This window comes from Trinickia sp. (assembly GCF_051953405.1).
GTDB lineage: Bacteria > Pseudomonadota > Gammaproteobacteria > Burkholderiales > Burkholderiaceae > Trinickia.
Genome location: NZ_JBQCIV010000158.1, coordinates 1 through 46,278, shown reverse-complemented (window position 1 = coordinate 46,278; position 46,278 = coordinate 1). Strand labels below are relative to the sequence as shown.

General features: G+C 65.4%; 36 protein-coding genes and 1 pseudogene. 15 read left to right on the top strand and 22 right to left on the bottom strand.

Features of this window, described 5'->3' with window-relative positions; all coding sequences use genetic code 11:
• Window positions 1–646: 646 nt before the first annotated feature.
• The 4 genes from argH to ACTHN9_RS28715 all read right to left on the bottom strand — a co-directional run bounded on the left by argH (window position 647) and on the right by ACTHN9_RS28715 (window position 4,796).
• Window positions 647–2,050, bottom strand: coding sequence for an argininosuccinate lyase (gene argH / locus ACTHN9_RS28730; protein WP_440540224.1), 1,404 nt, complete (start codon window positions 2,048–2,050; stop codon window positions 647–649).
• A 237-nt stretch (window positions 2,051–2,287) separates the two neighbouring features.
• A complete protein-coding gene (locus ACTHN9_RS28725; protein WP_440540223.1) occupies window positions 2,288–3,133 on the bottom strand; it encodes an anti-sigma factor in 846 nt (281 codons plus the stop codon).
• Window positions 3,134–3,216: 83 nt separating this feature from the next.
• Window positions 3,217–3,807, bottom strand: a complete 591-nt coding sequence (locus ACTHN9_RS28720) for a sigma-70 family RNA polymerase sigma factor (RefSeq protein WP_440540222.1) — start codon at window positions 3,805–3,807, stop codon at window positions 3,217–3,219.
• An 80-nt stretch (window positions 3,808–3,887) separates the two neighbouring features.
• The gene (locus ACTHN9_RS28715) at window positions 3,888–4,796 is read right to left on the bottom strand and encodes an MmyB family transcriptional regulator (protein ID WP_440540221.1); all 909 of its coding nucleotides are present in this window, start codon (window positions 4,794–4,796) and stop codon (window positions 3,888–3,890) included.
• A 224-nt stretch (window positions 4,797–5,020) separates the two neighbouring features.
• Between ACTHN9_RS28715 and ACTHN9_RS28710 the strand changes: the two genes are divergently transcribed.
• Window positions 5,021–5,773, top strand: coding sequence for a class I SAM-dependent methyltransferase (locus tag ACTHN9_RS28710; RefSeq protein WP_440540220.1), 753 nt, complete (start codon window positions 5,021–5,023; stop codon window positions 5,771–5,773).
• A gap of 73 nt (window positions 5,774–5,846) precedes the next feature.
• Here ACTHN9_RS28710 and ACTHN9_RS28705 read toward each other — a convergent pair whose 3' ends face one another.
• The 4 genes from ACTHN9_RS28705 to ppc form a co-directional block, all read right to left on the bottom strand.
• Window positions 5,847–7,055 carry an EAL domain-containing response regulator gene (locus tag ACTHN9_RS28705; protein ID WP_440540219.1) on the bottom strand — a complete coding sequence of 403 codons (1,209 nt, stop codon included), beginning with the start codon at window positions 7,053–7,055 and terminating at the stop codon, window positions 5,847–5,849.
• Window positions 7,056–7,101: 46 nt separating this feature from the next.
• Complete coding sequence (locus ACTHN9_RS28700; protein WP_440540218.1) at window positions 7,102–8,091, bottom strand: response regulator; 990 nt, start codon at window positions 8,089–8,091, stop codon at window positions 7,102–7,104.
• A 40-nt stretch (window positions 8,092–8,131) separates the two neighbouring features.
• The gene (locus ACTHN9_RS28695) at window positions 8,132–11,830 is read right to left on the bottom strand and encodes a PAS domain S-box protein (RefSeq protein WP_440540217.1); all 3,699 of its coding nucleotides are present in this window, start codon (window positions 11,828–11,830) and stop codon (window positions 8,132–8,134) included.
• 384 nt (window positions 11,831–12,214) lie between these two features.
• Window positions 12,215–15,163, bottom strand: coding sequence for a phosphoenolpyruvate carboxylase (gene ppc / locus ACTHN9_RS28690; protein ID WP_440540216.1), 2,949 nt, complete (start codon window positions 15,161–15,163; stop codon window positions 12,215–12,217).
• Between the two features lie 253 nt (window positions 15,164–15,416).
• Here ppc and hemC point away from each other — a divergent pair, with 253 nt between their 5' ends.
• The 3 genes from hemC to ACTHN9_RS28675 are packed head-to-tail and all read left to right on the top strand — an operon-like array spanning window position 15,417 to window position 19,791.
• Window positions 15,417–16,400 (top strand): hydroxymethylbilane synthase, encoded by a 984-nt coding sequence (hemC, locus tag ACTHN9_RS28685; RefSeq protein WP_440540215.1) that lies wholly within the window; start codon window positions 15,417–15,419, stop codon window positions 16,398–16,400.
• Between the two features lie 17 nt (window positions 16,401–16,417).
• Window positions 16,418–18,595, top strand: coding sequence for a fused uroporphyrinogen-III synthase HemD/membrane protein HemX (gene hemDX / locus ACTHN9_RS28680; RefSeq protein WP_440540214.1), 2,178 nt, complete (start codon window positions 16,418–16,420; stop codon window positions 18,593–18,595).
• A 2-nt stretch (window positions 18,596–18,597) separates the two neighbouring features.
• Window positions 18,598–19,791, top strand: a complete 1,194-nt coding sequence (locus ACTHN9_RS28675; RefSeq protein ID WP_440540213.1) for a heme biosynthesis protein HemY — start codon at window positions 18,598–18,600, stop codon at window positions 19,789–19,791.
• Window positions 19,792–19,840: 49 nt separating this feature from the next.
• Here the strand turns inward: ACTHN9_RS28675 and ACTHN9_RS28670 are convergent, their stop codons facing one another.
• Window positions 19,841–20,290 (bottom strand): hypothetical protein, encoded by a 450-nt coding sequence (locus ACTHN9_RS28670; RefSeq protein ID WP_440540212.1) that lies wholly within the window; start codon window positions 20,288–20,290, stop codon window positions 19,841–19,843.
• Window positions 20,291–20,323: 33 nt separating this feature from the next.
• Between ACTHN9_RS28670 and ACTHN9_RS28665 the strand changes: the two genes are divergently transcribed.
• Both ACTHN9_RS28665 and ACTHN9_RS28660 read left to right on the top strand, forming a co-directional pair.
• Window positions 20,324–20,467 carry a hypothetical protein gene (locus ACTHN9_RS28665; RefSeq protein ID WP_440540211.1) on the top strand — a complete coding sequence of 48 codons (144 nt, stop codon included), beginning with the start codon at window positions 20,324–20,326 and terminating at the stop codon, window positions 20,465–20,467.
• Window positions 20,468–20,525: 58 nt separating this feature from the next.
• On the top strand, window positions 20,526–20,717 hold the full coding sequence (locus ACTHN9_RS28660) for a hypothetical protein (protein ID WP_440540210.1): 192 nt from the start codon (window positions 20,526–20,528) through the stop codon (window positions 20,715–20,717).
• 245 nt (window positions 20,718–20,962) lie between these two features.
• Here the strand turns inward: ACTHN9_RS28660 and ACTHN9_RS28655 are convergent, their stop codons facing one another.
• From ACTHN9_RS28655 to ACTHN9_RS28640, 4 genes are all read right to left on the bottom strand, one after another.
• Window positions 20,963–22,618 (bottom strand): hypothetical protein, encoded by a 1,656-nt coding sequence (locus tag ACTHN9_RS28655; RefSeq protein ID WP_440540209.1) that lies wholly within the window; start codon window positions 22,616–22,618, stop codon window positions 20,963–20,965.
• A gap of 150 nt (window positions 22,619–22,768) precedes the next feature.
• Window positions 22,769–24,061 carry an MFS transporter gene (locus ACTHN9_RS28650; protein WP_440540226.1) on the bottom strand — a complete coding sequence of 431 codons (1,293 nt, stop codon included), beginning with the start codon at window positions 24,059–24,061 and terminating at the stop codon, window positions 22,769–22,771.
• 147 nt (window positions 24,062–24,208) lie between these two features.
• Complete coding sequence (locus ACTHN9_RS28645) at window positions 24,209–24,967, bottom strand: SDR family oxidoreductase (protein WP_440540208.1); 759 nt, start codon at window positions 24,965–24,967, stop codon at window positions 24,209–24,211.
• Between the two features lie 174 nt (window positions 24,968–25,141).
• Complete coding sequence (locus ACTHN9_RS28640; RefSeq protein ID WP_440540207.1) at window positions 25,142–26,581, bottom strand: aldehyde dehydrogenase family protein; 1,440 nt, start codon at window positions 26,579–26,581, stop codon at window positions 25,142–25,144.
• Window positions 26,582–26,813: 232 nt separating this feature from the next.
• Between ACTHN9_RS28640 and ppa the strand changes: the two genes are divergently transcribed.
• A complete protein-coding gene (gene ppa, locus ACTHN9_RS28635; RefSeq protein WP_440540206.1) occupies window positions 26,814–27,341 on the top strand; it encodes an inorganic diphosphatase in 528 nt (175 codons plus the stop codon).
• Here the strand turns inward: ppa and ACTHN9_RS28630 are convergent.
• Both ACTHN9_RS28630 and ACTHN9_RS28625 read right to left on the bottom strand, forming a co-directional pair.
• Window positions 27,331–27,612 (bottom strand): GIY-YIG nuclease family protein, encoded by a 282-nt coding sequence (locus ACTHN9_RS28630; protein WP_440540205.1) that lies wholly within the window; start codon window positions 27,610–27,612, stop codon window positions 27,331–27,333. The two genes, ppa and ACTHN9_RS28630, sit on opposite strands and share 11 nt — an antisense overlap.
• Before the next feature lie 34 nt (window positions 27,613–27,646).
• The gene (locus ACTHN9_RS28625; RefSeq protein ID WP_440540204.1) at window positions 27,647–28,822 is read right to left on the bottom strand and encodes a GNAT family N-acetyltransferase; all 1,176 of its coding nucleotides are present in this window, start codon (window positions 28,820–28,822) and stop codon (window positions 27,647–27,649) included.
• Between the two features lie 107 nt (window positions 28,823–28,929).
• Between ACTHN9_RS28625 and ACTHN9_RS28620 the strand changes: the two are divergent.
• Window positions 28,930–30,624, top strand: a pseudogene (locus ACTHN9_RS28620) (NAD+ synthase).
• An 88-nt stretch (window positions 30,625–30,712) separates the two neighbouring features.
• Entirely contained in the window at window positions 30,713–31,051 is a 339-nt protein-coding gene (locus tag ACTHN9_RS28615; RefSeq protein WP_102649078.1) for a P-II family nitrogen regulator, read from the top strand.
• Window positions 31,052–31,309: 258 nt separating this feature from the next.
• Here the strand turns inward: ACTHN9_RS28615 and ACTHN9_RS28610 are convergent, their stop codons facing one another.
• The 5 genes from ACTHN9_RS28610 to ACTHN9_RS28590 all read right to left on the bottom strand — a co-directional run bounded on the left by ACTHN9_RS28610 (window position 31,310) and on the right by ACTHN9_RS28590 (window position 36,477).
• Complete coding sequence (locus ACTHN9_RS28610) at window positions 31,310–32,416, bottom strand: porin (RefSeq protein ID WP_440540203.1); 1,107 nt, start codon at window positions 32,414–32,416, stop codon at window positions 31,310–31,312.
• 762 nt (window positions 32,417–33,178) lie between these two features.
• Window positions 33,179–33,946, bottom strand: coding sequence for an ABC transporter ATP-binding protein (locus ACTHN9_RS28605; protein ID WP_440540202.1), 768 nt, complete (start codon window positions 33,944–33,946; stop codon window positions 33,179–33,181).
• Between the two features lie 3 nt (window positions 33,947–33,949).
• Window positions 33,950–34,663 carry an ABC transporter permease gene (locus ACTHN9_RS28600; RefSeq protein ID WP_440540201.1) on the bottom strand — a complete coding sequence of 238 codons (714 nt, stop codon included), beginning with the start codon at window positions 34,661–34,663 and terminating at the stop codon, window positions 33,950–33,952.
• Between the two features lie 18 nt (window positions 34,664–34,681).
• Window positions 34,682–35,371, bottom strand: coding sequence for an ABC transporter permease (locus ACTHN9_RS28595; protein ID WP_440540225.1), 690 nt, complete (start codon window positions 35,369–35,371; stop codon window positions 34,682–34,684).
• Between the two features lie 485 nt (window positions 35,372–35,856).
• Window positions 35,857–36,477 carry a Spy/CpxP family protein refolding chaperone gene (locus ACTHN9_RS28590; RefSeq protein ID WP_440540200.1) on the bottom strand — a complete coding sequence of 207 codons (621 nt, stop codon included), beginning with the start codon at window positions 36,475–36,477 and terminating at the stop codon, window positions 35,857–35,859.
• A gap of 207 nt (window positions 36,478–36,684) precedes the next feature.
• Between ACTHN9_RS28590 and ACTHN9_RS28585 the strand changes: the two genes are divergently transcribed.
• Together ACTHN9_RS28585 and ACTHN9_RS28580 are read left to right on the top strand one after the other, a co-directional pair.
• Complete coding sequence (locus ACTHN9_RS28585; protein WP_440540199.1) at window positions 36,685–37,407, top strand: response regulator; 723 nt, start codon at window positions 36,685–36,687, stop codon at window positions 37,405–37,407.
• A complete protein-coding gene (locus tag ACTHN9_RS28580) occupies window positions 37,391–38,707 on the top strand; it encodes an ATP-binding protein (protein WP_440540198.1) in 1,317 nt (438 codons plus the stop codon). The genes ACTHN9_RS28585 and ACTHN9_RS28580 overlap by 17 nt, the downstream gene beginning before the upstream one ends.
• Window positions 38,708–38,790: 83 nt before the next feature.
• Here the strand turns inward: ACTHN9_RS28580 and ACTHN9_RS28575 are convergent, their stop codons facing one another.
• Complete coding sequence (locus ACTHN9_RS28575) at window positions 38,791–39,057, bottom strand: double-stranded DNA-specific endonuclease (RefSeq protein WP_440540197.1); 267 nt, start codon at window positions 39,055–39,057, stop codon at window positions 38,791–38,793.
• 634 nt (window positions 39,058–39,691) lie between these two features.
• Between ACTHN9_RS28575 and ACTHN9_RS28570 the strand changes: the two genes are divergently transcribed.
• Together ACTHN9_RS28570 and ACTHN9_RS28565 are read left to right on the top strand one after the other, a co-directional pair.
• Window positions 39,692–41,446: an ABC transporter permease gene (locus tag ACTHN9_RS28570; protein ID WP_440540196.1), complete on the top strand. Its 1,755-nt coding sequence runs from the start codon at window positions 39,692–39,694 to the stop codon at window positions 41,444–41,446.
• A gap of 69 nt (window positions 41,447–41,515) precedes the next feature.
• Entirely contained in the window at window positions 41,516–42,865 is a 1,350-nt protein-coding gene (locus tag ACTHN9_RS28565; protein ID WP_440540195.1) for an ABC transporter ATP-binding protein, read from the top strand.
• A gap of 108 nt (window positions 42,866–42,973) precedes the next feature.
• On the opposite strand, the gene ACTHN9_RS28560 is transcribed toward ACTHN9_RS28565, so the two are convergent.
• The gene (locus tag ACTHN9_RS28560) at window positions 42,974–44,035 is read right to left on the bottom strand and encodes a sigma-54 interaction domain-containing protein (RefSeq protein ID WP_440540194.1); all 1,062 of its coding nucleotides are present in this window, start codon (window positions 44,033–44,035) and stop codon (window positions 42,974–42,976) included.
• A 280-nt stretch (window positions 44,036–44,315) separates the two neighbouring features.
• Here ACTHN9_RS28560 and ACTHN9_RS28555 point away from each other — a divergent pair, with 280 nt between their 5' ends.
• Both ACTHN9_RS28555 and ACTHN9_RS28550 read left to right on the top strand, forming a co-directional pair.
• Window positions 44,316–44,600 carry a hypothetical protein gene (locus tag ACTHN9_RS28555; RefSeq protein WP_440540193.1) on the top strand — a complete coding sequence of 95 codons (285 nt, stop codon included), beginning with the start codon at window positions 44,316–44,318 and terminating at the stop codon, window positions 44,598–44,600.
• 200 nt (window positions 44,601–44,800) lie between these two features.
• Entirely contained in the window at window positions 44,801–46,207 is a 1,407-nt protein-coding gene (locus ACTHN9_RS28550) for a sigma-54-dependent transcriptional regulator (RefSeq protein WP_440540192.1), read from the top strand.
• Window positions 46,208–46,278: the final 71 nt, after the last annotated feature.

The following is a 46,278-nucleotide window of genomic DNA, read 5'->3' as shown; positions in this document are numbered from 1 at the left end:
CGGGGGGGGGCGAAGGGGGGGCGGGCGCGCCATTATGCTATTTCGAGTGGCCGGACCAACTAGGTCGTTTCGATAAATCGATATTTCACACCCTCTGGGGAGGTATGGAGGTTCGGGGATACATGGACTTGCTCTAGCATGGCTACCCCGCGATGTACATGCTGCCGGTCTCAGCGGAGGTGACGGTTCCGCAACCGCTACCTTCGATCATTCGCCCCCCGCTATCCAACAGATTGTCTTCAACCGCCGCGTAGCAAATGTTCAAGATGTAGGCCTCTCGCCGAATGGTCCTCGAAGATGTCGGCGATGGTACGTAACTTGAGGCTCGGAATACCCGGACGCGAAAATTTTCAGACTGAAGCACGGGCGGTGGCTTAACGCTGCTGATGAGTATGCGCTCGTGCTTAGCGCATACTCGGCATCGAAAGAGGGGTGTTGTCGCCGGTCACGCGGTGCGACTTCGGGCGTGCCGCCGCTATCGGAGTCGTCGGACCGACCTAAGAAGGGAGAGCAGACGGATCGTGACGAGGCAACGGCCCGCGTCGGTCGACCGGTAGGGGAGAGGGAGAGACGGGGGAGAGCCCCCGACGATACACAGAACTCCAGCGCGGCGGCTTCGACTTATCGAGCCGCCGCGCTCGTCCGCTTACAACGCCTGACGTACCGCTTGCACCGCCGCGCGCACCTGCTCCGGTGCCGTACCGCCCGGGTGATTGCGGCTCGCCACCGAACCTTCCAGCGTCAGATACCCAAACACGTCCTCGCCGATCAAATGCGCGACGTTCGGCAACTCGCCACGCATTTCATCGAGCGTCAGATCGGCCAAATCGCAGCCGCGATCGACGCAGACCCGCACCGCATGCGCCACCGCCTCATGGGCATCGCGGAACGGCAAACCGCGCTTGACCAGATAATCGGCCAAGTCCGTCGCCGTCGAAAACCCTTGCAGCGCCGCGGCGCGCATTGCCTCGGGTTTCACCGTGATACCCGCCACCATCTCGGCAAAAATCCGCAACGTATCGGCCACGGTATCGACCGTGTCGAACAGCGGCTCTTTGTCTTCCTGGTTGTCCTTGTTGTAGGCGAGCGGCTGGCCCTTCATCAGCGTCAGCAGCGCCATCAAGTGGCCATTCACGCGGCCCGTTTTGCCGCGCGCGAGTTCGGGCACGTCGGGGTTCTTTTTCTGCGGCATGATTGACGAACCGGTGCAGAAGCGGTCGGCCAGATCGATGAAGCCCACGCGCGGGCTCATCCACAGCACGAGTTCTTCCGACAAACGCGAAACGTGCGTCATGACGAGCGCCGCCGCAGCCGTGAATTCGATCGCGAAGTCGCGATCGGACACGGCGTCGAGCGAGTTGGCGCAGATACCGTCGAAGCCGAGCGTCTTCGCCACCGCGTGCCGATCGATCGGGTAGCTCGTGCCGGCCAGCGCCGCCGCGCCGAGCGGCAGGCGATTGACGCGTGTGCGGCAATCGCGCATGCGTTCGGCATCGCGGCCGAACATTTCCACGTAGGCCAGCAGATGATGGCCGAACGTCACCGGCTGGGCCACCTGCAAGTGCGTGAAGCCCGGCATGATCGTTTCCGCATGTTGCTCGGCCAGATCGACCAGGGCCGTACGCAAATCCTTGATGAGACCGCCGATGCGGTCGATCTCGCCGCGCAGCCACAAGCGGATGTCGGTGGCGACCTGATCGTTGCGCGAGCGGCCCGTATGCAGCCGCTTGCCGGCATCGCCGATCAGCGCCGTGAGACGCGCTTCGATATTCAGGTGGACGTCTTCGAGATCGAGCTGCCAGACGAATTCGCCGCGCTCGATTTCGCCCTTGATTTGCGCCATGCCGCGCTCGATGGCCTCGAGATCGGCCGCGGCGATGATCTTTTGGGCGGCCAGCATCTTCGCGTGCGCGAGGGAGCCTTCGATGTCGACGAGCGCCATTCGCTTGTCGAAGAACACCGACGACGTGTAGCGCTTGACGAGTTCCGACATCGGCTCCGAGAAGCGAGCCGACCAGGCTTCGCCTTTTTTGTGCAGTTGAGACGTCATGATGATGGGCGGTGAAAAAGGTAGGCCGAAGCGGCGGATAAGCCGTCGATTTTATCACCGCCGGCACCCCCGCTAGCCGCCGGGGCAACTCGGCCGACAACAGCCCGGCATCGCCACGCCATCGCCACGCCACGCCACGCCATCGTTACGCCATCGTTACGCCATCGGCACGGCGACGCGAGGCGACGCGAGGCCGAGAGGCGCCCGCCCGCTCGCGACGCCAGCGCCGGAGCGGACTCAAGCCGTCGCCATCAACGAGCCTTCGCAGACGACAGGGCCGGTCGGACCGTCCGGGCGCCTCGAGCCGCCCATCGGTTCGACCGAGACGGCGATCTTCGCATAGACGTTCATGCCATGCACCTTCATCGAAACGACCTCGCCGGCCGGCAGCATCCCAAGCGACACCATCTTGCCGTCGCGCATCACGCCCCAGAGCTGCTCGCTCTTGCCGGGCGGCGGCGCGTTGCCGCCTGTCATGCGGTGCACGCTCACCATCGCGTTCTTGTCGTCCCACATCACGAAGGCCATCGTCGGGCTCTTCGGCTGGTCGGGCGGCACGAGCGCCGCGACGTAGGCCACGCGCTCGATTTTCGCCGCGCTCGGGCTCGGCAGTGTGGTCTGTGCCGTTTGCTGAGTCGGCGCCGAAGGCGCGCCCCCGGGGGCGAACGGCCGCAGCGTCACCGCCAGCGCGACGACGGCAGCGAGCGCGAGGCCCGTCGCGCCGATCGACCACCCGCGCCAAAATGCCAAGGAGTCGAACCAGCGTGTGCGGGCTTTGCCGAGCGCAGCGCGCACGGCGTCCGCCCTCGCAGCCGTGTGCGCGGGCGTTGTGGCCCCGCGCGCGGCGGCGGCCAGGCCGAGCCTGCGCTCGACGCCTTGCCAGACGCTGGCCGGCGCCGCGACGCTCGGCGCGAGTTCGGTCATAGCGCCGATGCGCTCCTGCCAGCTTTCGATGGCTTCGCGCACACGAAGGTCGCGGCTCGCGAGCGCCTCGAAGCGCTTGCGCGCGCCGCCGCGCAACACGCCCAGCGCATATTCTCCGGCGAGACGGTCGATGAGGTCGGGATAACGGTGCAAGTCCATGTCAGTCTCCCGCCCGGCCGCCCGAAGCGCGGCCGACGGCCCCTCGGGAGGAATGGAACGGCGTGAACGTAGGGGTTGTCATCTCACTGGGCCCCCATGCAAATCTTCAGTTTTTCGAGGCCGCGCCGCACCCACGACTTGATCGTGCCGAGCGGCACCGCCAGTTGCTCGGCGATCTCGCTATGGCTTTGATCGCGCAGATAGGCGAGCGCGACGGCCTGGCGCTGGCTCGCGTCGAGGCGCGACATGCAGATCGCAAGCCGCTTCGCTTGTTCCGACAAAAGCGCCGATTCGGCCGGATCGCGCTCGTCGCCGGCGATGACTTCGTCGAGCGTGTCGGTCCATTCGGTCGTCATGGCGGAGCCGTCGGATGCGCCGGCCTTTTGCCGGCGTAGGAAATCGAGCGCGCGGTTGCGCACGATCGCCGACATCCAAGTGAGCGGTGCCGCCAGCGCCTCGCGGTAGTCGCCCGCGTAGCGCCAAATGTTGACGAACGACTCCTGCAACGCTTCCTCCGCCCATTCGCGCTTCACCAATATACGCAGCGCAACGCCAAACAGTTTCGCGCTGGTGAGTTCGTAAAGCGTGCGCAGGGCGCCGGCGTCCCGTTCGGCGACACGGGCCAGCAGCGCCGCCAGCACGGGCGGCGTCGGTTCGTTGGGTAATGTGGTCATAAGGCGGCGTCGGGGCCGTCGTGTACGTTGGGCGCTATCTTACCGCCTGCGCGCGCCGGCGCAGACACGCCGCTCGGCTTTCAGGCTCGGACCAGCACGACGAGCAGCAAATCCTCTCGATGGGCGGGGCGCAGCGTGATTTGGTCGTAGACGATGCGGCCGTGCCGCGGATGATCGAACGCGCGCGAGCCGCCTTCGCGCTCGCCGACATCTTGCGACGCCCAAAATTGGCCGAATGCCTCGCTATCCGCACTGAGGGCGTCGATCAGCGCCCGCGTGGGGCCATCATTCAGATGACGGATCGAATCCGCGCGGAATTCGGCGACGAGCCGGCGCGCGCGCGTCTCCCAATCGACGATCAGTTTGCGCGCGGCCGGCTCCGTGAACGTGAAGCGCAACAAGTTGCGCTCGCGCGCGGGGTCGGGCGGGCCGTCGAGCCAACCGACGAAGAGTTCGGCCGCGTGGGCGTTCCAAGCGAGCGCGTTCCATTGCCGATCGAGGACATAGGCGGGCGCGCCGACGAGTCCTACCGTCGCGATGAGCGCCGCCGGTGCATCGTTCGCAGCCGGGGTGGGCTCGGCGGGATCGCGCTCGCCGGCGAGTTCGAACAGGTAACCGCGCTCGGCACGCGATAAGCGCAGCGCGACGGCAATGCGCGCGAGCGCGTCGGCCGAAGCCGATACCGGGCGCCCTTGCTCGATCCAGGTGTACCACGTGGGGCTCACGCCGCACATTTGCGCGACTTCCTCCCGGCGCAACCCCGGCGTACGGCGCCGCGGGCCCGGCGGCAGACCGACGGCGGCCGGCGTGAGGCGTTCGCGGTGGGCGCGGATGAATTCGCCCAGGGCGCGTGCCGGCGTGGCTTCCAGCGGCGCACTCGGCGAAGCGGGTGCGTTCGGCGAAGCCGGGCCGCCGGGCGCGGCCGGCGTTTCGGGCGATCCGGGCGCCGCGCGATGCGTACGCGAACGAGAGGGCTCTGCGGTAGTCATGTTGGTCGATCGAACGGGTAAATCGGCGAATCGGCTGGTGGCAAACGCGGTGCAATCGAAGCCGGGTACATCGGATACCAGAATAGTTGCTAGGCTTGTACCGGTACCTGGCTGGCCCTATTGTAACGGGACGCGTGGTCGATAGGCAGTCTCGCCGCTCGATTGACACCGTACCCGCCGGGTTTCCGGCTTCGCTTTCCCATTCGCCGCCCAGGAGCGCATCGATGAAACATGACGATCAGGTCGCCGACGCATTCGGCACGACCGCCGCCGCTTATTTGACGAGTCAGACCCATGCGAGCGGCGCCGATCTGGGAACGCTGGCCGGCGAAATCGCCGCCACGCCCCATGCCGACGTGCTCGATCTCGGCTGCGGCGCCGGCCACGCGAGCTTCGCGTGTGCGCCGCATGCGCGCTCGGTGCTGGCCTACGATCTCGCCGAACCGATGCTCGCGACGGTGGCGTCGGCCGCGCGCGAGCGCGGTTTGACCAACATCCGCACACAGCAAGGCGCGGCGGAGCGCTTGCCGTTCGGCGACGGGGCGTTCGACTGGGTGGTGAGCCGGTTCAGCGCGCATCATTGGCACGACGTGCCGCAGGCGTTGGCGGAAGTGCGCCGCGTGCTTAAGCCGGGCGGACGGGTGCTGTTCATCGACGTGGTCGGTGCCGAGCATCCGTTGCTCGACACGCATTTGCAGGCGGTCGAATTGCTGCGCGACGGCTCGCACGTGCGCAACTACCGCGTGGGCGAATGGCTTGCCCTCTTTGCCGCCGCGGGTTTCGCGGCGAGCGCGCGCGAGCGCTGGCGCCTGCCGATCGACTATGCGTCGTGGATCGCGCGCATGCGCACGCCGGCCGAGCGAGCCCAGGCGATTCGCTCGCTGTGGGCGAGCGCACCCGACGAGGTGCGCGAATATTACGGCGTGCAGCCCGACGGCTCGTTCATGCTCGATGTGGCGATGGTCGAGGCGCGCTGAGATCGCCGCACGCGACGATGGGAACGCAAGCGTGCGCGCGCCTGCGTTCCCGCGCAGCTACGTGAATTAACCATCAACGCGCGAGCGCCGCGTATTTCGCGGCCCACGCTTGCGCCCATTGCGGCAGGGCCTCGGCGGGCATCGGCGGGCCGACGAAGCTGCCTTGCGCGACGTCGCACGACAAATCGCGCAGGACGTTCCAGTCTTCGACGTCGTCGATGCCATGCGCGACGGTGCGCATGTTCAATTGACGAGCGAGCAGCAGGCTCGCCTTGACGATCGCGTTGAGCGACGAGTCCCGGCTCGCGCCATGCACGAAGCCGCCGTCGAGCTTCAATTCGTCGAACGGCACATCGCGCAGGTGCACCAGCGACGATTGCGCGGCGCCGAAATCGTCGATGAGCAGGCTGATGCGCTTCAAGCGCAGCCGCGTCAGCACGTCGAGCGAAACGAGCCGATCGCGGGTCATTCGAGTTTCGTTGATTTCGAGCACGAGCCGCGATAACGGAAAGTGCGCGTGCGCGGCCGCATCGACGATGAAATCCGGGAAGTCGAGCGCTGCCAGGTCATCCATCGACAAATTGATGCCGATACGAAAATCGTCGCCCAGGCTTTGCCAGTGGGCCGCTTGTTCGAGGGCGGACGGCAAGAGCGTGCGCGTCAGATCGTTCAGGATGCCGTAGTAGGCCTCGCTCGCGAGCAAGCGGTCGGCCGGCACGAGCCCGTCGCGCGGATGCTGCCAGCCGATCATCGCTTCGACGCCCGTCACTTCTCCGGTGGCGAACGCGACTTGCGGTTGATAGCAGGTCACGATTTGCCCCGCGGCGATCGCCGCGCGCAGCTCGTCCGGCAGGTAGGCGTCCGGCGCCTCATCGGCACGGGCGGGCGGCTCGACGCAGTGCAAGCGCTGCTGCAATTGCTCGCGCGTAGCCGGTTTCGCGAGCGACCCGAGCACGTGCAGACCGCGCGAGTACGCGAGCTTTTCGGCGCTCTTCAAAATGCGCGTGTCTTCGCCGCTCACGAGGACGACTTGACCGTCATAACCGCGCTGCACCAATTGGCGCAGGAATTCGACGCCGTCCATGCCGGGCATCTGCAGGTCGGTGAACACGACGTCGACCTGATGATCGTCGCCTTCGAGCACCGCAAGCGCTTCTTGTGCGTGCTCGTACGGGAGGATGTCTTCGTAGCCGAGCGCCGCCAGTTGCCGCACCAGCACTTTAAGGACGAACGGCTCGTCGTCGACGACGAGAATTTTGCGGGGGCGTTTGCTTGGCTCCATGTCCTGCACCACGGTTCGTTGCAGATTGCTACGCGTTGCTCGCGATTCACGCCGCCGCCAACGCCGGCAGGAACTGGCGCAGCTTTTCGTGCAGCGTGTTCTTGTCGAACGGTTTGACGAGAAAATCGGCGGCACCGGCTTTCAGGCTGTCGACGACGATGTTGCGCTCGCTATGGCCCGTCACCATGAGGACGGGCACGTGGCCGAACTGGCCGATCGACTTGATCTTGCGCGTGGCTTCCACGCCGCTCGTATCGGGCAGCCCGACGTCCATCAAGACGAGGTCGGGCTTGTGCTCCCACATCTGTTCGAGCGCTTGCGCGCCGCTGTCGGCGAACAGGACGTCGATATCGAGCCCGTTCATCAAGCGGCCGATCAGCTTTTGCTGGAAGCCGTCGTCTTCGACGATGAGTACGGCGAGCCGCTTCGGTGGGGCCGATGCGGCCTTGGGCGCCGCGCTCTGCGTAGGCGCGGCGGCCTGTGCCGCCTGCGCTGCGGCCGCGGGCGGGCGTCCCGCCACGGTATCGGTCTCGGCTTCGACGGGGGCGGCGCGCGCGGGCCGCGGCGCGCTCACACCCATCGGGGCGGCGCGCGGCGCGATGTCGCCCGCCTGTTCCTTGGCCGCCATGATCCGCAGCGCCTGATGCACGGACATGCGAATGCGCGGTGCATCGTTGGTCGCCGGCCAGAACAGCACGTAATCGTCGAAGTGACCCAAGCTGCACAGGTCGTAGACGTTCCACACGTCGTGCTTGTTGCACAGCACGACGACGCGATGACGCGTTTCGTGCACGACGGTACTGAGCCGATACAGCCCGATGTAGTAGCTCTGCGCCGCCTCCAGCGTATCGAAGGCCAGCACGAGTACGGCAGGGCGGTGCGCTTCGAAGTCTTCGACGGCAAACTCGGCTTTCGTCGATAGCCGCACGTTGTGGAATTCGTCCTGCAATAATTTGCCGACGAGTTCCGCATCGGCCACCGATTGGCTCGCGACGAGCACGGCCGCGCGCTTGGGCGTCAGATCGTTGAGTTCCATGATGATGGGTCCCCGGTCTAAGGTATTTCAGTTGTCCTGGTTATTTCGATTCCACGGCCAGTAGCTGATCGAGCGCTTGCTCGACCGCCGCCAATGCCGCATCGAACTGCTTGGCCCAATTGGCTAGCAGGGCCAGATCGCCGGCCTTTCCGGCGTTTTCGAGTTCGGCGCACAGATCGCCGAGTGCCAGCGCGCCCACGGAGCGCGACGACGATTTGAGTTTATGAGCGATCGCACCGGCTTCCCGGCCCCGACCCGCGTCGCAATGCGTCCGCAATTCCGCAGCTAGCCGTCCGACGGACTGCTGATAGTCGGAGAGCAGTTCGCGCACGGTCTCGGGATCGTCGCCGACGATGCCTTTAAGCACATCGATATCGACCGCCTGCGCGCGCGTCGGTACCGGCTCGGGCGCCGGGGGCGCGGGCTCGGCGTCCGCGCTTGCCTGCACGGGAAAATGCGAATCGAGCACGGCTTGCAAGCGAGCGAGCTGCAGGGGCTTGGTCAGATAGCCGTCCATGCCGACCGCCTTGGCTCTGGCCGCTTCGCCCTGCACGGCATTGGCCGTGAGCGCGACGATCGGCAAGCGCGTGCCCGCGGATTCCTCTCGGCGTATCGTTTCGACGAGTTCGTAGCCGTCCATCTCGGGCATGTGCAGATCGGTCAGCAATAGCGCGTAACGATTGGCGCGCCAGAGCGCGAGCGCCTCGCGCCCGTCGCCGGCAATTTCGGCAACGTGCCCGAGCAGCGCGAGTTGGCGCAGGATCACCTTCTGATTGATCGCATCGTCTTCCGCCACGAGAATCAAGCGCCCCAGTTCGCGCGCCTGAGCGATCGACAGTGCCGGGCGGTTCGCGCCCAGGCCCGCGCTACCCGAACCGGACGCGCCCAGGCCTCTGGCACCGCCGTTCGAGAGGGCGCGATGGTCGTCGGCGGCCGCCTCGCCGATCTCGAAGGGCAGGCTCACCGTGAACGTCGAACCCACGCCCACTTCGCTTTGCGCCGAGACGTCCCCGCCCATCAATTCGCACAACCGTCGGCAGATCGCGAGGCCCAGCCCCGTGCCGCCGAAGCGCCGGGTCGTCGATGCCTCCGCTTGCGTGAACGGCTTGAACAGCTTCGGCAGCGTGTCGGCCGACATGCCGATGCCGTTGTCGTCAACATGGAAGCGGATCTGCACGCGGCTCGCGTCGTGCGGATGCGGCGTGGCCTCGACGGCGACGCTGACGGCGCCGGGCTTGTCGGGACGCCCGCCCGAGAATTTGATGGCGTTGCCGACGAGGTTGTAGAGCACTTGCCGAAGGCGCGTGTCGTCCGAGAGCACGACCTTCGGCAGTTCGGGCGAGACCGACTTGGTCAGTTTGACCCCGGCCCGCTCGGCCACGGGGGTGAGCGATTGGCACAGCCCGTCGACCAGATGCTTGATGGACAGCGGCACGCGTTCGATATGGAGCCGGCCCGCCTCGATCTTCGAGAAGTCCAGAATGTCGTCGATGAGCGTGAGCAGGGCGTTCGCCGATTCGCGGATCGTCGTGACCATGTCGCCCTGGTCGGTCGACAGCGGCGATTGCGAAAGCACTTCGATCATGCCGATGACACCGTTCATCGGCGTGCGGATTTCGTGACTCATCGTCGCGAGGAACGCGCTCTTCGCGCGCGAGGCCGCTTCGGCGTCGGCGCGCGCCTGCTCGAGCTGCTGCGTGGCGCGGCGGCTTTCGGTGACGTCGCGCGCGGTCGCGTAGACAAGCCCTTCGAGCTGAATCGCTTTCCACGAAAGCCAGCGCGTGCTGCCGTCTTTGCAGACATAGCGATTTTCGAACTGATCGATCGGCTCGCCGGGCCGGCGGCTGTCGATTTCGTGCATCGTGCGCGCGCGGTCCTCGGGGTGCACGAATTCGATGAACGGACGCGAGAGCAGTTCGTCGGCGGACCAGCCGAGCACCTTCGTGAAGGCGGGGTTCACGCGCTTGAACCGGCCGGCCGGATCGGCCAAGCAGGTCAGATCGAGCGACAAGTCGAACAGCCGGTCGCGCTGCGTTTCGGCATCCTTGCGGCTCGTGATGTCTTGCAGCATGACGAGCGCGCCGCGCACGCCGTCGAGTTCGTACGGCACGGCGGTCATTTCGCCGATGAACGCGCTGCCGTCGAGCCGCAGCCATTTCTCTTCGCGCGCCGGCACGGCGGTGAATCGGCGCAGCAGGCGGCCGATGCGTTCCTCGATGACTTCGCGATGCTCCGCCTGCACGAACTCGGCGATCGACAGCCCGCGAATCTGGGCGGACGAATAGGCGCCGAGCATTTCGAGCGCTTTCGGATTGGCGAAGGCGATCTTGAACTCCTGAATGAGGAAGACCGCATACGGCGAGAGTTCGATCAATTGCCGGTAGCGCGATTCGCTTTGCATGAGCGCTTGTTCGTTCGCGTGCTCGTGGGTCACGTCGCGAATGAGGGCGACGAGGCCGCGCGAATCCGCACCGCGTCGCTCCACGCGCATTTCGTAGACGCTCGCAAAGGGCGTGTCGAGATGAAACACCGCGCTTGCCGAGTGCTCGGCCACCGCGCCGTCGAGCATGCGCGCGAACTGGCGGGTCTTGCCGTCGCGTTCGGGGCCGCCGTCGTCGCGGAAGAACGCCTGCGCGATCAGTTGGGGCGTGGCGGCGGCGATTTCCTCGTCGCCCCAGCCCAGCAGCTCCAACACGCGCGGGTTGTAGCCGTCGATGTGTCCGCTGGCGGACAAGCCGAGCGCGGCATCGGGAATCGCTTTGAACAGCGCATCGGCCCGCCGCGCTTCGATCGCCTTGCGTTCATGCGCTTCGCGCTCGCGGCTGGACGCGGCTTGCAGGCGGCGGAACAGCCGCCCTTGGTTCGTCTCCGCCGCGAGAATCAGCACCGTCAGCACAATGCCGGCGATCACGAGCGCGAGCGTGCGCAAACGGAACGCGGAAAGAAATTCCGCGTTCGAGAAGCCGACCATCACCACCAAAGGATAATCGGGCAGCGTGCGATAGCTGATGCTGCGCCTCACGTGATCGATTGGGCTCAGCGCGTCGAAGTGGCCGTTCGGCGACGCGTCGAGCGCAAGGCGCAGCGGCGAATTCTGCGGGATGCGCAGCCAATCGAGATTGCTGCGATCGCCGCTTCGGCGGGCACGAATCTCGAAGTCGCGGGTACCGACGACCGAGACGAGGCCTTCATGTCCGAGCCGCAGCGTGTCGTACAGTTCGGTTAGGTACGAAGGCGGCATCGAGATGACGATGACGCCTAGAAAACGGCCCTGCGGGTCGTTCACGCGTTCGGACAGTTGGATCGACGTTTCGCCGCTGATCCGCCCGATGACGGGCAAGCCCACGAACAGACGCGTGCTCGAGTCGTCGATATGGACGCGGAAATGCTCTCGATCCGAAAGATCGATCGGCTTGAAATCCGCAAGGGTCGAGGCGCGCAACACCCCGTGTTTGTCGATCACGGAAACTTGAACGAAAACGTCGGGATCGAGCAGACCCGAATGGACGTACTCGCCGAGCGGCACGTCGACGCCGCCCTGGCGCACGAGCCAGGCGACGACGGAGGCGACTTGGTTGGCTTCGCGCAGCACGCGCGACGTATGCGAGGCGAGCGCATCGGCGAGGGCATCGGCTTGCAGACGCTCGTTCGCGATTTCCGTTTTGGCATCCCATGTGGAAAATGCGCCGAGCGCGAGCCACAGGGCCAAAATCAAACCGAGCGCGGTCGCGTGGCTCACGCGAAAGGCGTGCGCCACTTTAGCCAGGGATCGAGGAAGCGTTGAAGCGTTAATCATATTCGAGGTGCATTTTTTACCGCCTTCGCGCGTGGCGAAACGGCTGCGACGCACGCCGGAAAGCGATGGCGTCGATACCCTTGATATCGTTTCCGCCGATTCGCGCGCCAACGGGGCAAGGGCGCGAGCGGACGCGACAAAATCGGGCATTCCGATTTTCTTAACGACCATCCCGGCCGAAAACTTGAGCGGATCGCGACGGTATTAATACTTAAGGGTAATCGACCCCAATATGTGCAATGCAATAAAAAAGGCTGCCGCTTTCGCGAACAGCCTTTAAAAACGCTCACCGCGCTGGCGGTGCGTATCGAACGGCGTCTTGCCGAATCAACCGGTATTGCGCAGACCGGCGGCGATGCCGTTGATCGTCAAGTGAATGCCGCGCCGCACACGCGCGTTCGAATCGCCCGTCCGGTGCCGCTTGAGCAATTCGACTTGCAAGTGATTGAGCGGATCGAGATAGGGGAAGCGGTTCTTGATCGACCGCGCGAGCAGCGGGTTGTCGGCAAGACGCTCTTCTTTCCCGGTGATCTCGGACAGCGCGTGCGACGTGCGCTCCCATTCCGCGACGATCCGTTCGAACACGTGTTTGCGCAGTTTTTTGTCTTCGACGAGTTGCGCGTAGCGCGAGGCGACGGCCAGATCGGTTTTCGAGAGCACCATGTCCATGTTCGAGAGCAGCGTGGAGAACAGCGGCCAACTCTTGTACATCTTGCGCAGCGTCGCGAGCCGCCGGGTGCGCTCGGCCTCGCTCGCGGCGCCTTCCAAATGCGCGCTCACGGCGCTGCCGAAACCGTACCAGCCCGTCAGCAGCAGGCGGCATTGTCCCCACGAGAAGCCCCAGGGAATGGCCCGCAAGTCTTCGATGCGCCGATGCTTGGGGTCTTGCAGCTTGCGCGAGGCCGGACGGCTGCCGATGTTCAGCTCGGCGATTTCCGAAATGGGGGTGGACGAGAAAAAGTAATCCTTGAATCCGGGCGTTTCATAGACGAGCGCGCGGTAGGCGGCCATCGCGGCATTCGAGAGCGATTGCATCGTCTCTTCGAACGCGGCGAGATTGGCGGGCGCGCTGCCCTGCGGCACGAGCGACGCTTCGAGCGTGGCCGCGACGACCGTTTCGAGGTTGCGCCGGCCGATCTCCGCGTTGCTGAACTTGCTGGCGATGACTTCGCCCTGTTCCGTGAGGCGGATTTGACCGTTCACGGTGCCCGGCGGCTGCGACAAGATCGCCTGGTAAGTCGGGCCGCCGCCGCGGCCGACCGTGCCGCCGCGACCGTGGAACAGGCGCAGCGTAATACCGCGCTCGCGAAAGAGGGCAACGAGGGCGAGTTCCGCGCGATACAGCTCCCAGTTCGACGTGAGGAAGCCGCCGTCCTTGTTGCTGTCGGAGTAGCCGAGCATGACTTCCTGTTCGCCGCCTTGGTGCGCGAGCAGCGCATCGACGCCGGGCAGCGCGAAGTACTCGCGCATGATTTCAGGCGCATTGCGCAAGTCGGCGATCGTTTCGAACAGCGGGATCACCATCAGCGCATTCTTCGCGCTGGCTTTGCGGCCGCCGCGCAGCGTGCCTTCCAGCAGGCCCGTTTCCTTTTGCAGCAGCAGGACTTCGACGAGATCGCTGACCGTCTCCGTGTGCGAAATGATGTAGTTGCGCACTGCGCGCGGCCCGAACCGTTCGCGGGTGACGCGTGCCGTCTCGAGCACGGCCAACTCGCTTTGCACGAGCGCCGAATACTCGAGGTAGGGCGAGCGCAAGAGCCGGGGCTGCTCGAGTTCGGCGAGCAGCACGCGCAGCTTGTCCGACTCCGAGAGCTGCGCGTAATCGCTTTGCACGCCCGCGCGGGCAAGCAGCTCCGCGATGACGGCTTCATGCACGTCCGAGCTTTGGCGCAAATCGATGGAGGCGAGATGAAAGCCGAACACTTGCGCCGCGCGCGCGAGCGGCGCGAGGCGCGGCGTGGCGAGCGAGGCGCCGTGATGCGCGGCCAACGAATCGACGAGCACGTTCAGATCGTTCGCGAACGCCTGCGCGTCGGCATAGGGCTGGGCGTCGCGGTATACGCCGCTGCGCGTGTGGGCCGTTCCCTCGCCGAGCAGCGCGCGCGCGGTGGCGGCAAGCCGCGCGTAGACGCCGATCAAGGCACGGCGATAGGGTTCGTCGACGCGATGCGGCGACTGATCGGGCGAGGCCGACGCCAGGGCCTTCAGTGCCTCGCTGGAGCCGGCGAGCAGGTTAGACACCGAGAGCTCGGCGCCGAGCGCATGCACTTCATCGAGGTAGTGTTCGAAGATGACGGTGGCTTGGCGGACGATCGCATGCTCGAGCGTGGCTGCCGTGACGTTCGGATTGCCGTCGCGGTCGCCGCCGATCCAACTGCCCATCTGAAAGAACGGCGGCACGTGAACGTCTTCGCCGACATGCTCGGCGAGCGCCGTCTCGATGTCGTCGTACAGCGCCGGAAGTTCGTGCAGGAACGTGGCGCGGTAGTACGACAGCGCATTCTCGATTTCGTCGGCGACGGTCAGGCGCGAATCGCGCAGCATCCGCGTTTGCCAGAGTGTCGTCACGCGCGCGCGCAGCATCGCTTCGTTATGGGCGAACTCGCGTTCGGTCAACGGTTGATCGCGCTCGGCCAGCAGCCGCGCGATGTCGTGCTGCGCGTCGAGAATACTTTTGCGCTGCACTTCGGTGGGGTGCGCCGTGAGCACGGGCACGATCAGTGCGTCGTCGAAAAAGCGCTTGAGCGCGTCGGCATCGAGGTTGCCCCCGAGCGCGAGGCGGTCGAGCGCGTAGGCGATCGTGCCGGCCTGCGGCGCGGAGCCCGCCAGCGCGTGAATGCGGCGGCGGCGATTGTGATGGCGATCCTCGGCGATATTGGCCAGGTGCGAGAAGAAGCTGAACGCGCGCACGACGCTCACGGTCTGCTCGGGCGTGAGCGCGCGCAGTTGCTTGTCGAGCGCCTGGGCCGCGCTCGTATCGTCCTCGCGCCGGAATTTGACCGCGTTTTGTCGAATCGTTTCGACGACGGTGAAGACCGCGTCGCCTTCCTGCTCGCGCACCACGTCGCCGAGCAGGCGGCCGAGGTAGCGAATGTCCTGAAAGAGCGGCTGGTCTTTGTCCTCGCGGCCGCGGCCGGCCGTTTTGGCGGGGGGGGCGCCGGAGGCGCGCGCCTTGGCGGGTGCGGGAGCGCTGGCGAGCGCGGCGGATTTTTTTGCGGACGCGCGAGGCGATGCATCGTTGCGGCGCGCGCTGCGCGCCGATCCGTAAGAGGTCACGGTGGGTTCCTCTGTCAAGCATGGGTTAAATGGGGGCTGACTGCCGACACCTCCACAAACTGACTACACGACTGCAAACCTGCTGACATGCGCTTTTCGACTTCCGCCGGCGACGCGCTCGTGGCTGCCTCGCCTGGACGCCGCCCGGTGCGCACGTTTCGTGCGCACGAGCGCCGGCAAGCGCGAAAAATGGGGCAAGGCGTGCGTGCTACCATTTCTCGATGTTCGATCCCGTCCTTCGAAGTGTTGACTCATGAATTCCGAGACGCTTTCAGCCGCACCGCCTAGTCACCTCGTCATTGCCTCCCGCGAGAGTCGTCTCGCGATGTGGCAGGCCGAGTTCGTGCGCGATGCGCTGCGGAAATTATATCCATCTTGCGACGTCCGAATTCTGGGCATGACGACGCGCGGCGATCAAATCCTCGATCGGACGCTGTCGAAGGTCGGCGGCAAAGGGCTTTTCGTCAAGGAACTCGAAAACGCGCTGGCCGACGGCAGGGCCGATTTGGCCGTGCATTCCCTGAAGGACGTGCCGATGTCGCTGCCCGAGGGGTTTGCCCTTGCCGCTGTGATGGAGCGCGAAGATCCGCGCGACGCGTTCGTGTCCAACGATCACGAATCGCTGGCCGCGCTGCCGGCCGGCAGTGTCGTGGGCACCTCGAGCCTGCGGCGCGAGGCAATTCTGCGCGCGCGGTACCCGCAGCTCATCGTGCAGCCGCTGCGCGGCAATCTCGATACGCGCCTGGCCAAGCTCGACCGCGGCGATTACGCGGCGATCATCCTGGCCGCGGCCGGATTGAAGCGCCTCGGGCTGGCCGCGCGCATCCGCGCGTTGCTCGACGTGGACGATAGCCTACCGGCCGCCGGGCAAGGTGCGCTCGGCATCGAGATTCACGCACAACGGCCCGAACTCGAAGCCTGGCTGGCGCCGCTCAAGCACGAACCCACGCGCCTGGCCGTGGAAGCCGAACGGGCTGTCTCGCGCGCGCTCGGCGGCAGCTGCGACGTACCGCTCGCCGCGCATGCGACTTGGCAAGGCGGGCAGATGCACCTGGCCGGCCGCGTGTCGATGCCCGACGGCAGCCGTCCCGCGTTCGCGCAAGCGACGGCGATCGTGTCGAACGTGGCCGATGCGTTGGCGCTCGGCGACGAAGTTGCGCGCTCGCTCGTCGCCCAAGGCGCACGCGCGGTGGTGGCCGAACTGGCTGCGGCGCGCGGCGCCGAACCGGCGGCTTGAGCCGCCGGCACGCACCGATGGCGAGCGTCGAACCCGGCGGCCTTCCTCCCGGCGAACGCGCCGAAGCGGCGCGCTTCACGGCGGTCCTGACGCGCCCGGCCGGGCAGTCGAGCGCACTCGCTAGCGCGCTAGCGGGCGAGGGCATCGACGCGTTCGACTTTCCTCTGATCGAAATCGCGGCTGTCGTGGACGACGCGCCGCTGCGTGCCGCATTCGCCTCGCTCGAGCGCTACGCGCTGGTCGTCTTCGTTTCGCCGAATGCGATCGAACGTGCGCTGGGTGCGGTTCCCGGCTTCGTCTGGCCGGCGCAGGTGCCGATCGGCGTCGTCGGGCCCGGCAGCGTCGCCGAACTGGCACGGCACGGCATCGCCGAGCCGGCCTATACCGTCATCGCGCCGCTCGGGGCGCAACCGGGCGAGCCAGCGCCCGCGCGCGATCCTGCCGGCGGGGCCGATGACCGCGTCGATGCCGAGGCAGCCGCGCCGGCCGGCGCGACGGCCGAAACCGGCAACGGCAACGGCGATGGTGACGGCAACGGCACGCGATTCGACTCCGAGGCGCTGTTCGCCGCGCTATCGGCGCGCCTCGGCCTCGCCGCCTTGAGCGGCCGGCCCGTGTTGATCGTGCGCGGGGACGGCGGCCGCGAATGGCTGGCCGATCGCTTGCGCGAGGCGGGCGCGCAGGTCGAGCCCGTTTGCGCATACCGAAGGATCGTGCCGACGCCGGGAGCCGGCGCCTGGGCGCGCGTGCGCGCTTTGCTGAGCGGTGCGCCGCATGCTTGGCTGCTGACGAGTTCCGAAGGGGTGCGCAACTTGGCTACGCTTGCCCGTGCCGCGCTCGCGCCCGCCGAATACGAAGCCCTCTTGCACGTACCGCTCGTCGTCCCGCATCCGCGGATCGCCGAGACGGCGCGGGCGGCGGGTTTTGATACGATTACGGCATCCGGCCCTGGCGATGCGCGCATCCTCGCGGCCTTGCGCGTCTTATCCGTTTCGTCTCGCGCCTCACTCGAACAACCGGTCCGGGCCACCACGGCCCGGACGACTTCCTCGCCCCCTCCGCGCATGACTGATACGAACCAAGAATCGTCTCCCGCCTCATTCCAGCCGGCAGCGACGCCGCCGTTTCCTCCACCGATGGCGCCCGTGTACGACGCGCCCCGGCGGCGCGGCGGCGGGCTCGTCTGGATCGTCGTGATCTTGCTGGCCGTGGCAACGGGCATCGCCGCCTTCGCGTTCAATCGCAAACTCGATCGGCTCGATACGCAGCTCGCCGCACGGCAGCAGGCGCTCGGCGCGCAAACGGCCGAGTTGCGGACGAAGACCGACCAAGCGCTGGCGGCCGCGCACCAGACCGACGTCGAACTGCAGCAGCTGCAAGGCAAGCTGTCCGACGCGCAGACGGCGCAGCAAGCGCTGCAGCAGCAGTACCAGGATCTCGCCGGCAATCGCGACGAATGGACGTTCGCGGAAGTCGAGCAGATGCTCTCGAGCGCGAGCGAGCAACTGCAGCTCACGGGCAATACGCAGCTCGCACTGTTCGCCCTGCAGAGCGCCGATTCGCGTCTCGCGGCATCCAGCAGCCCGCAGGCGCTCGTCGCGCGGCGCGCGATCGCACAGGACATCGACAAGCTCAAGGCGGCCCCGTCGACCGATCTGGCCGGCCTCGCCATCAAACTCGACGACGCCATCGCGCAAGTCGACACGCTGCCTCTGCTCGGGGAAGCGCCGAGCGCGCAAGCGGCGCCGTCCGCCGCCGCGTCGGCCCCCGCGTCGGCCTCCTCCGCAGCGAGTGCCCCAAGTGCCGCCGTCGCCGGCGAAAAGCGCCTGTTGCATTGGTGGCATGTGTTCGCGAACGCGGCCGGCGCCGAGCTGAAAAATCTGGTGCAGGTGCGCCGGCTCGACAATGCGGACGCCATGCTCATCTCGCCGCAGCAGGGCGAGTTCGTTCGCGACAACGTGAAGCTGCGGCTTTTGTCGGCGCGCTTGGGCTTGCTCTCTCGCAATCAAGCGACGCTCACGGCGGATTTGAACGCGGCCGATGCAGCGCTCGCGCGTTACTTCGACGGCGCATCGAAGCGTACGCAGACGGTGCGTTCGCAGCTCAAGGACGTGATGAAGGGGGCGGCCACGGTGGAGGTGCCGAACCTGAACACGAGCCTGCAGGCCGTTCATAACACCAAGAGCCGAGGCTGACGATGGCGCTCAGAGGACTCTTGTGGCTCGCATTGTTGTTCGTGCTCGCGGTCGTGCTGGCCACGGTCGGCCACTTCGACGCGGGGCAGGTGTTGATCGTCTATCCGCCGCACCGCATCGACGTTTCGCTCAATCTCGTCGTGGTGGGCATCGTTGCCGCGTTCATCTTGCTTTACGCGTTGATCCGCATCGGGCGCAACGTGTGGACGATGCCGCAGCGCGTGGCTGCCTATCGCGTGCGGGCGAAGGAGGCGAAGGCGCATGCGGCCTTGCGCGAGGCGATCGGCAATCTCTACGCGGGGCGGTTCTCGCGGGCCGAAAAAGCGGCGCGCGAAGCGTTGTCGCTCGAATCGAACAAGGGCGCGGCGGGCATCGTGGCGGCCGTGGCGGCGCATCGGATGCGCGAGTACGTGCGTCGGGACGAATGGCTCGGCGCGATCGACGCGCCCGATTGGCAGGACGCACGCCTGATGGCCAGTGCCGACATGCGTGCCGACGGCCGCGATCCCGACGGCGCGCTTTCCGCGCTGACGGAAATGCAAGCGCAAGGCACGCGCCGCATCCATGCGCAGCAGATCGCGTTGCGCGCCCAGCAGCAACTGAAGAATTGGGCCGAGGTGCTCAAGCTCGTGAAAACGCTGGAAAAGCGCGAGGCGCTGCATCCGGCCGTCGCCGTGCGTTTGCGCCAGCAAGCCGCGGAGAACTTGCTGCGCGATCGTCGTCACGATCCCGACGCGCTGCTCGCCTTATGGCATTCGCTGGCGTCGGCCGAACGCCAATCGCCGCGCCTGGCCGACTTGGCGGCCGAACTCCTGATCGCGTTGAACCGCCATCAGGAGGCGCGCAAGATCGTCGAGGACGCACTGGCGCACAATTGGGACGCGCGGCTGTTGCGCCGCTACCCGGACACGGCGCAAGCCGATGCGCTGCCGCTCATTCAAAAGGCGGAAGCCTGGCGCAAGGAGCGCCCCGAGGATCCCGACTTGCTGTTCGCACTGGGCCGCCTGTGTCTGCACCAGCAGCTATGGGGCAAAGCGCAGTCGTTCCTCGAATCGGCCTTGCGGCTGGCCGACGACAACGACGCGCTCGTCGTCCGTACGCACCGCTCGCTCGCCCGGCTATTCGAGCAGCTCGGCGACGCCGAGCGCGCGGCCGAGCACTATCGAGCGAGTGCGCTGGCGATGAAGATCGTTTAGTCGACCGAGGGCACGTTTGGCGCGCATTCCCGTCGAACGTGCTTCGGCGTCACGCGATCCTGAAGGCGTAGTCGCGGATGTTGCTCACGTCGAGGGGCTGCCGCGTCACCGGATGCAGCGATCTCGTCTCGAGGTATCGCGCCAGATTTGCCAGATCCATGAATTCGGGCTTTTTATTGACGTCGGCACTAAAGGCGGCGTTCGCCGGATTCGAGGGCACCGGAACCAGGGCGATCACACGCTGGTCAGGATCGCTCGTCGAGAGCGGTCCTCCGAACATGCAGTGCGTCGCCTCATCCGGGCTGTGGGTTGCTGCATCCTTGAACCCCATGCGCTTGGCATCGTCTTTGGAAATCGTGCGCAAGTCGTTAAACGCCGAGCGGATCTGTCCCGCCACTGTGGCGTGCTCGAGCGCACGTTCAAGCGCCACGGCTAGCGGATCGGTCGGGCTGATCTCCGCGTGCGACCGCAGGGTCGGGAAGTGCTGCACCAAAATCATATACGCGCGCCGCGTCATGGCGATTTGACGCCGATGCATCAACGTCGACAAATCGCGGTGCATGCCGCTCAGATCGATTCCCGCGTTGCGAAGTTCATCTACGATGCGGGCGGCCTGTGCTTCGTGCGGGGATTGGCGCGCCGGCTGCGGCGCGAGCGTGCCTCGGGCCGGCGATGACGGCGAACTCTCGGTCGCTCGGCCCGGCGTTTGAGCCGAACCGTGCTCGAGTCGCGCCATGACTTCTTCGGCATGGCTGCGTGACAAGGCCGACGATCTTTGCAGCAATGCGGCCCCCGTGCGCGGGGCCGCGCGTGACGCGCTCGCTTGCTCGCGCTCGTGCGACGGGCTCGCGCTCGGATCGCCCGACGCACGCGTCGACGATCTCGATCCTCGAAACGGGCGCGTGAACATGCCGAGCAGACCGTGACGTTCCCGCCGGCCGGCGGCGCCGCTGCCGCCGGGATCGGGGCTGCGCGGCGGCGTTGCATTGCCGGTTTGCTCGTGCGAAGGGGAATGGGGTGCGTTTCCTCTACCGATTCTGGGCATGGCGCATGGTCCTCTGAAGCGACATCGCGGGTAGCGTGCAGACTAACCGTCGATTCGCGGCAGGTCGTCGATATCGAGCGAAATCCTTGGGACGACGGCGAAGAGGAGACGAACGGGCTTCAGGCGTTACTCGATCCTAAAGGCGTAGTTCCGAATATTCTTCGCGGTGAGCGGCGCGTTGGTGATCGGGTGCCTCGGCTGAGTTTGACCCGCGAGATAGGTGGCCAACTCGTTCAGATCCATGAAAACGGGTTCTTTGTTGTGCTCCGGGTTATAGGCGTGCTTCGGATCCGACGGCTGGTTGACCAAACCGATTACCCGCTGGCTGGGATTGCTGGTGCTGAGCGGTTCTCCGAACGTGCAGTCCGTCGCTTCGCTCTCGCCATGGGTTGCCGCATCCTTGAACCCCAACCGCTCCGCATCGGCCTTCGAAATCGAGCGCAAGCTGCTAAACGCCGCGCGAATCTGGTCGCGGGTTTTGATCATCGCATTGAGCTGATCGATCGTCGCCCGTAGATTCAGGTGGCCGCTTGGGCCGACCGTCTCGGCTGCAACTTGCTGTACCGACGCCCCAGGGTTCAGGTTATGCAATCGCCAAGCGAATTGCGCGTTGCTTTCCCTGTCTGCCCGCTGGGGGATGATGAGCCCGCCGCGCGCGGCGTTCGCGTCGGGCCCGCTTGGGCGGCTCGTTCCGATCGGCAGGGGGCCCAGCCGAGGTCGCCGCGCGGCTCTCGGCATGCGTTGCGCGCGCGGAGGCGACGGATCGCGTTCTTCCGGTGTCGCGAGATGGATCTCCCGTCTGAGTTGCAGCAAGGGATGAGTGACGGGGACTCGGCCGGTGCCGACATGGGTCTCGATACCGGCCCGCCGCAGGGCACCCTGTATCTCGTCGGGCAGCGCGCGGCCCCGGAGCAGGGTATCGTCGATCGCCGCCGCGATTCGGCCCATTTCGATTCCCGAGCCCGCTAGCCGCCCCATCAGCGAGTCGTTTGCACCGCGCCCGCGGTGGCTCGGCGACGCAGCGGGAGCCGCCGTGCCTTCCGGGCGCGGCGGTGTTCGGCTGTTTCGGACGGGGCTGTTCGTCGGCGCGGGCCGCAGTCCAGCGGGGGCCGGCTGCGCTCGATTCGCTTCCGACGCAGCCAGCCCAAGGCTGTGCACAAGCGCGGCAGCGAGCGGTTCGTTTGCGAAGAACCCCACTTCGCTCATCCTTGGGAAATGCTGTTCCAATACGCGCGTCGTGCGCTCGTCGATGCGCACTGGGTGCCCCTGCATCCCACCGGAAATCGTCCGACGCGTGCGGTCCAGATCGACGCCCGCCTGGCGAAGCTGCTGCACGACGAGGCGGGCCTGCGTTTCAGGCGTCTGCCGAGGCGCAGCCGGCGGCGTGAGCGTACCCCGCGCGGGCGCCCTCGACGGCGAGCCCTGTGGGATCGGGCCGGGTGTCTCAGCCGCTGCCGGCTCGATGCGCGCCATCACTTCTTCGCCGCGGCCGCGCGCCAGAGCCGGCGAGCGTTGCAGGAGTGCGGCGGCCGTCCGAGGCGCCGCGCGCGTCGTGGGCGCTTGCTCCGCTTGTTGCGCCGGGCTCGCACTCGAGTCGGCCGCCGCGCGCGTCGACGATCCGGATCCTCGGAACGGGCGCGCGAGAAAGCCAAGCAGGCCGTGACGTTCCCGCCTGCCGGCGGCGCTGCCCCCGGCGGCATTGGGGCTGCTGGGGGACGTTGGGTTGCGGACGCTCTCCTGGGGCGGCGGGCTCGCTGAACTCCCTCGGCTGATCCTGGGCATGGCTGACTCATCCTCTAAGACGACATCGCGGGTCTACATAGACTGAGGCGTCTACATTGACGAGACTAATGCGTCTACCGCGCCGGCCGTCCCAATCGAGCGAAATATCCGGGACGGCGGCGAAGCGAAGAGGAGTGCGCCCCCAAGAAGCTACTTATCGACGAGCCGCGCCGGCACGCTGAGCGCGAGCAGGGCGCCGAGCACCATGAAGGCCGCCAGCATGTACATGCCCGAATCGTTCGCACCCGTGACCTGCTTAAGCCAGCCCACGGCGTAGGGGCTCAGAAAGCCAGCCAGATTGCCGATGGAATTGACCATGGCGATGCCGGCCGCGGCACCCGCGCCTGCGAGGAAGGCCGTGGGCAGGCTCCAGAACAGCGGCAGCGAGGTAATGATGCCCGCCGTGGCGATTGTCAGCGCGAGCATCGCGAGGGTCGTGTCGTGCGCCCAGGTAACCGACAGCACAAGCCCGAGTGCGCCGACCAGGCCCGGCACGGCCACGTGCCACCGTCGTTCGCGGCGCTTATCGGCGCTGCGTGCGACGACGATCATGGCGACCACGGCCGCGGCAAACGGAATCGCCGACAGCAAGCCGATCTGAAACGCATCCTTCACGCCTGTCGCCTTGATGATCGTCGGCAACCAGAAGCTCACGCCGTACAAGCCCATGACGAACGACAAATAGATGAAGCTCATGAGCCAGACGCGGCCGCTGGCCAGCACGGTGCCGAGCGGCAAATCCTCTTTGCCCGCCTCCTCCGCGTCGATATTGCGTTCGAGCAGGTGTTTTTCCTCGGTGCTGAGCCAGCTTGCGTTCGCGATGCGGTCGTCGAGCAGAAAGAAGACGAGCACGCCGGCCAGCACCGAAGGCAGCCCTTCGAGCAAGAACAGCCATTGCCACCCTTGCCAGCCGTTCGTGCCGTCGAAGGTTTTGAGGATGTAGCCGGAGACGGGGCCGCCGACGACGCCCGACAACGCCACCGCCGTCATGAACCAAGTCGTCATGCGCCCGCGCCGGTGCGCCGGGTACCAGTAGGTCAGATAGAGGATGATGCCGGGGAAGAAGCCGGCCTCGGCCAGCCCGAGCAAAAAGCGCATCGCATAGAACATCGCGGGCGTCGTGACGAACATGGTAAGCGCCGAGATCACGCCCCACGACACCATGATTCGCGCCACCCAAAGCCGCGCGCCGACGCGATGGAGGATCAAGTTGCTCGGAATCTCGAAGAGGAAGTAACCGAGAAAGAAGATCCCCGCGCCTAGACCGTACACCGCATCGCTCAAGTGCAACGCTTGCGCCATCTGCAGCTTGGCGAAACCGACGTTGACGCGATCGAGATACGCGACGAGGTAGCAGATGAGCAAGAGCGGCAACAACCGCCACGATACCTTGCGGTAAGTGGCGGCCTCGAAGCTCGACGGCGGCGCGCCGGCGCCGGGCATCGCAAGCGGATCGACGGGGTTGGGACTTGCCATGTTCGTTGTCTCCTCTTCGTTGTGGTCTTTCTTAACGGCGGTCTTCGTTGCTGATGTGGGGCAGTAGGGACAGCGGCAGCAGGCGATCGCACCGCCAAACGCCGGTTCGTGGACTCAGACGCACCGCCCGCCGTCCACTTCCAGGCTGACGCCGGTGATGAACGCCGCGTCGTCGGAGGCGAGATAGAGCGCGGCGTTCGCCACGTCTTGCGGCGTCGAAAAGCGGCCAAGCGGAATACCGGCCAGAAACTTCTTGCGGTTTTCCGGGGTGTCTTCGCAGCCCATGAATTCGGAGAGTAGCGCCGTTTCGCCGATCACCGGATTCACGCAGTTCACGCGGATCCGGTCGGGGCCGAGTTCGGCGGCGAGGGCGCGGCTAGCGACGATGACGGCGCCCTTGCTGCCGTTGTACCAAACGAGGCCGGGCCGCGGGCGCACGCCGGCCGTCGAGGCGATATTCACGAATATGCCGCCTCCTTGCTCGCGGAAGTACGGCACGAAGGCTTGCACGCTCCAGTAGATGCTCTTGACGTTGACCGCGTAGACGCGATCGAATTCGGCCTCGGTCACCTCCATCACGGGCTTGTTGCGATGGGTCGTGCCGGCGTTGTTGACGACGACCTGCACACTGCCGAAATCGTCGAGCGCCGCTTGGCGCAGCGCATGCCAATCGTCGATGCGGGTGACGTCGCCGGTCACCGCGATCGCACGTCCGCCCGCGAGTGCGATCTCGCTCGCGACACGCTCGGCGGCCGCGCCGTTCAAATCGTTGACGACGACGTTCGCCCCTTCGCGAGCGAAGGTTTTGGCAATGCCCTCGCCGAAGCCCGAGCCGGCACCGGTTACCACGGCTGTTTTACCTTGCAATCGCATGCTGTCTGCCTCCTGGCCTCGTCGGCCTGTGGGTTCTAGTTCTGGTTCGGTCGGACCTCATTCGGTTCCGATCGGCGCCGATTTATGCGCGTCTTTCGCTCTTGCTGACGTTTTATTGCTTCGATTTGTATATTCGATACGACGTCGGCGAGCCCGGCCGCGTGACCGTACCGCCTAGCCGTGCCGAATCGCAATCGTCTTCAATGCGGTGAAGCCGTACAGCGCCTCGAATCCCTTCTCGCGCCCGTGGCCCGATCGGCCCGTTCCGCCGAACGGCAGCTCGACGCCGCCGCCCGCCCCGTAATTGTTGATGAACACCTGCCCCGCCCGCAGCCGCCGGGCCACGCGCAATTGGCGCGCGCCATCGCGCGTCCAGAGGCCGGCGACGAGCCCGTAGCGGGTGCCATTGGCGATCGCCAAGGCTTGTTCTTCGTCGTCGAAGGGCAGGGCGGCCAGCACAGGCCCGAAGATCTCCTCTTGGGCGATGCGGTGGTTGCACGGTACGTCCGTGAATAGCGTCGGAGCCTGGTAGAAGCCGCCCGAGGGGGCTTCGGCCACGACCTCGCCTTGCGCGGCCAGACGGACGCCTTCGCGCTTAGCATCGGCGACGAACTGCGCCACGCGTCGATGCTGCTTCGCATTGATGAGCGGGCCGCAGTCGAGATCGCGGGCACTGGGGCCGACCCGCAGCGCGCGAAACGCGGCGGCTAGCCGTTCGACCAGCGGTGCATAGGCGGCTCGCTCGATCAGCACACGGCTACCCGCCGAGCAGGTCTGGCCGGCGTTCTGCACGATGGCGGCCATGAGCGTGGGCAGGGCGCAATCGAGATCGGCATCCGCAAAGACGATTTGCGGCGATTTCCCGCCCAGTTCGAGCGTGACGGGGGCGTGGTGTTCGGCAGCCAGTTGAGAAACGAGCGTGCCCACGCCCGGCGAACCGGTGAACGAAAGGTGGTCGACGCCCGGGTGGGCCGCCAGCGCGGCGCCGGCTTCAGTGCCATACCCCGTGACGATGTTGAGCGCGCCCGCGGGCAGGCCGGCATCGAGCGACAGCTCGGCCACGCGCAGCAGTGAGAGACAGGCATCCTCGGACGGCTTGACGACGCACGCATTGCCGGCCGCGAGCGCCGCACCGACGCTGCGTCCGACAATCTGCATCGGGTAGTTCCACGGCACGATATGACCCGTGACGCCGTGCGGCTCGCGCACCGTCAGCACCGTATAGCCGGATTGGTAGGGGAGCGTCGCGCCATGCAATTTGTCGCATGCGCCCGCGTAGAACTCGAAGTAGCGCGCGAGCGCCGCGGCATCGGCGCGTGCTTCGCGCAGCGGCTTGCCCGTATCGCGCGCTTCCAGGCGGGCGAGTTCGTCGGCGCACGCGGCGACTCGCATCGAGAGGCCGTACATGACCCGGCCGCGCTCGGCGGCGCTCATCCGTCCCCAAGCGCCGTCGTACGCCGCGCGGGCGGCCGCGACGGCGGCGCCGATATCGGCGGCATTGCCGCGCGCGATGCGCGCGAACGGTTGGCCGTCCGACGGATCGATCACGTCGATCGATTCCTGCCCGGCCGGGTGGGCCCAGCCGCCGCCGATGAAATGCTTCGCTTCTTCCATCCCAGGCTCCTCGTTCGAGTCGGACCCGTCTGTCGAAACGTCACTGGGCGCCATTATGGCGTGTTCCGTGCGGGAGGTGGCGCACGCCGCTCGGCTATAATGGCGCGCAATGCCTGCCGCCGCCAGCGGTGCGCCCGAGTGGCCCTGCGCGCGTCTCGATCGAGCAGGCGCTAGCTGCCGCATCCGGCGCGAGCCTCACGTTTTCCCGTTTCCATTTCCTGAAGAGAACGCCATGAGCTTCAATCACGTCCCCGCGGGTAAGGATCTTCCGCAAGACTTCAACGTCGTCATCGAAATCCCGGCGCAAAGCGATCCGGTCAAGTACGAGGCGGATAAGGAACTGGGCCTGCTCGTCGTCGATCGTTTCATCGGCACGGGCATGCGCTACCCCGTCAACTACGGCTATATCCCGCAAACGCTGTCGGGCGACGGCGATCCTGTCGACGTGCTCGTCATCACGCCGTTCCCGCTGATCCCGGGCTGCGTCGTGCGCTCGCGCGCCCTCGGCATGCTGCAAATGACGGACGAATCGGGCGTCGACGCGAAGCTCGTGGCCGTGCCGCACGACAAGCTGTGCCCGATGACGGCGCACATGAAGTCGATCGACGATGTGCCCGGCTACCTCAAAGATCAGATCAAGCACTTCTTCGAGCAATACAAGGCGCTCGAGAAGGGTAAATGGGTCAAGGTCGAAGGCTGGGCCGGCATCGATGCCGCGCACAAGGAAATCACCGAAGGCGTCGCGAACTTCAAGAAGTAAGTTCGGGCAGGACCGATTCCAGCGTGCGCGTGCCCGCGGCAAGCGCACGCTTGTCGGCCGGCGCCAGTTGCTTCACCCGATATTCGGCGCGCAATGCGCTCGATCGATCGGCCAGTTCGAATGAAGCCAGCAGCGCGACGGGCTTGCGCGCACGCGTATAGCGGGCGCCCTTGCCCGTCGCATGCTTCGCGTAGCGCGCCTGGACATCGGTGGCAATGCCCGTGTAGACGCTGCCGTCCTCGCATTCGATCAAGTACAGAAACCAAGCCATCGTCGCATCGTTCCGTTGACGTTTAAGGGCCGCACTACGCGCGTTTCTTGAACGGATCGTGCTCGCGCAACTCGTCCACGTGCGCGTGAATCATGTTCGCTTCGTTATCGAGAAAACGCGCTACGGCATCGGCGAACGCGGGATGCGCGAGCCAATGGGCCGAGTGCGTGACCGTGGGCATGAAGCCCCGCGCCATCTTGTGTTCGCCTTGCGCGCCCCCTTCGAACACCGCGAGTTTCTCTTCGATACAGAACTCGAGCGGCTGATAGTAGGCCGTTTCGAAATGCAGGCACGGCACGTGTTCGATCGCGCCCCAGTAGCGGCCGTAGAGCACACCGCCTGTTTTCGCGTCGCGCTGGTAGACGAGCAGCGAGCTGGCGATCGGGCGCCCTTTGTGCTCGGCGATGACGAGCAAGAGGTTCTCGGGCATCGTTTGCCCGATCGTGCGGAAAAAGTCGAGATTCAGATACGGCGACGAAAAGTGCTCGCGGTACGTCTGCCGATAGCAACGGTTGAAGAAACGCCAATCGGCATCGGTCGCATCCTCTCCGCGTACGCGGCGCAGCGTGACGCCGGCCTCGCGCACCTTGCGCCGCTCCGCGCGAATGTTCTTGCGCTTTTTCTGCTCCAGCGTCGAGAGGAAATCGTCGAAATCGCGATAGCCGTCGTTGAGCCAGTGAAACTGGATGCCTTCGCGGCGCATCATCCCAAGGCCGGCGAGCGCATCGGCCTCCGCTTCGGTCGGAAACAGGACGTGCAGCGACGAGACGTCCGATTGCTCCGCCAGCGCGACGAGCGTGGCGGCGAGTTGGCGCCGCGCGGCATCGTCGACCGCGATCAGCCGGGTGCCCTGCACGGGCGTGAACGGCACCGCGCATACGAGCTTGGGATAGTACGCCAGGCCGTTGCGCTGATAGGCGTCGGCCCATGCCCAATCGAATACGTACTCGCCGTACGAGTGGTTTTTCACGTACAGCGGCGCCATGGCGGCCAGCGCGCCGGTGCGCTCGTCGACGAGCGTGACGAAACGCGGGCTCCAGCCGGTCTCTTCGGTCGCGCACTGCGTGCTCGTCAGCGCGCTCAGGAATTCGTGGCGCAAGAACGGCGTCGGCTGAGCTTGGCGCGCGACGAGCGCGTTCCATTCGCGCGCGTCGACTTCGAGCGGCGAGGCGAGGAGCCCCATGCGATAATCGATGCGTTCCTGTTTCAACTGTCTAACCGTGTTCTTCGGACGGCGCAATGCGTGTGCATGCGCGCGCCCCCTTCGTTCGTTTTGCCGAGTCGTCCCGCCGTCCGGCCGCTTGCCGCTCACCGCTCATGAAGACCCGTATCGCATTAGCTCAAATCAACGTTACCGTCGGCGATTTCGCCGGCAACATCGTGAAGATCGTCGAGGCGGCGCGTGCCGCGCACCGCGACGGTGCCAAGCTCGTGATCACGCCCGAGCTGTCGCTTTCGGGCTAGCCGCCCGAAGACTTGCTGCTGCGTCCTGCCTTTTACGCCGCGAGCGCCGCGGCGCTCGCCGATCTCGCGCGGCAGTTGCAACCGCTTGGCGGGCTGCACGTGATCGTCGGCCATCCTCACCGCACCCATGATCCGGCGCATGACGATGGTAATGCAAACCAGCCGATCGAGCGTGGCGCTTCGCCCGTCGACACCTACAACGCGGCTTCGGTGATCGCCGACGGCAAGATCGTCGGCACCTACCTCAAGCAGGACCTGCCGAACACCGAGGTATTCGACGAAAAGCGCTACTTCGCCTCGGCCACGACGCCGTTCGTCTTTGCGCTCGACGGCGTGAACTACGGCCTCATCATCTGCGAAGATGCCTGGCATTCGTCGGCCGCGCAACTCGCGAAAGCCGCAGGGGCGCAAGTGTTGCTGATTCCGAACGCGTCCCCGTTCCACATGAACAAGGAAGCGACGCGCGTGGATATTGTCCGCTCGCGCGTGGCCGAAACGGGCATGCCGGTTGTTTACGTGAACCTCGTCGGCGGACAGGACGAACTCATTTTCGACGGCGGCTCGTTCGTGCTCGACGCGCAAGGCCGGATGGTGGCGCGCATGCCGCAGTTCGTCGAGGGCCATGCGCTGGTCGAGTTCGACGACGGCCGGCCCCTCGCGGGCGAAATCGCCCCGGCGGATTCGCTCGAAGCTCAGGTGTATGCCGCGCTCGTACTCGGCGTGCGCGACTATATCGGCAAGAACGGATTTCCCGGCGCGATCATCGGCTTGTCGGGCGGCGTCGATTCGGCGCTCGTGCTGGCGATCGCCTGCGATGCGCTCGGCGCCGAGCGGGTGCGCGCGGTGATGATGCCGTCGCGCTATACGGCCGATATCTCCACGTCCGATGCGGCCGAGATGGCGCGGCGCGTCGGCGTGCGCTACGACGAAATCGCAATCGCGCCGATGATGGAAGCGTTCCGGGGAGCGCTCTCGAACGAGTTCGACGGCTTGCCCGAGGATGCCACCGAGGAGAACATCCAAGCGCGGATTCGCGGCACGCTCTTGATGGCCCTGTCGAACAAGTTCGGCTCGCTCGTGCTCACGACAGGCAACAAGAGCGAAATGGCCGTGGGGTATTGCACGTTGTACGGCGACATGGCGGGGGGCTTCGCCGTCATCAAGGACATCGCCAAAACGCTGGTCTATCGGCTGTGCCATTACCGCAACGGCGCAGCATCGTTCGCGCGGCGCAACGTGATTCCCGAGCGCATCATCACGCGCGCGCCGTCGGCCGAGTTGCGCGAGAACCAAACCGATCAGGACAGCCTCCCACCGTACGAAGTGCTCGATGCGATCATGCGCATGTACATGGAAGAGGATAAATCGCTGACCGAGATCGTCGCTGCCGGCTATGCGCGAGAGGACGTTGCGCGCGTCACGCGGCTCATCAAGCTCAACGAATACAAGCGGCGTCAGGCGCCGATCGGCATACGCGTCACGCATCGTGCATTCGGCCGCGACTGGCGCTATCCGATCACCTCGCGCTATACCGAACCCATTCAATGAACCCGCGCCCCGGTGTGCTCGGCGCCGGGGCGTAGAATCGATCCATTCCCTTGATTCATCAGTTCGTCGGATTCCCACGAGGCATATCATGAAACGAATCACCGCTATCATCAAACCGTTCAAGCTCGACGAAGTCCGCGAAGCGTTGGCCGAAGTGGGCCTGACAGGGCTGACCGTGACCGAGGTCAAGGGCTTCGGTCGTCAGAAGGGGCATACCGAGCTGTATCGCGGCGCCGAGTACGTCGTCGATTTTCTGCCGAAGGTGAAGATCGAGGTGGTGGTGGCGGCGGCGCAATGCGATCAAGTGATCGACGCCATCATCGGCGCGGCGCGCACCGGTAAGATCGGCGACGGCAAGATCTTCGTGACCGAAGTGGAGCGCGTGATTCGGATTCGCACGGGCGAGGAGAACGAGGCGGCGGTTTAAGGCGCCGCGTTCGAACGCAACGCATTGCACCGGGGCGCCCGCCATCTTCACGCAAAGGCGGTCGTCTCGGCTAGCGAGCCTATGCGCGTAGGCGTACCGATCGCGCTAGGTCTCGCTGCTACACATACAAAAACGTAGACACAAAAAAAAGGTGCGACGCCCTGACGGGACATCGCACCGATACGCGCCTCTCGCAGCAGCGTGAAACTTGAAACTATAAAACGCAGTTAAATCTGTTCTTTTAGGCTACCCGTTCGATTAGAACGAGTGCTGAATGCCGGCGTAGACGCCCGATTGGCTGTGACCACCCAGCGGGTTGTCCGCGTTGCCAATGCCATTCGCTTCCAGGCTGAAGTTCGCATTCTTGCTGTTGCGAACGCTTGCGATCTGGATGTCGAGCAGCGTGCGCTTGGACAAGTTGTACGTGCCACCGACCGTGTACATCGTCGCGTTGCCTGCACCGTTGTTGCCGTTCACGTGATACACGGCGGCGATCGCGGCGAGAGCCGGCGTGGCTTGCCACGTCACACCACCCCATTCGTGATCGAGCGACGTCGGCGTGCCCAGGGCCACGCCGCTCGCGCCCGACGTACGGATCGCTTGGTAGGCGCCCGAAAGCTTGAACTGACCGAGGAACACGTTCGCGGCAGCCGTGTATTCGCGCGAGAACGAGAACGCGCCATCGCCACCGACGCCGTTGTTGTTCAGCTGGCCCGTTGCCGGATTGCGGATTTCGTCGTAAATGCCGCGCACTTGGAACAGCGCGTTCGTGTACGTCAGTTGCAGACCGTCTTCACGCCCTTGCGCGCCCGGTGCCGTGCTGTTGCCGTTCCACTTCGTTTGGTTCGACAGCGAGTACTGACCGTAGAAGTCGAAGCCGCCCCACTTCGGCGATTGGTACGCGAAGTTGTTGCTCGATTGCGGCCAGTTGCGGCCACGTACGAGCGATGCCGACGACCAGCTCGATTGACCGAACGGATCGAAGTCCCACACGCCGTTCGAGATGTAGAGCATGCGGCCCATCGTGAACGTACCGTAGTTCGCGTTGGAGAGACCGACCGTCGCCCACCGATTGAAGAGGTTGCCCTGGGCTGCACCGTTCATCAGGCCAAAGCCGTTTTCCAACTTGAACACGACTTGGTTGCCGCCGCCGATGTCTTCAACACCCTTCATGCCCCACAGGCTCGTGCCCCAGTCGCCGCCCTCAGCGCGGAAACGCGAGCTCGAACCGCCGCCCGTGGCATTGGGGATGCCCGTCATGTACTCGATACCTCCGTCCAAGCGGCCATACAACGTCACGCTGCTTTGAGCGTGAGCGATGACACCGGCGGACATGAGCGCCGCGGCGAGCAAAGCTTTCTTCATCTTCTCCTCCATTTACCCTGTCAAAAGTGAAGCCAACTACTGCGAATAGCGCTCGGGCGAGAGCATCGCCCGAGCGGGAATCCGTATCAGGGGAGATCCATCGGAACGCTCGAGGCCTAGCTGCGGGCTGGGTGAGCCGGACGCGCTGCACTCGGGTTCGAGACCGCTCGTGGGGCGGTGTCTCCTCGTTTGAAGTAAAACTACATTTGCAGAACTTTGTTTTGCTACTTTGGTTACTAATTTAGCAAAAATACAGAGTCGTGGCCAAGCAAATCGTAGTCTGGCTAGCAGGTGTCTCTTAATTGCCATATTCATATGCTGGGACGGGCCGCCGCGGCCCCCCGGAACGCCTTGCGTGTCGTAGTGCGACAACGGACGCACAGGTTGCGCGATGTTGTCGTTCAGGAATTTTGGTATTGACGGGAAATATTGATGAGGGTAATCGGGTGCAGCTGCGCTTCGAATGAGGGGCGCGGATGGGTGCGAGGGAGGTGCGCACTCGCGTGCGCAAGAGGGGGCGCCAGCGCGAAAGCCCCGGGCCGCCGTGTCGCGGCGATTGCCGCTCGATTGGCGATAACTTTGCGGCAAGGCGCTCGAGCGCGTGCCGCGAGTATGGTTTGGGTCTAGGGATGGCGAGCCGGCGAAGCTGGCCGCCAGTCGCGAGCGGCGGGATGCACCCGTCTGTCTGGATGGCGCGCGAGACGGAGCGCCGGTGAAGGTTTCGCGCGATCTGCGCGTGCGGGCCGAACGGCCCGAACCGACTTACTTCAAACTTCCCGCCAAGAACTGCCGCAGCCGCTCGCTCTTCGTATTGCCGAACACTTCTTGCGGCGCGCCTTCTTCTTCGACACGGCCTTGATGCAAGAACATCACGTGATTCGACACGTTGCGCGCGAATCCCATTTCGTGCGTGACGACGATCATCGTCCGGCCTTCCTCTGCCAGCTTCTGCATGACCTTCAGCACTTCGCCGACGAGTTCCGGATCGAGCGCCGAGGTGGGCTCGTCGAACAACATGACGTCGGGATCCATCGCCAGCGCCCGCGCGATGGCCACGCGTTGCTGCTGGCCGCCCGACAAATGCGACGGATATTGCTTTTCCAGCCGCGGTGCGAGCCCGACTTTTTCGAGGTAGGTGCGCGCGCGTTCCTCTGCGTCTCGGCGCGAGAGCCCCAGCACATGCATCGGCGCTTCCACGACGTTCTCCAGCACGTTCATATGTGCCCAGAGATTGAAATGCTGGAACACCATCGAGAGCTTCGTCCGAATCCGCTGCAGTTGCTTCTGATCGGCCACGCGCAGCGCACCGGCTTTGTCCTTGGCGGTGCGCACTTCTTCGCCATCGACGAAGATGCGTCCGGCGCTCGGCTGTTCGAGGAAGTTGATGCAGCGGAGCATCGTGCTCTTGCCCGATCCCGACGAGCCGATGACGCTGATCACGTCGCCGGCATTGGCCTTTAAAGAAACGCCCTTGAGGACTTCGTTGCTGCCGTAGTGCTTGTGCAGACCGTCGATGAAAAGCTTATGCATGAGTTACTTGCCTTGCGGGCGCAGGTAGGCGAGCCAGCGCCTTTCGGCGCGGCGGAACAGCGCGACGAGCGCGAACGAGATGCCGAGATAGAGCAGCGCCGCGATACCGAACGCCTGGAACGACATATAGGTGGCCGAATTGGCATCGCGCGCGATCTTGAGGATGTCGGGCACCGTGGCCGTGAATGCGACGGTCGTCGCATGCAGCATCAAAATCACTTCGTTGCTGTATAGGGGCAGCGCGCGCCGCAAGGCCGAGGGCAGGATGACGCGCCGATAGAGCGTAAAGGTCGACATCCCGTATGCACGCGCCGCTTCGATCTCGCCATAAGCTGTCGCTTTGATGGAGCCCGCGAAGATCTCGGTGGTATAGGCGCAGGTGTTCAGCGTGAACGCGAGCAGCGTGCAATTCATGCCTTGTCGAAAGAACGCATTCAGCAACTCGTGATTGCGCACCACGTCGAGGCTGTACAGGCCGGTATAGCAAAGCAGCAGCTGCACATAAAGCGGCGTGCCGCGGAAGATGTACGTGTAGAGCCAGACGGCGCCCGACAGCACCTTGTTGCGCGACACGCGCGCGCAAGCGAGCGGCACGGAAAGGCAAAAACCGATACCGATCGAGACGACGAGCAGCCACATGGTGATGGCCAGGCCCGTCGTCTGGTAGCCGTCGGTAAAAAGGTAGTTGCGCCAGTAGTCGTGAATCAGCTCGATCATGGTGGGTATGGACAGATCTTATAGCTCGGCTTTACGCACGCCGATCGAGTAGCGCTTCTCGAGCCACAGCAGGACGAGATTCGAAACCGTCGTGATCGCAAGATAGATGGCGCCCGCAATCAACGTGAAGAAGAAAAATCGCAGCGTGCCTTTGCCGGCATCCTGGCTCGCCTTGACGACATCGGCCAAGCCGATGATCGAAACCAGCGCGGTCGCCTTCACCATCACCTGCCAGTTGTTGCCGATTCCGGGCAGCGCGAAACGCATCATCTGCGGGAACATGATGCGCGAGAACGTCTGCCAGCCCGTCATGCCGTACGCAGCGCCCGCTTCCAACTGGCCGCGCGGGACGGAAAGGAAGGCTCCCCGAAAGGTTTCGGTGAAATAGGCCCCGTAGATAAAGCCGAGGACGATGATGCCGGCCACGAACGGGTCGATGTCGATCTCGTCCCAGCCCAGCAGGTCGGTCAGATTGTTGAGCCAGATCTGGATGCTGTAAAAGAGCAGCAGCATGAGCACGAGATCGGGCACGCCGCGCACGAGCGTCGTGTAGACCGTGCCGATGCCCCGCGGCACCGGGTTTTTCGACAGCTTCGCCGCCGCGCCGAGCAGGCCCAGCACAAAGGCCAGCGCGAGCGACAGCAGCGAGAGCTTGACGGTCTGCCAAGTGCCGGCGAGGATCAGCGGGCCGTAGCCTTGAAGAAACATGGTTGGAAGTGCAGTCCTTGACGGCGCGTCAACGGTGCGCACCGCGAAACGAAATACTAAGCGGCCAAAAAAGCGTCCCGCCCATATTGGGGCCAGCGTCGCCGGCTGGAAGCGAGCGGACGAAGGCCGGATTGGGCCATGGCCGGCGACGGCCACCGCCCGGGAACTGGAACATACGCCGCGCCGAGCAGAGCCGAGCCGGACCGCCAACGCCCCGGGAAGAGGGCGCCCAGCCGGAAAAGCGCGGTATTTTACCCGAACGTAGCGAGGGCGCTACTGCGGCGAACCCGTGCGTAGGGGCAGGGATGGCGGGGGAAGGCCGGCGGGCGTGTAGTGGCAGGAAAAGCGGCAGGACGAAAAATCGCCGCGGCATCGGGTGGACCCGAGCAGCCGCGGCGAGCACGTCCGTGGGGCGATGCGCGCACTAGCGGAAAAGCGGGCGCAGACATGACATGACGGGCGGCAATTGGCCCGCCCCCTGCGGCTTACTGATTTTGCGATGGCGCCGATGCGGGTGCGTCGTCATGTCCGCGTTGCATCATCCCGTCGTGGCGGTGCGCCATGCGGGCGAAGTGGGCCTTGATGTCGTCGCTGACCACCTTCTTTTGTTGCTCGGTGAGGCCGTTGTAGACCTTCAACCAGGCCGCCGTTACTTGCTCGCGCCGTTGCCGCTCTTCGTTTGCGAGCTTTTCGTGGGCGTCGTGCATGGCGTTCAGATCGATCACGCTCTGCTGGCTCAATGCCTCGAACTGCGTTCGAGCTGCCTCGCGATCGGCGCGGGCGGCTTCATGGGCCTGCTTCATCGTCTGCAGCGCGTTCTGCCAAAGCTGCTCTTGCGCGGGGGTGAGCGTGAGCTTCAGTTCGTTGTGCAGCTTGCCGAGTTCCATCATAAGCAGCGTGCCGTCGTCATGATGGTGCCCGCGCCATTCGTGGTGCCAGTGGCCCATCCCGTCCGGCCCTGGCATGCCTTCGACGGCGTAAGCCGTCCCGAAACCCAGCGTGAGCGCCGCGGCGGCGAGCGCGACCCAGCGGGGCGAGAGACGGGAGATCGAATTCGTTTTCGGTGCGCGCCGGGTTGGGGGCAGCAAGCGGGTGGGTTGCTTCATCACAGACTCCTGAACAGTCGGAAACCGCAGCCGTGCAATGTGCGTCGGCTCGGTACCGTCAGGCTAGGCTGGCCATTGCCGGTGCGTGTTACGCGCCGCCCACGCGCTGTTACGCCCCATTACGGGCCCGTGACGCGGTAACGCGCGGTAACCCTTTGCCGCGTCCTTGGCGCCTGAGCGGGGGCCGCTAGCGTTAAACTTGCGCCCATGGCTACTCAAATCCTCGTCGTCGACGACGACGCCGAACTGCGCGATCTCCTGCGCGACTATCTCGTTCGCCAAGGCATCGAGGTGTCGGTGCTGCACGATGCCGCTTCGCTCGAGCGCCGGCTCGAACGCGAGCGGCCCGATTTGATCGTTCTCGATCTGATGATGCCGGGCGTGGACGGCCTCACCGCGCTGCGCAAGCTGCGCGCGACCGGCGACGACATCCCGGTGATCATGCTGACGGCGCGCGCCGACGACGTCGATCGCATCGTCGGGCTCGAACTGGGCGCCGACGACTATCTCGGCAAGCCGTTCAACCCGCGCGAACTGCTGGCGCGCGTGCAGGCCGTGCTGCGCCGGCGCCGCACGGTGCCGTCGGCGGCCCCGGAGCAGCGCGAGCCGTTCCCGTTCGGTCGCTTCCAGTTGGATTTCCAAGCGCGCACGCTCAATCTCGAGGGGCGTCCGCTCACGCTTTCGGGCAGCGAATTCGCGCTGCTGAAGATTTTCGTGAACCACCCCATGCGCACGCTCACGCGCGAGCGCCTGCTCGAATTGCTGCACGGTCCCGAGTACGACGGCACCGATCGCGGTATCGACGTGCAGGTCTGGCGGCTGCGGCGCATCCTCGAATCCGACCCGTCCACGCCGCGTTTCATCCAGACCGTTCGCGGTCGCGGCTATGTTTTCGTCCCCAACGGCGAACCGAATGCGGCGCCCAATTGATTCGCTGTTCGGCAGGCTCGCGTTACTCGTCGTCGCCGTTCTGCTGATTTCGCACTTCGCCTGGTTCTTGTTGATCCGGGTGGAGCGCAGCCAGTCTCAAGCACGCTACGCCGTCGAAGAAGCGGCGTTTCTGATCGACGCGGTGCGCCAGCACGTCGCGCGCACACCGACCGTGCCGCTGCCTTCGCGCGTGCGGCTCGTCGATCCGTCCAGCCCCGAGGTGCCGCAGCCCAATCGGGATTTGCCGCGGCCGTTGAAGCGTTTCGCCGACGACCTGCACGATCGCCTGCCGCCCGGCTCGCTCGTGCGTATCGGGCCGCCGCGCCGGCCGCCCACCTTGTGGGTGCACGAGGCGGCCGATCAGAACTGGATCGTGGTGCCGATGACGTCGCTGCATCCGCCGCGCCCGCGCGACCAGATGTTCGAATGGCTCGCGCTCATCTTTTCCCTGGCGGTGATGTGCGCGCTGTTCGTCGCGTGGCGTTTGCAGCAGCCGCTGACGGCGCTCGCGCAAGCGGTCGTGCGTTTCGGGCGCGGGCAGAGCGTGCCGCCGCTGCCGGAGCGCGGTCCGCGCGAGCTGCGCGAGCTGACGCGCGGCTTCAACCAGATGGTGCGCGAGGTCTCGCGTACCGAGCAGGACCGCGCCGTGATGCTCGCGGGCGTGGCGCACGATTTGAAGACGCCGCTCGCGCGCCTGCGTTTGCGTGCCGAGATGATGGAAGAGGCGAAGCTGCGCGACGGCGTGGTGCGCGATGTGGACGCGCTCGCGCACATCGTCGACCAATTCCTCGTCTTCGCGCACGACGGCTCGGATCGCAGCGAGCCGGTCGAAGTCGACGAGCAATGCGCGCGTATCGCGCGGACCTATCGCGCCGTCGCACCCGGCAGCCCGGCCGTGCGTACGCAGTTGGCGGCGGGGCGGGACTTCGTTTTGCCGACGGCGACGCTCGAGCGAATCCTCTCGAACTTGCTCGACAACGCGCATGCCTACGGCGCGCCGCCCGTGGTGATCGCCACGGAGCGCACGCAAGCGGGGTGGACGCTGTCGGTCAGCGATCACGGCCGCGGCATTGCGCCGCAGGATCTCGTCAACGCGAGCCGGCCGTTCGTTCGGCTCGATCCGGCGCGCGGCGGCAACGGCCATAGCGGCCTCGGGCTTGCGATCGTCGAGCGGCTGGTGCGGCGACAGGGCGGCGCGTGCGAGATCGGCAACGCGCCGGAGGGCGGCCTGCGCGTGGCGATGACGTTTCCCCTCGCCGCCACGGCACGGCCGGCGCAGCAGCCGGAACAAGGCTGGTAACGTCGGGCAGCGTCGGGTTGCCCTGGCGCGGCGTGTCGTGCCTTGACGCAGCCCGCACGAAACGAGGGGTTAGCCGCCTGCTGTTATTCCGCGAACAGCGAATCGAGTGCGGCGGCCGCCTCGCTATCGACCGTGTTGTAGGTGACGCTGTTCGCTTCGAAGATATAGTGCGTCGTATATTTGCCGAGCCGGGCGAGGATTTCCTCCTGGATTTCCTCCGGTTCGGTGTCGAGCTTCAAATACCACGAGGTGGACGATAGCCTGGTCTGGAACGCGCCGTATTCGGCCATGAGGTCGTCGAAGGCGTTCGCATCCTGGTCGCGACAGACGATGACCAGATTTCCTTTCATGCGCATCTCCCGGTAGGTCGGTAGGTTCACTCGCCACGAGAAACCGATCATACGCGCTCTCGCCGAAGTACCGTTGCTCGCCGATTTTCCGTCGAGCGGCCCTCGGTCGACCGCCCGTGGGTTCCCCGCAGCCCCGCTTCACGGCATAATTTCGCGTTCGCTCGTCGTGCCTCGCATTTTTTGCGCCCGAGGGCGCGGTATCGCGGGGCTTTGCCGCGGCAAAGGGCGGCGATAGGCAATTTTCGACGATGTTCGCGCGCCGCGCCGAAGTTCGAGCCGCGGTGCCCGCGCGCGCGTGCCGCTGACGGCTCGCGCGGGGGCGAAGCGGCGAAATGCCGGGCTGGCGCGAATTTTGTGACCGGCGCGGTTGTGCCTGAAACACAGGTTGTAGTAGTGTCGTGCCGTCGAAAAGGCGGCAAGGGCCGGCAAGCCAAAACGCACGGTCCAGCAGTCAACGATTCGCACTCAAAACGCATCACCGCAACCATACGCTCGTCATGCTTGTATTCCGTGTCTCGGATCGTCCCGCCGTCCCGTGCGTACTGCGCCGCGCCAGCTCGCCGGCGCCCGCCGGCTGCGCCCCCGGCCTGCCCGCGTCCGCTTATCGTTCGCCGCGCGGCGCGAGGGGGGCGTGATGGATTTCGGCTTTAACCTGAACCGCACGGCCAATGCTTCGGCGTGGCGACTTGCGCCCAACCGATGGGATTTCGTCGCCTTCCCGCTCATCATCTGCGTGATCGCCATGGCCGCGATCGGCTTTCACCAGACGATGGCGCCGATCTCGACCCTGAAGACGCAGGTCATTTCGCTCAATCCGGCGATGCTGCCCGAGTACGCGCTACGCACGACGCTGCGCATGCTGGCCGCGATGGTGGCCTCGCTCGTGTTCACGCTCGTCTACGGGACCTTGGCCGCCAAGAGCCGCCGCGCGGGCATGGTGTTGGTGCCGATTCTGGACATTCTGCAGTCGGTGCCGGTGCTCGGCTACATTTCCTTCACGGTCACGTTCTTCCTGGCGCTGTTCCCGGCGCGCGTGCTCGGCGCCGAACTGGCGGCGATCTTCGCGATCTTTACTTCGCAAGCCTGGAACATGACGTTCAGCTTCTACCAGTCGCTGCGCACGGTGCCGCGCGACCTCGACGAAGTGTCGCGCGGCTTTCACCTCACGGCCTGGCAACGCTTCTGGAAGCTCGAGGTGCCGTTCTCGATGCCGGGGCTGATCTGGAACATGATGATGTCGATGTCGGGCGGCTGGTTCTTCGTCGTGGCTTCCGAAGCGATCACCGTCGGCAACAACACGATCACGCTGCCGGGAATCGGCGCCTATCTCGCGCAAGCGATCGCGAACAAGAATCTCCCCGCCATCGGCTGGGTGATCTTGGCGATGACGGTCGTGATTCTGGCTTACGACCAATTGATGTTCCGCCCGCTCGTCGCCTGGGCCGACAAGTTCCGCATGGAAACGACGAGTTCCGGCGATGCCCCCGAATCGTGGCTGCTCGACCTCGTGCGCCGCACGCGTCTCATCCATTTGCTGCTCGTGCCCGCCGGCTGGGTGTTCGCTAAACTCGCGCGCCTGCCGTTGCGTTTGCCGCGCATCGATACCGTCTCGTTCGCGCGCTTGGCCAAGAGCGAGAAGCGTTCGCTGGCCGCCGATATCGTCTGGGCGCTGCTCTTGCTGGTCGCCACCGTCTACGTCGTTTGGCGCGTCGTGTCCTACGTGCGTACGGGCGTGACGGGGGCCGATGTAGGCCATGTGTTCCTGCTCGGCTTTATTACGCTTGCACGCGTCGTCGTGCTGATCGCGATTTCGTCGCTGATCTGGGTGCCGCTCGGCGTCAAAATCGGGTTGAAGCCCGCGCTTGCCGAGAAGGCGCAACCGATCGCGCAGTTTCTCGCCGCGTTCCCGGCGAACTTGCTGTTCCCGGTGTTCGTCATCGTCATCGTTCGGTTCCACCTGAACCCCGATATCTGGCTGTCGCCGCTCATCGTGCTCGGGACGCAGTGGTATATCCTGTTCAACGTCATCGCGGGCACGACGGCCTATCCGAACGATTATCGCGAGGCGGCGACGAACTTCCGCATTCGCGGCTGGCAGTGGTGGCGCCAGGCCATGCTGCCGGGCATTTTCCCGTATTACGTGACGGGGGCGATCACGGCATCGGGCGGTGCGTGGAACGCGAGCATCGTGTCGGAACTCGTGCAATGGGGCGACACGAAGGTCGCGGCGCACGGGCTCGGCGCTTATATCGCGCAATACACGGCAGCCGGCGATTTCCCGAAGATCATTCTCGGCATCGCCGTGATGTCGCTGTTCGTGACGTTGTTCAACCGTCTGCTGTGGCGTCCGCTGTACGCCTATGCGGAGGCGAAGCTGCGGCTCGACTGACCCATGCCGTCCAGGCGCGCCTTTGTGGCTCGCGCGCCGACCGAGTGCTCAAATCAAGAGTGAAGCGCAATGCAAAATCCCAAAGCTGACCTAAGCGCCGCGCCGTTCGCCGGCGCGGCCACGACCGCGCCGCGTCTGGGCGAGGAAGTTCTCAACGTCAAGGGCGTGCGCCGCGGTTTCGCCAAAGCGCAGGGCGAGCTGCTCGTGCTCGACGACGTCAATCTTTCGCTGCGCGAAGGCGAGATCGTGGGGCTGCTCGGGCGGTCGGGATCGGGCAAATCCACGCTCTTGCGCATCATCGCGGGCCTAATCGAACCGACGGCCGGCGAGGTGAGCTACCTCGGCGAGCCGCTGTCGGGCCCCGCCGAAGGCGTGGCGCTGGTGTTTCAGACGTTCGCGCTGTTTCCTTGGCTGACCGTGCTGCAGAACGTGGAAGCCGGGCTCGAGGCGCTGGGCGTCGGGGCGCGCGAACGGCGCGAGCGCGCGCTGGCCGCGATCGACCTCATCGGTCTCGACGGCTTCGAAAACGCCTATCCGCGCGAGCTGTCGGGCGGGATGCGCCAGCGCGTGGGTTTTGCGCGCGCGCTGGTTGTAGACCCGACGCTGCTCCTCATGGACGAGCCCTTTTCGGCGCTCGACGTGCTGACGGCCGAAACGCTGCGCACCGATCTGCTCGATCTGTGGACGCAGCGGCGCATGCCGATCAAATCGGTGCTGATCGTCACGCACAATATCGAAGAAGCGGTGTTCATGTGCGATCGGATCCTCGTGCTCGCGTCGAACCCGGGCCGCGTGCTGGCGGAGATCAAGGTGCCGTTCGCACATCCGCGCAACCGGCTCGATCCGGCCTTCCGGCGGCTGGTTGACGAGATCTACGCGAAGATGACGGCCCGCCGCACCGACGAAGCGACGAAGAAGGGTCTCGAACTCGGCAGCTGGCTGCCCAGCGTGTCGACGAACTTGATGGCGGGCTTGATCGAAACGCTGGCCGCCCCGCCGTACCATGGGCGAGCGGACATGCCGGAAATCGCGCGCTCGCTGCATCTCGAAGTCGACGATCTGTTCCCGATCGCGGAAGTGCTCCAGCACCTCGGTTTTGCCGACGTGCGCGAAGGCGACATCTTCCTCACGCCGCCGGCGCGCGTATTCGCCGAATTCGGCACGCAAGAGCGCAAGATGATGTTCGCCGAGCATCTGCTGCGGCACGTACCGCTTGCGGCGCGAATCAAGAAGGTGCTCAACGAGCGGCCCGGCCACCGCGCGCCGCGCGTGCGCTTCGAGCAGGAACTCGAGGATTTTCTATCGGACAGCGCCGCCGAAGAAACGCTCGACGCCGTCATCAACTGGGGCCGTTACGGCGAGATCTTCTCGTACAACGACCAGACCGAAATCTTCAGCCTCGAAGACGTCGAGTCGTAAGCTCGCAAGCGGCTAGGCGAGCGAGCCTATCGATTGCATCGGCCGCATCGGGCTGCTGAATGCGCCGCACACGTCTCCTCCCCCGGGGCGTATGCGGCGCGTTTGTTTTTACGCCTCCGATGCGTCGGCGTCGCTTTCGTCCTCGTAGGCGCCTAGGCGGTTATAGAGCGTCTTCAAGCTCACCCCCAACGCCTTTGCCGCCCGGCGCTTGTCTCCGCCGCAATGCTTGAGCGTGCCGAGGATAATCTGCCGTTGCGCTTCGGCCAGCGGCGTGCCAACCCAAATGCTCATCGCATCGCCCTGCGTGACGGCCTTCTTCGAGCGCGCGGCAAGCCGAGGATGCTCGATCTCGACCGCTTTCTCCGCGAGAATGAAGGCCCGATACACGCTGTTCTTCAATTCGCGCACGTTGCCGGGCCACGAGTAGGTGCGCAGCGTTTCCCTCGCCCGTTTGCTGAACGCTTTGTGGGTCCCTTCTTGCGCGTTCAGTTCGGCGAGAAAGTGCTGGGCGAGCAATTCGCGATCGCCTTCTCGTTCGCGCAGCGGCGGCGCGCGCAACGGAAACACGGCGAGCCGATACATCAAGTCCTCGCGCAAGCCGTTTTCCTTCACGGCCACGAGCGGATCGCGATTCGTCGCGGCGATGACGCGCACGTCGCTGTGCAGCAGCTCGTTCCCGCCAACGCGATAGAACGTTCCTGTTTCGAGCGCGCGCAGTAGCTTGACTTGGCGAACCGGCATCATCTCGGTGATTTCGTCGAGGAACAGCGTGCCGCCGTTCGCATGCTCGAAGTAACCGGCGCGGCCCTGCACGGCACCGGTAAAGCTGCCACGTTCATGACCGAACAATTCCGCTTCGAGCAGGCTGTCCGGAATGGCGCCGCAGTTGACCGCGACGAACGGGCCGCTCTTGCGCGAGCTGCGATCGTGGATCGTGCGCGCGATGAGTTCCTTGCCGGTGCCGGATTCGCCGACCACCAGCACCGTCGCGTCGGTGGACGCGACGCGCTCGATTTGTTCGTACAGCTCCAACATCGACGGCGAGGAGCCGTAGAGCATCCCGTACGATTCGAGCCCCGCCGCGTCGCGTGCGAGGCTTGCTGCGAATCGTGCCGCTGCGTCTCGGTCCGGCGCCGCGGCTGGCGTTTCAACATCGGTAGACTCGGGCATGTGATTGCAGTCCATGGAGCGCCGCCGCTTGGAAGAAGTGGCGCGACCTTCCTTCGGCGGCGATGCGCGTAGCGAGTTCCAAAAGAGTATTTAACCATGCAACGTGGGCTGCACGCACCCGCGTCGTGCGGCATGCCGGGCACGAAAACTGCGGCTGGCCGAATTCGGGCGGTGTGCGGAACTTGGCGGGTCCGGATCGATCCCAAGAGAATCCGGGCGGCACGCGAGCGCCGCTTCACCTTGCATTCGTCAATAAACCGAGCAATGCCAGGGGGATCTTATGGCTCGTCCTAAAATCGGCATTTTTGGCGCGCTCGTCGCGGTTGGCGGCGTTATCGCTTGGCGCTGGGCGCAAAAGCATCGCGCTTCGCAGGCGCGGCTCGCTGGCGAGCTGAGCCGGTGGGAGGGCGAAGGCGGCGCGGTGGTCGCCGGCGCGCCCGCCACGCCGGCGATGTCCGACAGCGGTCCCGGGCGCGATGTCATGCCCAACGGTGCGGGCCACGGCGCTTTCGGACGCATCGGCGGTACGCGCGACGCGTGGATCTTCCCTCACGGGCATAGCTGACGCCGCTTTCCGCGCGCGGTGGTACCGAGGGCGCCGCCGGCTGGGCGGCGCCCGTTTTACATGGGGTGTACCGAATGGCTCGCGCGACTCGTCTCGTCTAGGCACAATATCGCCACGAGCCGCGCAGGCGGCCCGGGCTCGCGCCGCGCGCCGGGGTATGCCCCTCTTTCAACTTATTCATCTACTGACCAGCGAACACGATGCCACATGTGCTGATAGTCGACGACGACCCCGAAACCCGCGAAGCGCTCGTATCGATCATTGCCGCCGATGGCTTGACGACCGCGACGGCCGGCGACCTGCGCGAGGCCCGCATCCAACTCGTGCGTCAAACGCCCGACGTCGTGTTCACGGATCTGCAACTGCCCGATGGCAGCGGTGTCGACCTGTTCGAGGATCTCGATCCTCGCTCGGGTGTCGAAATTATCGTGATCACCGGTCATGCGACGGTCGAATCCGCCGTGACGGCGCTCAAGATGGGCGCCACCGATTACCTCGTCAAGCCGATCAACATGCAGCGCGTGAAGGCGGTCCTCGATCGCTTGCCGCGCGCGGGGGATTTGAAGGCTCAGATCGGCACGCTGCGCGGCGAATTGCGCCGCATGGGCCGCTTCGGCTTGATGCTCGGCAATTCGCCGGCCATGCAATCGGTCTACGATCAGATCGGCCGGGTTGCACCGACGGCGGCATCGGTGCTGCTCGTCGGCGAATCCGGGACGGGCAAGGAGGTTGCCGCTCAGACGATTCACGAGTTGAGCTTGCGCCGCAAGCATGCGTTCTTGGCCGTCAATTGCGGCGCGATTTCGCCGAATCTGATCGAGTCGGAGATGTTCGGTCATGAGCGCGGCTCGTTCACGGGCGCCGACCGCCAGCACAAGGGCTACTTCGAGCGGGCGAGCGGCGGCACGATTTTCCTCGACGAAATCACCGAGATGCCGGCCGAGCTGCAGGTCAAGTTTCTGCGCGTGCTCGAGACCGGCATGTTCATGCGCGTGGGGACGACGAAGGAAATCGAAACGGACGTGCGCGTCATCGCGGCGACGAACCGCGACCCGGAAGAGGCGGTGCTGGAAGGCAAGCTGCGGCTCGATCTCTATCACCGCCTCAATGTGTTCCCGATCAGCCTGCCGCCTCTGCGCGAGCGCGGCAACGATACGTGGCTGCTCGCGCAGGCATTTCTCGACGAGCTCAACGAGCGTCATGGCTCGCGCAAGCAATTCCCGCCGGCCGTGAAAGACATGATGCTGTCGTATCCGTGGCCCGGCAACGTGCGCGAACTGAAGAACTACGTGCAGCGCGCCTTCATCATGGCCGCGCCGGACGCCGACAGCACGGCGGCCGTGCCGCTGCAAATTTCGCTATCGAAGCCGTCGACGGGCACGGCGGTGACGATTCCGTTCGGGACGTCGCTCGCCAGCGCCGATCGCCAACTGATCCTCGCGACGCTCGAGCAGTGCGGCGGCGTCAAGACGCGCGCGGCCGAAATTCTCGGAATCAGCCTGAAGACGCTCTATAACCGGCTCGTCGAGTACGGAGAGGACGCCAAGTCCGCCGCGAGCGAGAGCGACGTGGCAGGCGAGCCCGGCGAGGCGACGGCCGGAAACTGAGGCGATGCGCTGATGTCTGATGTCTGATGGCGCCAGGCGCCAGGCGCCAGGCGCCAGGCGCCAGGCACTAG

What these genes read in the sequence shown, in the direction of transcription:
- argH (WP_440540224.1), bottom strand. Translation starts at nt 2,050, where the DNA reads ATGACGTCTCAACTGCACAAAAAAGGCGAAGCCTGGTCGGCTCGCTTC.
- ACTHN9_RS28725 (WP_440540223.1), bottom strand. Translation starts at nt 3,133, where the DNA reads ATGGACTTGCACCGTTATCCCGACCTCATCGACCGTCTCGCCGGAGAA.
- ACTHN9_RS28720 (WP_440540222.1), bottom strand. Translation starts at nt 3,807, where the DNA reads ATGACCACATTACCCAACGAACCGACGCCGCCCGTGCTGGCGGCGCTG.
- ACTHN9_RS28715 (WP_440540221.1), bottom strand. Translation starts at nt 4,796, where the DNA reads ATGACTACCGCAGAGCCCTCTCGTTCGCGTACGCATCGCGCGGCGCCC.
- ACTHN9_RS28710 (WP_440540220.1), top strand. Translation starts at nt 5,021, where the DNA reads ATGAAACATGACGATCAGGTCGCCGACGCATTCGGCACGACCGCCGCC.
- ACTHN9_RS28705 (WP_440540219.1), bottom strand. Translation starts at nt 7,055, where the DNA reads ATGGAGCCAAGCAAACGCCCCCGCAAAATTCTCGTCGTCGACGACGAG.
- ACTHN9_RS28700 (WP_440540218.1), bottom strand. Translation starts at nt 8,091, where the DNA reads ATGGAACTCAACGATCTGACGCCCAAGCGCGCGGCCGTGCTCGTCGCG.
- hemC (WP_440540215.1), top strand. Translation starts at nt 15,417, where the DNA reads ATGAATTCCGAGACGCTTTCAGCCGCACCGCCTAGTCACCTCGTCATT.
- hemDX (WP_440540214.1), top strand. Translation starts at nt 16,418, where the DNA reads ATGGCGAGCGTCGAACCCGGCGGCCTTCCTCCCGGCGAACGCGCCGAA.
- ACTHN9_RS28675 (WP_440540213.1), top strand. Translation starts at nt 18,598, where the DNA reads ATGGCGCTCAGAGGACTCTTGTGGCTCGCATTGTTGTTCGTGCTCGCG.
- ACTHN9_RS28670 (WP_440540212.1), bottom strand. Translation starts at nt 20,290, where the DNA reads ATGATTTTGGTGCAGCACTTCCCGACCCTGCGGTCGCACGCGGAGATC.
- ACTHN9_RS28665 (WP_440540211.1), top strand. Translation starts at nt 20,324, where the DNA reads ATGCATCAACGTCGACAAATCGCGGTGCATGCCGCTCAGATCGATTCC.
- ACTHN9_RS28660 (WP_440540210.1), top strand. Translation starts at nt 20,526, where the DNA reads ATGACTTCTTCGGCATGGCTGCGTGACAAGGCCGACGATCTTTGCAGC.
- ACTHN9_RS28655 (WP_440540209.1), bottom strand. Translation starts at nt 22,618, where the DNA reads ATGCCCAGGATCAGCCGAGGGAGTTCAGCGAGCCCGCCGCCCCAGGAG.
- ACTHN9_RS28650 (WP_440540226.1), bottom strand. Translation starts at nt 24,061, where the DNA reads ATGCCCGGCGCCGGCGCGCCGCCGTCGAGCTTCGAGGCCGCCACTTAC.
- ACTHN9_RS28645 (WP_440540208.1), bottom strand. Translation starts at nt 24,967, where the DNA reads ATGCGATTGCAAGGTAAAACAGCCGTGGTAACCGGTGCCGGCTCGGGC.
- ACTHN9_RS28640 (WP_440540207.1), bottom strand. Translation starts at nt 26,581, where the DNA reads ATGGAAGAAGCGAAGCATTTCATCGGCGGCGGCTGGGCCCACCCGGCC.
- ppa (WP_440540206.1), top strand. Translation starts at nt 26,814, where the DNA reads ATGAGCTTCAATCACGTCCCCGCGGGTAAGGATCTTCCGCAAGACTTC.
- ACTHN9_RS28630 (WP_440540205.1), bottom strand. Translation starts at nt 27,612, where the DNA reads ATGGCTTGGTTTCTGTACTTGATCGAATGCGAGGACGGCAGCGTCTAC.
- ACTHN9_RS28615 (WP_102649078.1), top strand. Translation starts at nt 30,713, where the DNA reads ATGAAACGAATCACCGCTATCATCAAACCGTTCAAGCTCGACGAAGTC.
- ACTHN9_RS28610 (WP_440540203.1), bottom strand. Translation starts at nt 32,416, where the DNA reads ATGAAGAAAGCTTTGCTCGCCGCGGCGCTCATGTCCGCCGGTGTCATC.
- ACTHN9_RS28605 (WP_440540202.1), bottom strand. Translation starts at nt 33,946, where the DNA reads ATGCATAAGCTTTTCATCGACGGTCTGCACAAGCACTACGGCAGCAAC.
- ACTHN9_RS28600 (WP_440540201.1), bottom strand. Translation starts at nt 34,663, where the DNA reads ATGATCGAGCTGATTCACGACTACTGGCGCAACTACCTTTTTACCGAC.
- ACTHN9_RS28595 (WP_440540225.1), bottom strand. Translation starts at nt 35,371, where the DNA reads ATGTTTCTTCAAGGCTACGGCCCGCTGATCCTCGCCGGCACTTGGCAG.
- ACTHN9_RS28590 (WP_440540200.1), bottom strand. Translation starts at nt 36,477, where the DNA reads ATGAAGCAACCCACCCGCTTGCTGCCCCCAACCCGGCGCGCACCGAAA.
- ACTHN9_RS28585 (WP_440540199.1), top strand. Translation starts at nt 36,685, where the DNA reads ATGGCTACTCAAATCCTCGTCGTCGACGACGACGCCGAACTGCGCGAT.
- ACTHN9_RS28580 (WP_440540198.1), top strand. Translation starts at nt 37,391, where the DNA reads ATGCGGCGCCCAATTGATTCGCTGTTCGGCAGGCTCGCGTTACTCGTC.
- ACTHN9_RS28575 (WP_440540197.1), bottom strand. Translation starts at nt 39,057, where the DNA reads ATGAAAGGAAATCTGGTCATCGTCTGTCGCGACCAGGATGCGAACGCC.
- ACTHN9_RS28570 (WP_440540196.1), top strand. Translation starts at nt 39,692, where the DNA reads ATGGATTTCGGCTTTAACCTGAACCGCACGGCCAATGCTTCGGCGTGG.
- ACTHN9_RS28565 (WP_440540195.1), top strand. Translation starts at nt 41,516, where the DNA reads ATGCAAAATCCCAAAGCTGACCTAAGCGCCGCGCCGTTCGCCGGCGCG.
- ACTHN9_RS28560 (WP_440540194.1), bottom strand. Translation starts at nt 44,035, where the DNA reads ATGCCCGAGTCTACCGATGTTGAAACGCCAGCCGCGGCGCCGGACCGA.
- ACTHN9_RS28555 (WP_440540193.1), top strand. Translation starts at nt 44,316, where the DNA reads ATGGCTCGTCCTAAAATCGGCATTTTTGGCGCGCTCGTCGCGGTTGGC.
- ACTHN9_RS28550 (WP_440540192.1), top strand. Translation starts at nt 44,801, where the DNA reads ATGCCACATGTGCTGATAGTCGACGACGACCCCGAAACCCGCGAAGCG.